Source organism: Pedococcus sp. P2_D7 (genome assembly GCF_056404295.1).
The window spans coordinates 230,687-287,571 of record NZ_JBFUEH010000005.1 but is presented as its reverse complement, the minus strand read 5'-3'; the positions used below and the strand labels follow the sequence as shown (position 1 = coordinate 287,571).

At 66.3% G+C, this 56,885-nt stretch carries 52 protein-coding genes and 1 pseudogene (1 of these 53 cut by a window edge); 24 read left to right on the top strand and 29 right to left on the bottom strand.

Annotation, left to right across the window (positions count from 1 at the left end; genetic code table 11):
- Positions 1-88 precede the first annotated feature (88 nt).
- Entirely contained in the window at positions 89-1,012 is a 924-nt protein-coding gene (locus tag AC1DWJ_RS13780) for a LysR family transcriptional regulator (protein WP_477621069.1), read from the top strand.
- A gap of 336 nt (positions 1,013-1,348) precedes the next feature.
- Here the strand turns inward: AC1DWJ_RS13780 and AC1DWJ_RS13775 are convergent, their stop codons facing one another.
- Genes AC1DWJ_RS13775 through AC1DWJ_RS13740 form a run of 8 tightly spaced genes read right to left on the bottom strand, consistent with a single transcriptional unit; the run spans position 1,349 to position 8,842 of the window.
- Positions 1,349-2,689: an aldehyde dehydrogenase family protein gene (locus tag AC1DWJ_RS13775; protein WP_477621068.1), complete on the bottom strand. Its 1,341-nt coding sequence runs from the start codon at positions 2,687-2,689 to the stop codon at positions 1,349-1,351.
- 17 nt (positions 2,690-2,706) lie between these two features.
- Positions 2,707-3,033, bottom strand: coding sequence for an SDR family NAD(P)-dependent oxidoreductase (locus tag AC1DWJ_RS13770; protein WP_477621067.1), 327 nt, complete (start codon positions 3,031-3,033; stop codon positions 2,707-2,709).
- Entirely contained in the window at positions 3,033-3,737 is a 705-nt protein-coding gene (locus tag AC1DWJ_RS13765) for a type 1 glutamine amidotransferase (protein WP_477621066.1), read from the bottom strand. Before AC1DWJ_RS13765 ends, AC1DWJ_RS13770 begins: the two co-directional genes overlap by 1 nt.
- Positions 3,734-4,666 (bottom strand): TIGR03619 family F420-dependent LLM class oxidoreductase, encoded by a 933-nt coding sequence (locus AC1DWJ_RS13760; protein WP_477621065.1) that lies wholly within the window; start codon positions 4,664-4,666, stop codon positions 3,734-3,736. The genes AC1DWJ_RS13765 and AC1DWJ_RS13760 overlap by 4 nt, the downstream gene beginning before the upstream one ends.
- Positions 4,667-4,681: 15 nt before the next feature.
- Positions 4,682-5,548, bottom strand: coding sequence for a fumarylacetoacetate hydrolase family protein (locus AC1DWJ_RS13755; protein ID WP_477621064.1), 867 nt, complete (start codon positions 5,546-5,548; stop codon positions 4,682-4,684).
- Positions 5,549-5,562: 14 nt separating this feature from the next.
- Entirely contained in the window at positions 5,563-6,522 is a 960-nt protein-coding gene (locus tag AC1DWJ_RS13750) for a DODA-type extradiol aromatic ring-opening family dioxygenase (protein WP_477621063.1), read from the bottom strand.
- Complete coding sequence (locus AC1DWJ_RS13745) at positions 6,522-8,015, bottom strand: aldehyde dehydrogenase (protein WP_477621062.1); 1,494 nt, start codon at positions 8,013-8,015, stop codon at positions 6,522-6,524. Before AC1DWJ_RS13745 ends, AC1DWJ_RS13750 begins: the two co-directional genes overlap by 1 nt.
- An 8-nt stretch (positions 8,016-8,023) precedes the next feature.
- Positions 8,024-8,842, bottom strand: coding sequence for an acetoacetate decarboxylase family protein (locus tag AC1DWJ_RS13740; protein WP_477621061.1), 819 nt, complete (start codon positions 8,840-8,842; stop codon positions 8,024-8,026).
- A gap of 167 nt (positions 8,843-9,009) precedes the next feature.
- Between AC1DWJ_RS13740 and AC1DWJ_RS13735 the strand changes: the two genes are divergently transcribed.
- Entirely contained in the window at positions 9,010-10,275 is a 1,266-nt protein-coding gene (locus AC1DWJ_RS13735) for a cytochrome P450 (protein WP_477621060.1), read from the top strand.
- A gap of 350 nt (positions 10,276-10,625) precedes the next feature.
- Here AC1DWJ_RS13735 and AC1DWJ_RS13730 read toward each other — a convergent pair whose 3' ends face one another.
- From AC1DWJ_RS13730 to AC1DWJ_RS13710, 5 genes are all read right to left on the bottom strand, one after another.
- Positions 10,626-12,104: a pyridoxal phosphate-dependent decarboxylase family protein gene (locus AC1DWJ_RS13730; protein WP_477621059.1), complete on the bottom strand. Its 1,479-nt coding sequence runs from the start codon at positions 12,102-12,104 to the stop codon at positions 10,626-10,628.
- A 142-nt stretch (positions 12,105-12,246) separates the two neighbouring features.
- A complete protein-coding gene (locus tag AC1DWJ_RS13725) occupies positions 12,247-13,269 on the bottom strand; it encodes a Rieske 2Fe-2S domain-containing protein (protein WP_477621058.1) in 1,023 nt (340 codons plus the stop codon).
- Between the two features lie 12 nt (positions 13,270-13,281).
- Positions 13,282-14,241, bottom strand: a complete 960-nt coding sequence (locus AC1DWJ_RS13720; RefSeq protein WP_477621213.1) for a PDR/VanB family oxidoreductase — start codon at positions 14,239-14,241, stop codon at positions 13,282-13,284.
- 38 nt (positions 14,242-14,279) lie between these two features.
- A complete protein-coding gene (locus tag AC1DWJ_RS13715) occupies positions 14,280-15,632 on the bottom strand; it encodes a glutamine synthetase family protein (RefSeq protein WP_477621057.1) in 1,353 nt (450 codons plus the stop codon).
- A gap of 35 nt (positions 15,633-15,667) precedes the next feature.
- A complete protein-coding gene (locus AC1DWJ_RS13710) occupies positions 15,668-16,057 on the bottom strand; it encodes a hypothetical protein (protein WP_477621056.1) in 390 nt (129 codons plus the stop codon).
- 206 nt (positions 16,058-16,263) lie between these two features.
- On the opposite strand from AC1DWJ_RS13710, the gene AC1DWJ_RS13705 reads away from it, so the two are divergent.
- Complete coding sequence (locus tag AC1DWJ_RS13705; RefSeq protein ID WP_477621055.1) at positions 16,264-16,785, top strand: MarR family winged helix-turn-helix transcriptional regulator; 522 nt, start codon at positions 16,264-16,266, stop codon at positions 16,783-16,785.
- A 25-nt stretch (positions 16,786-16,810) separates the two neighbouring features.
- Here the strand turns inward: AC1DWJ_RS13705 and AC1DWJ_RS13700 are convergent, their stop codons facing one another.
- The 3 genes from AC1DWJ_RS13700 to AC1DWJ_RS13690 all read right to left on the bottom strand — a co-directional run bounded on the left by AC1DWJ_RS13700 (position 16,811) and on the right by AC1DWJ_RS13690 (position 20,689).
- Entirely contained in the window at positions 16,811-17,539 is a 729-nt protein-coding gene (locus AC1DWJ_RS13700) for a gamma-glutamyl-gamma-aminobutyrate hydrolase family protein (protein ID WP_477621054.1), read from the bottom strand.
- 374 nt (positions 17,540-17,913) lie between these two features.
- Positions 17,914-19,095, bottom strand: coding sequence for a serine hydrolase domain-containing protein (locus tag AC1DWJ_RS13695; RefSeq protein ID WP_477621053.1), 1,182 nt, complete (start codon positions 19,093-19,095; stop codon positions 17,914-17,916).
- Positions 19,096-19,159: 64 nt separating this feature from the next.
- Complete coding sequence (locus AC1DWJ_RS13690) at positions 19,160-20,689, bottom strand: biotin carboxylase (RefSeq protein WP_477621052.1); 1,530 nt, start codon at positions 20,687-20,689, stop codon at positions 19,160-19,162.
- Between the two features lie 350 nt (positions 20,690-21,039).
- Between AC1DWJ_RS13690 and AC1DWJ_RS13685 the strand changes: the two genes are divergently transcribed.
- From AC1DWJ_RS13685 to AC1DWJ_RS13665, 5 genes are all read left to right on the top strand, one after another.
- Entirely contained in the window at positions 21,040-22,140 is a 1,101-nt protein-coding gene (locus AC1DWJ_RS13685) for a helix-turn-helix transcriptional regulator (protein WP_477621051.1), read from the top strand.
- A gap of 106 nt (positions 22,141-22,246) precedes the next feature.
- Positions 22,247-23,374 (top strand): class II histone deacetylase, encoded by a 1,128-nt coding sequence (locus tag AC1DWJ_RS13680; protein WP_477621050.1) that lies wholly within the window; start codon positions 22,247-22,249, stop codon positions 23,372-23,374.
- A gap of 29 nt (positions 23,375-23,403) precedes the next feature.
- Positions 23,404-24,441: a sugar ABC transporter substrate-binding protein gene (locus AC1DWJ_RS13675; RefSeq protein ID WP_477621049.1), complete on the top strand. Its 1,038-nt coding sequence runs from the start codon at positions 23,404-23,406 to the stop codon at positions 24,439-24,441.
- Positions 24,442-24,457: 16 nt separating this feature from the next.
- Positions 24,458-25,990, top strand: a complete 1,533-nt coding sequence (locus AC1DWJ_RS13670; protein WP_477621048.1) for a sugar ABC transporter ATP-binding protein — start codon at positions 24,458-24,460, stop codon at positions 25,988-25,990.
- The gene (locus tag AC1DWJ_RS13665) at positions 25,987-27,009 is read left to right on the top strand and encodes an ABC transporter permease (protein ID WP_477621047.1); all 1,023 of its coding nucleotides are present in this window, start codon (positions 25,987-25,989) and stop codon (positions 27,007-27,009) included. Before AC1DWJ_RS13670 ends, AC1DWJ_RS13665 begins: the two co-directional genes overlap by 4 nt.
- 1,039 nt (positions 27,010-28,048) lie before the next feature.
- On the opposite strand, the gene AC1DWJ_RS13660 is transcribed toward AC1DWJ_RS13665, so the two are convergent.
- From AC1DWJ_RS13660 to AC1DWJ_RS13650, 3 genes are all read right to left on the bottom strand, one after another.
- Positions 28,049-29,584: an APC family permease gene (locus AC1DWJ_RS13660; RefSeq protein ID WP_477621046.1), complete on the bottom strand. Its 1,536-nt coding sequence runs from the start codon at positions 29,582-29,584 to the stop codon at positions 28,049-28,051.
- A 588-nt stretch (positions 29,585-30,172) separates the two neighbouring features.
- Positions 30,173-30,571, bottom strand: coding sequence for a hypothetical protein (locus tag AC1DWJ_RS13655; RefSeq protein WP_477621045.1), 399 nt, complete (start codon positions 30,569-30,571; stop codon positions 30,173-30,175).
- Positions 30,572-30,623: 52 nt separating this feature from the next.
- Positions 30,624-31,208, bottom strand: a complete 585-nt coding sequence (locus AC1DWJ_RS13650; RefSeq protein ID WP_477621044.1) for an AAA family ATPase — start codon at positions 31,206-31,208, stop codon at positions 30,624-30,626.
- Between AC1DWJ_RS13650 and AC1DWJ_RS13645 the strand changes: the two genes are divergently transcribed.
- Positions 31,093-31,494 carry a type IV secretion system protein gene (locus tag AC1DWJ_RS13645; RefSeq protein WP_477621043.1) on the top strand — a complete coding sequence of 134 codons (402 nt, stop codon included), beginning with the start codon at positions 31,093-31,095 and terminating at the stop codon, positions 31,492-31,494. The two genes, AC1DWJ_RS13650 and AC1DWJ_RS13645, sit on opposite strands and share 116 nt — an antisense overlap.
- On the opposite strand, the gene AC1DWJ_RS13640 is transcribed toward AC1DWJ_RS13645, so the two are convergent.
- From AC1DWJ_RS13640 to AC1DWJ_RS13630, 3 genes are all read right to left on the bottom strand, one after another.
- Positions 31,387-32,718 (bottom strand): MFS transporter, encoded by a 1,332-nt coding sequence (locus AC1DWJ_RS13640; RefSeq protein ID WP_477621042.1) that lies wholly within the window; start codon positions 32,716-32,718, stop codon positions 31,387-31,389. The two genes, AC1DWJ_RS13645 and AC1DWJ_RS13640, sit on opposite strands and share 108 nt — an antisense overlap.
- 527 nt (positions 32,719-33,245) lie before the next feature.
- Entirely contained in the window at positions 33,246-35,207 is a 1,962-nt protein-coding gene (locus AC1DWJ_RS13635; protein ID WP_477621041.1) for an oxidoreductase, read from the bottom strand.
- Between the two features lie 191 nt (positions 35,208-35,398).
- On the bottom strand, positions 35,399-36,337 hold the full coding sequence (locus AC1DWJ_RS13630) for a transporter substrate-binding domain-containing protein (RefSeq protein WP_477621040.1): 939 nt from the start codon (positions 36,335-36,337) through the stop codon (positions 35,399-35,401).
- 707 nt (positions 36,338-37,044) lie between these two features.
- On the opposite strand from AC1DWJ_RS13630, the gene AC1DWJ_RS13625 reads away from it, so the two are divergent.
- A complete protein-coding gene (locus AC1DWJ_RS13625; RefSeq protein WP_477621039.1) occupies positions 37,045-37,266 on the top strand; it encodes a transposase in 222 nt (73 codons plus the stop codon).
- A gap of 290 nt (positions 37,267-37,556) precedes the next feature.
- Here the strand turns inward: AC1DWJ_RS13625 and AC1DWJ_RS13620 are convergent, their stop codons facing one another.
- Positions 37,557-38,327 carry a creatininase family protein gene (locus AC1DWJ_RS13620; RefSeq protein WP_477621038.1) on the bottom strand — a complete coding sequence of 257 codons (771 nt, stop codon included), beginning with the start codon at positions 38,325-38,327 and terminating at the stop codon, positions 37,557-37,559.
- Positions 38,324-39,520: a homogentisate 1,2-dioxygenase domain-containing protein gene (locus tag AC1DWJ_RS13615; RefSeq protein WP_477621037.1), complete on the bottom strand. Its 1,197-nt coding sequence runs from the start codon at positions 39,518-39,520 to the stop codon at positions 38,324-38,326. The genes AC1DWJ_RS13620 and AC1DWJ_RS13615 overlap by 4 nt, the downstream gene beginning before the upstream one ends.
- A gap of 67 nt (positions 39,521-39,587) precedes the next feature.
- On the opposite strand from AC1DWJ_RS13615, the gene AC1DWJ_RS13610 reads away from it, so the two are divergent.
- The 4 genes and pseudogenes from AC1DWJ_RS13610 to AC1DWJ_RS13595 all read left to right on the top strand — a co-directional run bounded on the left by AC1DWJ_RS13610 (position 39,588) and on the right by AC1DWJ_RS13595 (position 42,411).
- Positions 39,588-40,490, top strand: coding sequence for a hypothetical protein (locus AC1DWJ_RS13610; RefSeq protein ID WP_477621036.1), 903 nt, complete (start codon positions 39,588-39,590; stop codon positions 40,488-40,490).
- Entirely contained in the window at positions 40,487-41,695 is a 1,209-nt protein-coding gene (gene fahA / locus AC1DWJ_RS13605; RefSeq protein ID WP_477621035.1) for a fumarylacetoacetase, read from the top strand. The genes AC1DWJ_RS13610 and fahA overlap by 4 nt, the downstream gene beginning before the upstream one ends.
- Positions 41,696-41,706: 11 nt before the next feature.
- A pseudogene (locus AC1DWJ_RS13600) lies at positions 41,707-41,907 on the top strand (helix-turn-helix domain-containing protein); the annotation flags it as partial.
- Between the two features lie 81 nt (positions 41,908-41,988).
- On the top strand, positions 41,989-42,411 hold the full coding sequence (locus AC1DWJ_RS13595) for an IclR family transcriptional regulator (protein ID WP_477621217.1): 423 nt from the start codon (positions 41,989-41,991) through the stop codon (positions 42,409-42,411).
- A gap of 52 nt (positions 42,412-42,463) precedes the next feature.
- Here the strand turns inward: AC1DWJ_RS13595 and AC1DWJ_RS13590 are convergent, their stop codons facing one another.
- The 3 genes from AC1DWJ_RS13590 to AC1DWJ_RS13580 all read right to left on the bottom strand — a co-directional run bounded on the left by AC1DWJ_RS13590 (position 42,464) and on the right by AC1DWJ_RS13580 (position 46,546).
- Positions 42,464-43,924 carry an aldehyde dehydrogenase family protein gene (locus AC1DWJ_RS13590; RefSeq protein ID WP_477621034.1) on the bottom strand — a complete coding sequence of 487 codons (1,461 nt, stop codon included), beginning with the start codon at positions 43,922-43,924 and terminating at the stop codon, positions 42,464-42,466.
- Positions 43,925-43,998: 74 nt separating this feature from the next.
- Entirely contained in the window at positions 43,999-44,571 is a 573-nt protein-coding gene (locus AC1DWJ_RS13585) for a hypothetical protein (RefSeq protein ID WP_477621033.1), read from the bottom strand.
- The gene (locus AC1DWJ_RS13580) at positions 44,564-46,546 is read right to left on the bottom strand and encodes a primary-amine oxidase (protein WP_477621032.1); all 1,983 of its coding nucleotides are present in this window, start codon (positions 46,544-46,546) and stop codon (positions 44,564-44,566) included. The genes AC1DWJ_RS13585 and AC1DWJ_RS13580 overlap by 8 nt, the downstream gene beginning before the upstream one ends.
- Positions 46,547-46,821: 275 nt before the next feature.
- Between AC1DWJ_RS13580 and AC1DWJ_RS13575 the strand changes: the two genes are divergently transcribed.
- A complete protein-coding gene (locus AC1DWJ_RS13575; protein WP_477621031.1) occupies positions 46,822-47,712 on the top strand; it encodes an amino acid ABC transporter permease in 891 nt (296 codons plus the stop codon).
- A gap of 80 nt (positions 47,713-47,792) precedes the next feature.
- Entirely contained in the window at positions 47,793-48,539 is a 747-nt protein-coding gene (locus tag AC1DWJ_RS13570; protein ID WP_477621212.1) for an amino acid ABC transporter ATP-binding protein, read from the top strand.
- A gap of 357 nt (positions 48,540-48,896) precedes the next feature.
- Here AC1DWJ_RS13570 and AC1DWJ_RS13565 read toward each other — a convergent pair whose 3' ends face one another.
- Both AC1DWJ_RS13565 and AC1DWJ_RS13560 read right to left on the bottom strand, forming a co-directional pair.
- Positions 48,897-49,460: a helix-turn-helix domain-containing protein gene (locus AC1DWJ_RS13565; RefSeq protein WP_477621030.1), complete on the bottom strand. Its 564-nt coding sequence runs from the start codon at positions 49,458-49,460 to the stop codon at positions 48,897-48,899.
- A gap of 27 nt (positions 49,461-49,487) precedes the next feature.
- The gene (locus tag AC1DWJ_RS13560; protein ID WP_477621211.1) at positions 49,488-50,792 is read right to left on the bottom strand and encodes an NAD(P)/FAD-dependent oxidoreductase; all 1,305 of its coding nucleotides are present in this window, start codon (positions 50,790-50,792) and stop codon (positions 49,488-49,490) included.
- Between AC1DWJ_RS13560 and AC1DWJ_RS13555 the strand changes: the two genes are divergently transcribed.
- The 8 genes from AC1DWJ_RS13555 to AC1DWJ_RS13520 form a co-directional block, all read left to right on the top strand.
- Entirely contained in the window at positions 50,787-51,752 is a 966-nt protein-coding gene (locus AC1DWJ_RS13555; protein WP_477621029.1) for an alpha/beta fold hydrolase, read from the top strand. The two genes, AC1DWJ_RS13560 and AC1DWJ_RS13555, sit on opposite strands and share 6 nt — an antisense overlap.
- Positions 51,749-53,086, top strand: a complete 1,338-nt coding sequence (locus AC1DWJ_RS13550) for an LLM class flavin-dependent oxidoreductase (protein WP_477621028.1) — start codon at positions 51,749-51,751, stop codon at positions 53,084-53,086. The genes AC1DWJ_RS13555 and AC1DWJ_RS13550 overlap by 4 nt, the downstream gene beginning before the upstream one ends.
- A gap of 14 nt (positions 53,087-53,100) precedes the next feature.
- A complete protein-coding gene (locus AC1DWJ_RS13545; RefSeq protein WP_477621027.1) occupies positions 53,101-53,625 on the top strand; it encodes a flavin reductase family protein in 525 nt (174 codons plus the stop codon).
- Positions 53,612-54,016, top strand: a complete 405-nt coding sequence (locus AC1DWJ_RS13540) for an ester cyclase (protein ID WP_477621026.1) — start codon at positions 53,612-53,614, stop codon at positions 54,014-54,016. Before AC1DWJ_RS13545 ends, AC1DWJ_RS13540 begins: the two co-directional genes overlap by 14 nt.
- Before the next feature lie 14 nt (positions 54,017-54,030).
- Positions 54,031-54,318, top strand: a complete 288-nt coding sequence (locus tag AC1DWJ_RS13535; RefSeq protein ID WP_477621025.1) for a hypothetical protein — start codon at positions 54,031-54,033, stop codon at positions 54,316-54,318.
- A 40-nt stretch (positions 54,319-54,358) separates the two neighbouring features.
- Positions 54,359-55,708, top strand: a complete 1,350-nt coding sequence (locus AC1DWJ_RS13530) for a pyridoxal phosphate-dependent decarboxylase family protein (protein WP_477621024.1) — start codon at positions 54,359-54,361, stop codon at positions 55,706-55,708.
- A 39-nt stretch (positions 55,709-55,747) separates the two neighbouring features.
- On the top strand, positions 55,748-56,032 hold the full coding sequence (locus AC1DWJ_RS13525) for a hypothetical protein (protein WP_477621023.1): 285 nt from the start codon (positions 55,748-55,750) through the stop codon (positions 56,030-56,032).
- 262 nt (positions 56,033-56,294) lie between these two features.
- On the top strand, positions 56,295-56,885 hold the 5' portion of the coding sequence (locus AC1DWJ_RS13520; protein WP_477621022.1) for a LysR substrate-binding domain-containing protein. It continues 336 nt past the right edge of the window; 591 of the gene's 927 nt are visible here — the first part of the coding sequence; its start codon is at positions 56,295-56,297; its stop codon lies beyond the right edge, outside the window.

Here is a 56,885-nt window from a genome sequence, read left to right as displayed (position 1 = left end):
TGACGAGTGGTCGCCTCCAGCCTCAGGCCAGCCGTGCCATGCTGTCCAATACCTATTGAGCCTTGTCCGCATGCCTAGGAGGCATACTATGGAGATTCGCACCCTGCGCTACCTCGTCGCGGTCGCCGACAAGGGATCGGTGACCGCGGCAGCCACCGCGGTGCACCTCACCCAGCCCTCGGTGTCGCGCCAGTTGCGCCAGCTGGAGCGCGAGCTGGGTGTCGACCTTTTCGTCCGCGACGAGGGCCGGCTGCGACTGAGCGCGGCCGGTGCGGAGTTCCTCCCCGTCGCCCGGTCACTCGTGGCCCAGACCGACGCAGCACTCGACATCGCCGCGGCGATCGCCGCCGGTCGACTGCAGCGGGTCACGATCGCCGCCCCCGGCACCACCCTCACCGATGTGGTGGCGCCGTTCCTCGCGACTCTGGACCCCGAGGACCCGATGCCCGCCGTGCTCGAGGAGACACCGGCCTCGGTCTACGCCACCCTCACCCACGGGGCGGACCTGGCGATCGGCACGACACCTCACCCACACCAGTTCGCCGGAATGGCCCTCGCCGACCTGCCCGTGTGGGGCTACGTGCCACGCACCCATGAGTGGGCCGACCGCGGCCACGTCCCACTCGGCGAGCTGGTCGAGCGTCCGCTGCTGACCCAGAACCGCGACTACCACCCGCGTCGTGCCCTCGACAGCGCCGTGGCAACAGCACGCCTCGCCTACACCGAGCTCCACGAGTTCGGCTCGGCCGAGGTCGCCCAGGCCGTCGCTGCGTCAGGCCGTGGTATCGCGGTCGTCTCGGACGACCCGCGGTTCGACCTCCACCCGCTCGGGATCGACGGCCCCACAGGTCCGTTGGGGATCAGCCTGTATGCCGCGTGGCACCCGGACCACCACGGTGCGGCCACCATCGGACGCCTGGCCGCTCGACTGGCCGCCTTCTGCGTAGCCCGCTACGGCGAGCAGGTGACGCCACCGCGCCGTCGGACACGGCGGCATCCTGCGAAATCCTGAGCGGTGTCGGGGCAGCGCTGCGATCTAGGGGTCTTCATGCAATTGTCGGTGGTTGGCGTCTGAGACCCTTCGCATCAAACAACTGATCGCTTCGAGGGCTTCTTGGCTCGGTCCGTTTGCGTGGGCAGTACGCGCGGTCGTCAGGTGTCGCACATGATCCGGCTGATCGCGGCGGATTCAGCCAGCAAGGCTTGGGTTTGTTCGACGGTCTGGGGCGACGCCGGGCGAGCACCATTTAGACCCATTGGGTCTCGACGGTGCCGTCCTCGAACACCGCCGGCGCACGGTGCCCGTGCCGCCACCGACGCCATGCAAGCCGTGCAGTCGCACGGGTGCTCATGCGATCCGGATCATCTTCTTGTTCACGAACTCCTCGATGCCCAGGCTCCCGAGCTCGCGGCCGTAGCCGGACAGTCGGACGCCGCCGAAGGGCAGCTCCACGGCCTCGAGGCCGACGCCATTGACGAACACCATGCCGACATCCAAGGCGCTGGCGACGCGGTCGGCCTGCTCCGGGTCGGTGGTGTAGACGTACGACCCGAGGCCGTACGGCGTGTCGTTCGCGATCCGGATCGCGTCGGCCTCGTCGCTCGCGCGGAAGACCATGGCCACCGGGCCGAAGAACTCCTGGCGGTACGCCGGGTTGTCCGGTGCCACGTCGGTGAGTACGCCGACGGGGTGGAAGGCGCCGTTGCGCTCCCCCGAGGCGACCAGGTGCGCGCCGGCCGCGACGGCCGCGTCGACCTGTGCTGCCAACCCGTCGGCAGCGGCGAGCGAGGACAGCGGCGCGCCAGCAGTCGCGGCAGCGACCCGGTCGTGCAGCTTCGCGACGAACTCGTCGTACAGCTCGTCGACGACGACGAACCGCTTGGCGCCGTTGCAGGCCTGGCCCACGTTGCCGGTCCGCGCGGACAGCGCGTCGTCGACGGCGGCGTCGAGGTCGTCGGTGGAGAGCAGCACGAACGGGTCCGCGCCACCGAGCTCCAGGACGCACTTCTTGAGGTTGCGCCCAGCGATCTCGCCGACGATCGACCCGGCCCGCTCGGAACCGGTCAGGGAGACACCCTGGATCCGGGGATCGGCGATCACGTCAGCGATCTGGTCGTTGGTCGCATAGAGGTTGACGAAGGCACCCTCGGGCAGCCCCGCGTCACGGACGATCGCGGCCTGCAGCGCGGCCGAGCGCGGGCACTGGGCCGCGTGCTTGAGCACGATCGTGTTGCCGGTGACCAGGTTGGGCGCCGCGAAGCGGGCGACCTGGTAGACCGGGTAGTTCCACGGCATGATCCCTAGCAGGGCGCCGACCGGCTGGCGGCGCAGCAGCGCACGACCGCGGCCGCCGAGCAGCTCGATCTCCTCGTCGGCGAGGAACTGCTCAGCACGGTCGGCGTAGTACTGGTAGATGTCGGCGGAGAAGAGGACCTCTCCCTCCGCGGGGCCGAGCGCCTTGCCCATCTCCTCGTTGATCGCCTTGGCCAGCTCACCGGCGCGCTCGCGGTGCAGCTCGGCGACGCGGCGCACCACAGCGGCGCGCTCGGCCACGGTCGACGTGCGCCCCCAGTCGGCGTATGCCGTGTCGGCCGCCCCCACAGCGGCGGCCACCTCGGCGTCGGTCGCGGTCGGGTAGGTCTCGAGGACCTCACCGGTGGCGGGGTTTAGTACGGCGTACTTGCTCACAAGTGCCTCCTAGGCAGTCACGACGGTGGATTCAGGTGGATCGACACGCGGGGGTCGAGGGCGACGGTGCCGGGGTCGACGACGCACGAGCCGCCGTCGACGGGCAGCACCACCCCGTTGACGTACGACGCCACCGTCGGACAGCAGCCATCCGACGGTGGCCGCGATCTCGTCGGGGTGCGCCGCCCGGCGCTGCGGGACCATCGCGCGGCACGCAGCGGTGCCTCGCGCCGCCCGCAGATCACCACCTGGTCGCCCGCCAAGGAGAGCTGCCGGGCGACAGCGGCGCCGATCCCGGTGCCGCCGCCGGTGACGAGGACGACCTTTCCCGCGCCGGCACCCATCAGCCGGCCGCCACGTCGTCAAGGAAGTAGTCGACCAACGCCGCCGCCCGGACGCGGACGTCCGCGTCGAGGGAGGCGATGTGCTCCAGCAGCACGTCGGGGTCGAGCCCGTAGTGCCGGGCGTCCTGGGCCCCACCCTCCTCGATCCAGCTGCGGACGCTGGCAGCGTCGACCTCGGGATGGAACTGCACCGCGAGGTTGCGGCGAAGCACGAACGCCTGCGGCGCCGCGGCGTTGATGCCGACGACCGTCGCGTCGGTCGGCGGCACGAACCGGTCGTGGTGCCACTGCGTCCACACCCCGGCGACCGCCGGCACCCCCGACACGGCGTGCGGGCCGATCTCCGGGGCGGGCGATGCGACGACCTTGCCGCCGTGCGCGTGGGCGAGCAGCTGACCGCCAAAGCAGATCCCGAAAACGGGCACGCCGGCCTCGTCCGCGGTGCGGAGCAGTTCGAGCTCGGGTTTGACCCACGACGCGACCTCGTCGCTGTAGACGCTCCACCGGGCACCCAGCACGAGGACGGCGTCGTAGTGGCGCGGGTCGGGGAAGTCGAAGTCCACACCTGGATCCTCGGTGCGGTCCGGCGGGATCACCCGGACGCTCTCGACGTCGTAGCCGCGCTCGACGAAGCGCTTCTCGATCTGCCCGGCCGACAGGTAGTCGTGCCCGATGAGCAGCAGCCGCTGGGCAGGCGCCGTCATCCCATCGCCTCCGCCCGCTTCATGACGTCCTTGCAGAAGGACTCCATCTCGGACTTGTCGTCGATGTACATCGACGGCTTGATACACATCGTGGTGAATCCCTGCTCGAGCTGCTCGGGGATGGAGTCCATCGACTCGCAAAGGTCGGCCAGCGCGTCGTCGTCGGGGAAGCGGTAACGGACGCCGCCGACCATCTCGAGATCGGCCATGTCGCGGCCGGCCTCCGTCATCGCGTCAAGGATGGCCTGCAGGTCCTCGGCTGTCGGGCGGCCGAACGGGTGGAAGCCGTGGCCGTACTTCACGATCCGCTCGACAACGGCGCCGTGCGCCCTCTGCCCGCCGAACCACATCCGGGGCCCCTCGGGCCGGAAGGCCTTCGGCTCGAGGTAGATGTCCTCGAAGTCGAAGTATTGGCCGTGGTGCGTGGCCGGTGACTGCTCGAACACGAGCTTCATCACCTCGAGCTGCTCGCTCAGGATCTTGCCGCGCTCGCGGAAGGGCACGCCCATCGCGGCGTACTCGTCCTTGCTCCAGCTCACGTTCGGCTGGACGACCAGCCGGCCCTCCGAGATCAGGTCGAGCGTGCCGAGCTCGCGGGCGAGCAGCAGCGGGTGGCGCAGCGGCGCGAGAACGGCGGCGGCCACCAGACGGACTCGCTTGGTGACACTGGCGATCGCGGAGAACAGCATCAACGAGTTCGGCCACGGCATCAGCGGGTCCTGGTTGCCAGGAGCCGCGTAGTCACGTGGGTTGCCCATGACGCCCTTGTCGCTGGCGTCCGGGCCGAGGACGACGTGCTCGGAGAGCATCACCGAGTCGAAACCGGTGTCGTCGGCGATGCGGGCCCAGGTGACCAGGTCGTTCAGGTTGCGACCGTCGGTCAGGGTCCAGTTCTCGCTGAGGATCATCAGCATGCGGGGCGTGGGCACAGCGGTTCCTCTGGTTCAGTGGGTTTTGGAGAGGTCCGGTTTGCGGATGCCGCGGAACTCCCAGTCGCCGCCCTTGGCGGTGGACAGCACCTCTTCGCTCTCGGTGGGCTGCGCGCCGACGTCACTGCGGATCGGCGTCGGGCCCTCGACGATGTGGTTCCGCAGGGTGCCGAGACCCTCGACCTCCACCTCGACGACGTCGCCGGGGTAGACCGTGCGCGAGATAGCCGGGGTCCCCGACATCAGGATGTCGCCCGCGTGCAGCGTGATGGTGCGTGCGATGTCGGCGACGAGGTAGTGCATGTCCCACTTCATCTCGTTAGTGTTGCCGTCCTGGCGCACCTCACCGTTGACGATCGTGCGGATCCGCTTGTCGTGGAAGTCCCAGCCCTCGACGATCCCCGGACCGACGGGGCACAGTGTGTCGGCGCCCTTGACCCGCAGCATCGAGCCGGAGTCGGTGTCGCGGAAGTCGTGCAGCCCGTAGTCGTTGCCGACGGAGTAGCCGCGGATGTAGTCCCCCGCCTCCTCGGGCGAGATGTTGCGCGCCGTGCGGCCGATCACGATGGCGATCTCGCCCTCGTAGTTGAGCCACTTGCAACCCTCGGGCCGGACCACTGCCGCGTCGTGCGCCGTGAGCGCCGAGACGGGCTTGTGAAAGTACGTCGGCGCCGGGGGCAGCGTCGTCAGCATCTCCTCCACCCGCGAGGAGTAGTTGAGGTGGACGCAGATGATCTTGCTCGGCGTGACCGGCGGCAGGTGTGTGGCGTCGGCGATGGCCACGGTGCGACCGTCGCCGGCGACGAGGGCCTCGCCGTCACGTCGTACGTCGACCGCGTTACCGTCGAGCAGGATCCGGCGGTACTCGCGAAGTTCGGACATTGTGGTGGTTCCTCTCAACCGGCAGCCGGTACGTCGGCACCGGGTGCGCTCATCTGGCGGACGTAATCGGGGTCAGACGGGGTGGCGTGGGGTGTCGGGAAACCGGCGTCGGGACGGTCGAACCAGAGGTGGACCTGGCCGGTGCCGATCGAGTTCTCGTAGTTGCCGTACTGGCGGCCGGGCGCGGTGCAGTCGGCCTCGCCCAGGGCACCGATCATCATCAGGTAGTGCTGGAAGCGGGCCTCCGGCTTGAACCGGTAGAACTCGCCCATGGTGGCGAGCACCCGGGCGTGGTCACCCTGCTTGAACCACTCGATCCGTTCGGCGTCGGCCGCAGCCGCCTCCGGCGTGAAGATGTGCTCGGCCCCGGCCGCCTCGTGGTCGCGCAGCTGGCGCAGCGACCAGAACGTGTGCGACATCGCGCCGGAAGCGATCAGCAGCACCTTGCGGTCCGACTCCAGGATCGCCGCACCGAGCGCGCGGCCGAGGCGCAGCGCGTCCTCACCGTCGGCGGTCTGGCAGACCCCGATCGAGATCCACTTCTTGTCCGGGAGGCCCTCGCCCAGGAACTCCCACACATTCGTCGTCGCGTAGAAGATCGGCAGGGCGTCATCCTCGATCGCGGTGATCCACGTCGAGTTCTCGTCGGCCTTGCTCGCGATCAGGTGCGCGAGCTCGGGGTCACCGACAAAGTCGTACGGCCGCTGCGACATACCGCGCGGCAGCTCCTCGGACGTGAACAGGCCCGCCCGGCGGTCCTGCGCGGTGACGACCCACTCGACCGTGGTGGCCCAGTGCGAGTCGAGGACCACGACCGTGTCGTAGTCGAGGACGTCGAAGACCTCGCGCCGCAGCTGGTGCAGCGCCGAGACGAGGGTGCTGTCCGTGCCGCCGTTGAGCTCGCGCCGGACCTCCTCCGGCAGCACAATCGTGGGGACGTGCGCGATCAGGCCTGCGCCGACGATTTCGCCCATCAGGACTCGCCTCCTTCGGTGTTCGCCCAGCCGCTCGGGGAGAAGACACTGTTTTTGATGTCGGTGTAGAAGTCGAACGACCAGATCCCGCCTTCGCGGCCGATGCCGGACTTGCCGTTGCCGCCGAACGGGGCATGGAGGTCGCGGACGAAGAAGCAGTTGACCCAAACCGTGCCGGCGTTCAGCGCCGCCGACACCCGCTCGGCACGGTCCCTGTCTCCCGTGACGATGGTTGCGGCAAGCCCGAAGGGGGTGTCGTTGGCCTTGGCCACCACCTCCTCCTCGGTCTCGAAGGTGCTGATCGTGACGACCGGGCCGAAGACCTCTTCGGTCATGACCTCCGAGTCGTCGCGGGTACCCACCAGAATCGTCGGGCGGTAGTAGAGGCCGCCGAGCTCGTCGTTGGGGCCGCCGCCGAGCAGCGCTTCGGCGCCGTCGGCGAGCGCCCGGTCTACGAAGCCGGAGACCTGCTCGAAGTGGCGACGGGCGACCAGGGCGGACACATCCGTGTCCGCGTCCCGCGGGTCGCCTTGGCGCAGCTTCGACGCGCCCTCGACCACCCGGCGGGTGAACTCGTCGGCGATCGAGGAGTGGACGTACATCCGGGCAGCCTTGAGGCAGACCTGGCCTGCGTTGTCGAACTGCTCGACCGCGATCTCGACCGCGAGGTCCAGGTCGGCGTCGTCGAAGACGAGCAGCGGCGACTTGCCGCCGAGCTCGTAGGAGAGCGGCACGATGTTGGTGGCGGCCGCCTTCGCGATCATCCCCGCGGTCGGGACGGACCCAGTGAAGGCGAGCCGGTTGATGCCGGGGTGTGCGGTCAGCGGGGCGCCTGCCTCGGCGCCGGTGCCCTGCACGACATTGAACACACCGGCCGGGACGCCGGCCTCGTGCATGATGTCGGCCAGCAGGCTCGCCGTGAGGGGCGCCCACTCCGGCGGCTTCACGACGACCGTGTTGCCCGCCGCGAGGGCCGGGCCGATCCGCCAGCTGGCCAGCATCAGCGGCGCGTTCCACGGCGTGATGATCGCGACGACGCCTGCAGGGTCATAGCTGATCCGCTCGCGGTGCCCGCGGCCCGGGACCTCCATGTCGGGGTGGCCGAGCTGGTGCTCAGCGAAGTCGGCGAAGGCGCGGAAGTTCATCGCCACCCGCGGCATCACGCCGCGACGGTGGCTGCGGAGCAGCGAGCCGTTGTCGCGGGTCTCGACGACCGAGAGGTCCTCGATCCGGGCCTCGATGCCGTCGGCGACGGCGCGCAGGATGTCGCTGCGCTCCTTGACCGACAGCGCGGCCCAGGCGGGGAACGCCGCCCGGGCTGCGGCCACGGCGGCGTCCACCTCGGACGCCGTACCGGCGTGGATCTGGGCGAGGGGCTCCTCGTCGATCGGCGAGATGTCGGTGAAGGTGGCGGCCGAGGCGACCCGCTGCCCGCCGATCCAGTGGCGGGTGTCGACCTCGACGCCTTCGACGACCGCGTAGGTGCTGCTCATCTGACGATTCATCGGGCCGCCTCAGGCTGCGGGGTGAGGGTCGCGAGGCTGGTGCCGCCGTCCCAGACGACACCGACCTGGCGGTAGTAGCCACCGATGACCTCCTCGACCGGGAGACGATGGAGCTCCTCGGTCGGGGACTCGAACAGCTCGATCTCGACGTCACCGCTCCAGGCCGGCCCGGCCTCGAAGGAGCTCGCGCCGGAGGCGATCAGCTCGACGTAGGCGTCCGGGCTGCCCTTGGCGATGCCGGGGTAGACCCGGTGGTGGGCCATCGGGTGGCCGTTGACGAACCCGTTGCTGGGCGACTCCTCGCGCAGCGTCAGGACCGCCTGGGCGAGACGGCGGTCGCCGGCGGCGAGGGTCGCGCCGAAGACTCCCCCGGCAGCGACCTGTGGCGCGGCCTGGCTGAACGGGTGCGGTCGGGTCTGCCACATGGAGCCGAACTTCTTGGGGTAGCCCTGGTGCATGCCCCGGGCGAAGGCGAAGTCCTTGTCGACCCAGATGAAGACGCAGCGGGAGTAGGTGACGCCCTCGAACGCGCAGCGGACGACGACGAACGCCTCCTTGTACTGCGAGCGGACGGGGTCGAGCAGCTCCTCGCGGGTGCTCGAGCACGACTGCCAGTCGGCCCAGATCAGCGCGACCGCACCCGGGTCTTCCGACGCCAGCTCCAGCGGCTCGGGAAGCAGCTCGGCCACGCGCGCTGGGTCGGTGCGGTACTCCACCGTCAGGAGGTCACCGGAGTAGTGCCAGGGCGGCGTCGGGATGACGGAGGACTGTCCGGTCGCGGTCCGGGGGTAGAAGAACCCCTCCATGTTGTTCATCGGGCCTCAGCTCATGTCGTGAAGGTGGGCGCGGTCGCACCCGACCACAAAGTCGTTCGGATCCGTACGATAGTCAGTTCCGGAAGGAATGACCACCCTTGCGGGCAAAGTTCTCACGGGATATTGTTCGGATCCGAACGATATACCTGAACGGATGGAGAGAACCCGTGGAGAAGCCGCCGTACGTCCCGCTCGACGAGGTGGACCTGGTCGACCTCGACCGCTTCGCCGGACCCGTGGCCTGGGGGATGCTCGACACCCTCCGCAAGGAGTCCCCAGTCCACTTCCAGCGCGAGACCGACGGGGGCCGCGGCTTCTGGGCCGTCACCCGGCATGCCGACATCTGCGAGGTCGACAAGGATCCGGAGACCTACACGTCCACCGACTTCGTGAACCTCGAGGAGGTCGACGAGGACCTGCAGGAGGGGCGCCGCTCGATCCTCGAGATGGACGGCCTGCGCCACCGGGCGCTGCGCAAGCTGATCTCGCGCGAGTTCAGCCGCCCGAACCTGATGCGCAACTACGAGGCGCTGCTGCGCGACATCACCCGTACCACGGTCGACGCCGCCCTCGCCAAGGGCGAGTTCGACTTCGTCGCGGACGTGAGCGCGGACTTCCCGATCCAGGTGCTAGCCCGTCTGCTCGACGTGCCCCAGGAGAAGACCGGCCAGCTCATCGACTGGGGCAACGAGATCATCGGCTTCTCCGACCCGGAGCACGCCAAGATCCTCATCTCCGACGCCGAGAGTGAGCAGTACAAGCACCTCCCCTTCCGCTCGCCCGTGTCGCAGGACGTCTTCGACTACGGGCGCGCCCTCGCCGGGGACCGCAAGGGCGGCGACGGGACCGACCTGGTCAGCCAGCTCGTCAACAAGATCCCCGAGGACGGCCAGGCGATGTCCGCCTCGGAGTTCGACAGCTACTTCCTGCTGCTCGTCGTCGCCGGCAACGAGACCACCCGCCACACCATCACCCACTCGATGCTGGCGCTGCTCGAGCACCCCGAGCAGCTTGCGAAGCTGCAGGCGAACCCGGACCTGATCCCCGACGCCGTCGAGGAGTTCCTGCGCTGGGCCTCCCCCGTCTACCACTTCCGCAGGACCGCGACCCGCGACGTCGAGCTCGGCGGCCAGCAGATCAAGGAGGGCGACAAGGTCGTCATGTGGTTCGCGTCCGGCAACCGCGACGAGGAGGTCTTTGACAACCCCTACGACTTCGACGTCACCCGCAGGGACATCGACCACGTCACCTTCGGCAAGGGCAGCCCACATCTCTGCATGGGCAACAACCTGGCCCGCATGGAGATCCGCCTGATGTTCGAGGAGCTCATCCCGCGCCTGCAGTCCATCGAGCTCAACGGCGAGGTACGCAGCGTTCGCAGCAACTTCGTGAACGGCATCAAGACCCTCCCGGTCAAGGTCACCACTCGCTGACACCTCCGGGACCACGACGAGACTGGGCACTACCCCAGATGAACCAGTTCACGTCCCTGCCGTAGGGGACCTCGAAGAGCACCATCATGAACAAGCCCTTGGTGCCGACGACGAAGGGGTTGTAAGCCCTGGGTCGCGGTGCAGCCAGCCGTCAGACCGCAAGGTCTGCGCGCTCAATAGGACCCTGCGCGAGGTGTCCGAGCCGTCGAGGACACCTCCGGCGACGAGGCCTGGCGGATCCGCGACCGGGATCACGCCGGGACGACACCAAGGCGCGTCGCGCCGAGCACGGGCAGCCCCGCTGCAATAGGTGGCCTGCGTGGTGCGGGACCAGGTGGTTGGTGCGTTGGCTACTGCGTGTCGCGGAGCAGGTCGAGTACCTGCTGGTGCAGCTGGGGCACGAGGTCGGCGCTCTCGGGCTTCATCAGCACGCTGCGCAGGATGCGCCCGGCTGGAATGTCGGCCTCCATCTGGTGGCCGCGCGCAGCGAGCGCGTCGGCCTGGACGTTGTAGGTGGCCACGAACAGGGCCTCGTCCGGGGGCAGTTGCATGCCCCGGGTCAGGACCTGTTCGCTGGCCCGGTCGACCTCGGAGAGCCGGGGCCGGGCGGGGAAGTAGCTGAGGATGTCCAGCTGCGGCTGTTGGTAGAGATCCAGATCATCGCTCGCCGAGATCGTCTGTGCCCAGTCCAGTGCTGCTCGGCGGCCCGGGCGCAAGGCGGCGCCCAGCCCGTCCACGGTGAGCGGCAGCAGCCGCAGCGTGAGCCACAACGCGGCGGCGGCCGCGCCCGCGCGCGAGCATTCCAGGGAGATCTCGCCCAGGTGGAGTTCATCGGAGGTGAAGTACGTGTAGGGCGACTCGTGCAGATAATGGGTCGCGACGGCTGGGTCGCGGAACAGCACGGCACCGCAGCCGTAGGGCTGGAGGCCGTGCTTGTGGGGATCGATGACGACCGAGTCGCACTCGGCAATGGCGGCGAAGGGCGCGGCGGCGACGCCGTCGGGAGTGTCATCGGCGATGAGTCGGAAGAACCCGCCGTAGGCCGCGTCGACGTGAACACGCACATCGTGGGCCCGGCACAGCGGAACGATCTCGTGGACCGGGTCCACGGCACCCAGGCCGGTGGTGCCGGTGGTGGCGACCACCGTGCCGACCCGGCCGCCGCGCAGCAGATCTTCGAGCGCCTGGACGTCCATCGAGCCGTCAGCGGTGGTGGGGACCGCTATGCCCTCGATGCCCAACACGTGGCACATCCGGGAGTGGGTGTAGTGCGCCTCGGTGCTGAAGGCGATGGCCTTGTCCGGGTGGGTCTGGCGGGCAACGAACAGCGCCTCGAGGTTGGCAATGGTGCCGCTGCTGGTGAGATGACCGAGGTGCTCCTTGAAGCCGAACATCCCTGCCAGCTGAGCCACCACCTCCTTCTCCATCTGCGCGGTCGCAGGACCGCCGTCGAGTGCGTGGTTGTTGGGGTTGACCAGCATCGCGGTGAGGTAGCCGATGACCGCGGCTGGATGGGGCGGCTTGAGCATTTGCCCGACATAGCGCGGGTGGAAGAAGGGGTAGTTGTCCCGCAACCGGGTCCGCAGTTCCGCCGACTCCCGCTCGAGCGCAGCGCGGCTCACGGTGAGCGACGGGTGCGGAGTGAACGGGCCGTACTGGCTCATCCAGTTACCCATCTCGCCAACGGCGATCTGCAACTGGTCGGCCAAGTCAGGGAACCCGGCCGGGCCGGCCTGCACCACCGGGGCAGTGACCCCACGGCCTTCGTTGCTTTCATCGCCCGCGGTCGGGGGCAACATATTGGTCGACGGACCGGAATCGGTGGGCACGACAACTCCTGTGTTCGCGGTGGATGGATGCAGATCCTGGATCGGGCTTTCACTGCGGAATGGTAGAAAAACCACGGGCAACCTGCTCGAGACACACTTGCCGGTCGAGACTCGCACAACTACTCGCGAAGCCGGGCGTGCGTCAGCCCTCGTCTGCGAGCAGTCGGCGCAGTATCTTGCGGACATGGAGCACGGCTAGGTCCGCGGCGACGTTGACGTCCTCGCCGTAGCCGTCGCGGTCGATGACCTGCTGCATGGTCTCCAGGATCTCGCGGACCTTGAGGTAGTAGGCCTCGAAGATCGGGCGCAGGGCCTCGCTCGCCTCGGCTCCCGGCGCGAAGTTGCGGCTGACCCGCCAGTGGTGGCGGGTGTGGCGGTCGTCCACCGGCGTCACCGCATGGGTGAAGCGGAAGACCTGCGGGCCGCCCTCGTCGGCGGGCAGCAGGACCTCCCACCGGTCGGCCCACAGGCCGGGAGAGAGGAATGCGCCCTCCTCCCGCTGGGGGTACGACGTCGTGGCCGACGAGCCCGAGACGCTGGCTTGCCAAGGGGGCATGGGGGCGGCCGGCCAGCCGCGGTGGAAGACGACGGTCGTCTCGGTGAGCTCCACCTCGAGCGCGGGCGCGACACCGGCGAGCACCGGGGGCGAGATGACCGGGTCGACCACGGCTACGTGGGTGATGTCGGCGAAGTTGTCGTGCAGCAGGCGCACGTTGGCCGCGGTCTCCCACTGGCCGCCGAACGTCTCCCAGGCGGGATCGGTCAGCCACGACGTGGGGCGGGGTGGGCGGCGGTCCGCCAGCGACGGCTCGCCGAACCAGACCCACACCAGGTCCCCCGCCTCGCGGACGGGGTACGACGGCACGCGGGCGCCGTACGGCACCTGCTCTTGGGACGGCACCCGCACGCAGGCGCCGGTGGGGTCGTAGGCGAAGCCGGAGTAGCCGGAGACGATGGTGTCCCCTTCGACGCGGCCCAGGCTCAGCGGGTACGGGCGGTGTGCGTCGCGGTCACCCAGCGCGACGACGGAGCCGTCCGTGGTGCGGAACAGGACGACCGGCAGGTCGAGGGCCCGGGTGCCGAGCGGCTCCCGGGTGACCTCGGAGGAGGAGGCGAGGGCGTACCACGCGTTGCGCGGGTAGCCGGCCTCATGACGCTCTCTCATCAGGGCTACCTCTCACAGGTCCAGGGTCAGGGAGCCGGAGCGGCACCGGGACACGCAGATCATCATGAACTCGTTGGACGCCTTCTCCTCCTCGTTGAGGATGGAGTCGCGGTGGTCGACGTCGCCGTCGACGACCTCGGTCTCGCAGGTGCCGCAGATGCCCTCCAGGCAGGAGCCCACGACGCTGACCCCGGCCGCCTTGCAGACGTCGTAGACCGACGCGTCGGCCGGCACCTCGAGCGTCAGGCCGGAGCGCTGCAGCACGAGCTCGAACGCGGTGTCGCCGCTGGTGTCGGACGCCTTCGCCGAGAACCGCTCCAGGTGCAGGGCGCCTGCCGGCCACGCCGCGGCGCACCGGGCCTCGACCGCGTCGAGAAGCCCCGTCGGTCCGCAGGTGTAGACGAGGGTGTCGGGCTCGGGAGTGCCGAGCAGCCCGTCGAGGTCGGGCATCCCCGCCTCGTCCTGGGGCAGCACGGTCACCTTGTCGCCGTAGGCCGCCAGCTCGTCGAGGAACGCCATGGAGGTGCGGGTGCGGCCGCCGTACACCAGGCGCCAGTCGGCGCCCGCAGCCTCGGCGTCGGCGATCATCGGCAGCATCGGTGTGATCCCGATGCCGCCCGCGACGAAGAGGTAACGCGGCGAGCTGACCATCGGGAAGTGGTTGCGCGGTCCGCGGACCCGGACCGTGCCGCCCTCGTGGAGCTCGGCGTGGACAGCCTTGGAGCCCCCGCGGCTGTCGGGATCGCGCAGCACCCCGACCCGCCACTGCGTACTGTCGCCCGGGCTGCTGCACAGCGAGTACTGGCGGACGAGGTCGTCGCCCAGCACCAGGTCGATGTGCGCGCCGGGCGTCCACGGCGGCAGCGCCGAGCCGTCGGGCGCAGCCAGCGTGAGCGCCAACACGTCGGCTGCCACCTCGCTGGACGCGACAATGGTCAGGTCCGCCTCGAACTCACGGACGATGGGTTGCATCACCAAGGGATTCCCCTCACTCTCTCTCGCCGGCCACCTCACAGGTGGTAGGCGTACTCCCGGAACTCCCAGTCGGTCACGAACTGGCTGAAGCGCTCGAGCTCGTTGCGCTTGTAGGCGACGAACGTCGACACGAACGTCGGGCCGAGGATGTCGGCGAGGTCCTTGTTCTCTTCGAGCGCGTCGAGCGACGCACCGAGGCTGCTCGGCAGCCGGTCGGCCTTGGTCGGGTCGTAGCCGTAGCCCTCGAGCTTGTCGGGCGGGGCGAGACCGTCGCGGATGCCCAGGTACGCCGCAGCGAGCAGACCGGCCACCGCGAGGTAGGGGTTGGCTGATGCATCCCCCAGGCGCAGCTCCATCCGCGAGGCGCGGCCGCGCTCGGGCGGGATCCGGACCATCGCGCTGCGATTGTCGAGACCCCAGTCGATCAGCCAGGGCGCCAGGGTGTCGGGCCCGAACCGCTTGTAGGAGTTGACCGTCGGGTTGCTGATCGCCGCCAGCGCCGGCGCGTGCGCGAGCACGCCGGCGATCGCGGAACGTGCTGTGTCGGAGAGACCGTCGGCGCCGTTCGGGTCGTCGAAGAGCGGCTTTCCGTCGGCGTCGAGGGTACTGAAGTGGACGTGGAAGCCGGAGCCGCCCTCGTCGTTGAACGGCTTGGCCATGAAGGTCGCCAGCTTGCCGCGGCGCCGGGCGAGCTCCTTGACGGCGGTCTTGAACCGGAAGGCCCGGTCGGCGGCGTCGAGGGCCTCGGAGTGCCAGAGGTTGATCTCGAACTGGCCGCTGGAGAACTCGTGGTTCGCGGCGACGACGTCGAGGCCGTAGGCCGCGAGGTCGCGCAGCGAGGCGAGCAGGGTGTTCTCGGGGTCGCCCTTGAGGCCGGCGACGTAGACGTTGCCGGTGGCTTCGCCGTACCGCTTCCAGCCGGTGGTCGAGCCCTCGTCTGGCTCGAGGACGTAGAACTCGAGCTCCGGGCCCACGATCGGCCTCATCCCCAGCTCCGCGAAGCGGTCGACCACACGGCGCAAGACGCTGCGCGGGTTCTCCTCCGACAGCGAGCCGTCGGGGTTGTAGACGTCGGCGATGACATGCGCTACGCCGGGCTCCCACGGAACCGGGTGCATCGTGGCGAGGTCGGGGACGGCCACGATGTCGGGCAGCCCCGAGGAGATGCCGCCGGCGATGTCGACGACATCGCCCATCGGCGACGTCCCGTAGACCGAGCGGCAGAAGGCGACGCCGGCACCGGCCGTCCGGTCGAACCGGTCGGCCAGGATGTCGCGGCCGCGCTCGGTGCCGATCAGGTCGCTGTAGCCCAGCCTGATGACGTCGATGCCTTCGGCGCGCAGCCGTTCGGTCGTCTCGCGCAGGGCGTCCTGGTCGATGTGTTCCACAGGTCAGTCTCCGTTCGATTCGCAGTAATCCATCATCAAACGGCAACCGGGCTGCTGCGGAGGTAGTCGTCGAAGCGTTCGAGGTCGGACGCCAGGGCGTCGTACACGGCCTGCTTCGACGTGCGCAGGTAGAGCGCGTAGCCGATGCCCGCGGGCCGCCCGAGGCCCTTCACGACGAAGGTGTTGAAGCCGCCCGCGTTCACCACCTCGCTCGACATCTTCCCGTAGCCGACCGCGACCAGCAGGAGCGCGACGGCCACCGCCAGGAACGCGAAGGGTGAGCCACCCAAGTAGCCGAGCGCGATGGCGAGCGAGACGACCTCGGCCATGCCAGTCAGTCGTGCCACCGCCGCACGGACGAGGAACACGATCGCGCCGACCCCCAGCGCGCTCTTGCGCAGAGTGGTGTTGACGGTGTCCGACATGGGATTCCTTCGCTGTCGCAGCGGTCGAAGCCGCCTGGGTCTTTTGACCCTGTGAACAAGTCGTTCGGATCCGTACGATAATGGCATGTGACCTGGAGCGCCATCCTTCTCAGGGAAAATGTTTGTTTCCGAACGATCTCAGTTGGTCGCACCGCGCTCGCGGCCTCAGTCTGGGACGAAGGAGTAGGTACGTCTACGCTGACGCCATGCCCGATCACCACACCCTTGAAGAGACTGAGCGCGCGATGAAGCAGCACGTCGACGCGCTGCCTCTCGACTTTGCCGCATCCAACGCGCTGGCGACCCTCTTCCGGGCGGCCAACGCCGCGCGGGCCGAGCTCACCAACCGTGTGCTCCGCGGTCACGACCTGACCTGGACCGGCTTCGTTGTGCTCTGGGTGGTCTGGATCTGGGACGGCATGGAGACCCGCCACGTCGCCGAGTCCGCCGACATCTCGAAGGCGACGCTCACCGGCGTGGTCAAGACGCTGGAGTCACGCGGCCTGATCCTGCGCGAGGGCGACGAGCACGACCGGCGCCTGGTCCGGCTGCGACTGACCCCCGAGGGCATCGCGCTGATGGAGCATCTCTACCCCGAGTTCAACGCCATCGAGTCCGCGATCATCCGCAACCTTTCGGCCAACAAGATCACCTCCCTCACCCGCGCACTGCGCGACGTGGTGAAGTCCGTGGAGACGAACCAAAACGGGGCAGCGCACGAGGGGTGACCCTCGTCCGGCCGGAGGGCCCGGGTCAGGCGCTCCGCGCTGCACGCCGCTCCTGCGCGGCGGCGACCAGCGCCGCGAACAGGGCAGCCTGCTTCGGGTCCGACGCGGCCGTGTCCTCCGGGTGCCACTGCACACCGAGGTACCAGCCACGGGACCCGCTCAGCTCAACCGCCTCGACCACCCCGTCCGGGGCCGTCGCCACGGCCTGCAGGCCCGCACCGAGCCGTCCGATGCCCTGGTGGTGGTAGCAGGAGATCGTCGGCCGCGTGCCGACGATGCCAGCCAGGCGCGAGTCGGGAAGTACGTCGATGGGCTGCACCATGTGACGGTGGATCCGCTCCCCGAGGTCCTGGATCAAGTCACCCCCGAGAGTCACGTTCACCACCTGGTTGCCGCGACAGACCGCCAGCAGCGGCAACCCTTCGTCAAGCGCGAACCGGGCCACGGCGAGGTCGAAGGCGTCTTGCTCCACGTCGACGTCGTACAACGTCTCGTGGGGCTGCTGGCCCGACCAGTGCGCCGCCAGGTCACCTCCCCCGGGTAGCAGGACAGCGTCGGCGAACCAGAGTCGGTCGGCGACCTCCGCCAGTTCGACCCGGCCGTAGGGTGCAGCCGGATGGATCACCAGCGGCTCGCCGCCGGCGGCGTACACCCCCTCGACCAGCACACGCGAGGCGACGTCGGCGCCGTAGCGCAGTGCCGAGGCGGAGGCTGAGAACCGCGCCGGGATGGCGACCAGTGGGCGCGCGGTCACGGCGCGATGAGGGGCGGGAGGTGCTTCTCGATGAAGCGGGTCTCACGCTCCCAGGCGGCGGCGAACTCGATCACGCCGGCGTCGTCGTGGTTGCGACCGATGACCTGTAGGCCGATCGGCAGGCGGAGGGACCGATCCCGGCCAGCATGGCAAGGCTGGGCGCACCTGAGCGACGCGACAGACGACCCTTCCCGACCTGGCTGGACTCGGGGGAGCTGCTGGGTTCGTTGGATTCCATGGGGCGCCATTCTCTCGACCGCACTGTATTCGTTCTGACCCGAACGCGATTGTTCGGGTCCGAACGTATTGCCAGTCGCGCGCTCCCGCAAGAGTGGATCGGGAAAAAAATCAGCACCCATCAGGCGGGCGAAGGCTCAGGCGAGCTGTGCCGACACGGCGTCGAAGGCTCGCAGCGTCGAGAAGAGTTTCCAGGCGTGCTGGGGCTCCGGCCAACTCGAGAGCTTGGCAGCCACCACGCCGGTGTACGGGTTGATGTAGACCATCTGCCCGTGGATGCCGAGACAGACCAGCACGTCGCGGTCGGGATAGGGCAACCAGAACTGGTTGCGGTACATCCCGCCGGTCATCAGCGTCTCCGTCGGGCTGTTCGCGAACGCCTCCCGCGAGTCCGGGTCGCCCCGGTAGGTGTCCTCCAGCCAGGCCGGGCTGAGAACCTGCTCGCCCGTGAGCGAGGTGCCGCCGCGCGCGAGCATCGTCCCGAACCTGGCCAGGTCACGCAGGGTGGCGCAGATCCCGCCGTCGAACATGCCCGAGCCGGCCGAGTCGACGCCGATGACAGCATCGTGCTCCGCACCGATCCGCGACCAGAGCACCTGCGACATGAGCTCGGGCATCCGCTCCCCCGCGGCCACCTCGCAGATCCAGCCGAGCACATCCGTCTCGCCACTGCGGTATTCGAACGGGCCGCCGTGCGGCGCCTTCTGGCGAAGGGTCAGCAGGAAGTCGTACATGGTGCCGGGCACGCCGGGGTGCTCGCGCGGCGCCCAGCCGATCGCCTGCTCGAGGAGTCGCACCTCGGCGGCGGGATCGAGGTAGGTCTCGGAGAACTGGATGCCCGAGCGCATGTCGAGCAGGTGCCGCACGGTGGCGCCGGCGTACCCGCTGAACCCCAGCTCGGGGACGTACGACGACAGCAGGGCCGCCGGGTCGAGGGCACCGGCGTCGACGAGCGCGCCGGCGACCGTGCCGACCAGCGACTTGCTGACCGACATCAGCAGGTGACGCGTCCCCGGCGCCATCGCACGGGGATACTGCTCCGCCACGACCTGGCCCTGCCGGCACACGATCCACCCGTCCGTGTCGGTCTGCGCCATCACCTCCGCGACGGTGACCGTCGAGCCGTCGTGGAGGACGACCGGCAGGGCACCGGCGTCGACCGGGGCGACGCCGAGCTCGGCGACCGGCCCGTCGCCGCAGGCGATCCGTGCCGTCGGGAAGAGCTCGTCAATGTGCTGGAACGACCACTGCAGCTGCGGCGCGACCTGCCAGTTGTCCAGCGTCACGCCGAGCTGCGGCTGGTCCGCCTGCCCACCCACCACCACTGCTTCTCCCGATCGTTGCGGACGCCGCAGACCCCGTCCCTGCGCTCGGCCGGGAAGTCTAGCCCCGGGCAATCGGGCCACCCTTGACCGCAGGATGCGGCACCGGCTTCGCCGGGGGCGCCACCGACGTGCCGCTGTAGTGCGCCCGCACCGACGCGATCAGGTGCTTCGCCCGGATGTTCAAGACCGCGGGCTTGCCCGGCGTGCCGGTCTGCAGTCGGCCTTTCGTGACCAGCACGCCGAGGTCTGCCCCTTTCCAGCGGTAGTCCCCCGGGCCGTAGATCCGCAGGAAGAAGGCTTCGCTCTCGTCCTGCAGCTGGTGCCAGTCGAGGGCAGCCCGTCGGAAGACCAGGGCACCGGTCCCGTCGAGCACGTAGGCGCCGCTCGGAGCCGCCGTGTCGATCCGCTCGACCCCTGGCGAGGTCTCCTTGATGATCATCTGCGACCACAGGTCGACTGCCGCGAGCTGCTGCCAGCGCGCGTTGATCTCCTCGACGTCGAGGTCGAAGTCCACATCGAGGAACTCCAGCAGGTGGAACAGGAACAGCGGGACGTCGGCATAGGCGCCAGCGGTGACATTCGTGATCGACGACGCGCCGCTGATTCGCGGGTTCAGCTCGCCGAGGTAGACCTCCTCGGTGTCGACGTCGACCAGGACGTCCACCTCGAAGAATCCGCGGTAGCCCTCCTTGCCAAGGCGGTCACCCAGGCGGCGGACGAGGTCGGCCGCCCGGGTGCGGAGGTGGCCGGTGAGCACCTCGGGGAACATCTCGTTGCCGCACCAGCCGCCGCGGTACGGCGTGAGCTTCGGGTGGCCGGTCAGCTCGGACATGAAGGGGCCGACGACGGTTCCGCAGCCGGTGAGCACCGCCTCCACGGCGACCGGGCGGTTGTTGATCCGCTTCATCACCTTGACCTCGGCGCCCGCGATCTCCTGGTGGTGCTTCTTCCAATCCGCCTCGGAGGCGATGAAGAAGGTGGTCTTGCCGGAGTCGCCGTACGCCGTCTGCACGACGAGGTCGTCGCCGAGACGCGCTTCGGCCGCCGCCTTCACCAGGCCCGCGAAGTCGTCGACGGTGGTCATCACGTTCGGCACGCTCGGCACGCCGACCTCGTTGCCGAGACGGGTCGTGACCATCTTCGAGTCGAGGTGGTTGCGCAGCGCCGCCGACGGCAGGATGAGATCGTAGCCGAGCTCGTCGCAGATCCGTTCGGTCTCCTCGTCGAAGAACACCATCGCGATCTTCGGGCGCACGCCGGGCCTCGTGCGGCTGGTGATGAAGGCCCGCACCTCCGGGTTCTCGAGGAGCCAGTTGTTGATGTGCTCCCCGCCTTCGAACTCGACGTAGGGCTTGTGGCTGGGCGTGAAGACCCGGGGGTGCGCACCGTCCCACGCGTCGTAGTAGGTGACATAGGTGAAGTTGCGGACCCAGCGGTCGAGCCCGAGCAGGTTGAACGGCGTGGCGCCGAAGAAGTAGATCGGGACGTCGTTGGTGCGGAAGAAGTGGCGCACCTCCGACAGGTTCCGCAACCGGCGTCGCGGGGCGTCGCTCGGGGCGGCCGGCGCGAAGGCGGCGTCCGTCGCCACGGTCGCAATGGGAGCAGGCCCGGTCGGCAACGGGACGACGGGCGCGCCGGTTGGGTCCTTCGTCGGCGCAGACGTGGTCGCCTTCCGCGCGGTTGCCTGGGGCGTCGCCTTCCCGGCGGTTCTCCGCGCGGGCTTCGCGCCAGCCTTCTCCGGAGTGGTCATTCGTGGCTCCTCTCACGTGGCCCTCGGTTGGCGGTAACCACACGCGTCACGGGAGCAGACAATCGTTCGGACCCAAACAAAAGCAGGAGGACGGGTCGCTGTCAACAGTCCCGAGGGTGTTGCCCAACGTGAGCGGTGCGAGATATCATTCGGCACCAAACATTCTCGCCCAGACCGATGGCGGACCCATGGCAGCTCTGAAACCAGCGCCACTCGCTGCGCCAACGGTCGCTGCCGACACCGCGAACGACGGCCACCACCTGCTCGACCTCGTCGTGGACTTGGCCACGCTCGACTCCCATGACGAGACGACACGGCGACTGCCCGACCTGCTCGAGCGCCTCGCCGACGAGACCGGCGCCCGCGCGTGCCAGATCGACACCGCGACGACGGCGAGTCGCGGCGCGCGGGACGCCCAGTGGCAGACTGTCGCCAGTGTCGGCTACTCGTCCACCGTCGCCCACCACCTCGGCGGAGCCTTCCTCTCCTCGCCCCACGGGCAGCTCGTCCTCGCCAGCACCGCGCCACTGCGGATCGAGAACAACGTCCACGATTTCTGCGCCTCGAGCCACTTCCGCGATGTCCTCCAGCCCGCTGGGTACGACGACGGCCTCTCTCTCGCGCTGCGGGCCGTCACCGGCGGAGTCGTCGGCATCCTCCACCTCTCGGCGAGGGCAGGCGATCTGCACCACGACTCGATCGCACAGCTGCCGGCCGTAGGACGCGTCCTGGCCAGGGTCACCGAGGTCGCCTCCTGCTCCGCGCGCGACGTCACCCTGCCGCCGGACTACGCCGTCGTGCACATCGACGCCGCCGGACGGGCGCGCCCCGTCGTCGGGCGTGACCCTCTGCACCTGGAGCTGGACGAGGACGTGCTGACGATCCTGCGGACCATCCTCGCGACCGGCGTCCGGTTCGCTTCCTTCCTGCACCTGCAGGACGGTCGGCTGGTCGAGGTGCGGGTGCACTCGCCCGAGGGCCGGCACACCGCGCGTCAGCCCTGCATCGTCGCCACGAGGCCGGCCAGCTCCACGCTCGGGCTCACCCTACGCCAGCTCGAGGTCCTCACCGCGGTGGCTACCGGCGCCGGCAACCGCGACATCGCCGACGAGTTCTGCCTGACCCAACGCACGGTGGCCGCGCACGTCGAGGCGATCCTCGCGCGGCTCGACACTCCCTCACGCGCCGGGGCCGCGGCCAAGGCGACCGCCGCGGGCGTGCTGCTGCCGTCGGCAGACCCCGGCTCCGTCCGCTCGCTCGTGCGGATCCTGGAGCCCCCCACCGCCTGACGCTCGCCGCCAAAGACTGGCATTTCTGCCAATGTCCCGGCCCCGCCTGCTCCTCCACGATGACGGAACCGCGCCGACTTCACCGGCGCCGCATCCAGGAGGCGACATGGCAACCGGCTACGTCTACCACGAGCTCTTCGGCTGGCACGACACAGGAACCAACGCCGGGCTGTTCCCCGCCGACCACCGCGCCGGCGTCCAGCCCTTCCAGCACTTCGAGAACGCCGAGACCAAGCGACGGATCCACGAGCTGGTCGTCGTCTCGGGGGTGATCGACCAGCTCACCCGGATCGCTCCCCGCAAGGCGACCGACGACGAGATCCTGCTGGTGCACACCCGTGAGCACCTCGAGCGGATCCAGGCGGGCAGCGACCAGCCCAAGGGCGGCGACTCGGGCGACGGGCTCAGCCCGTTCGGTCCCGGTGGCATCGAGATCGGGCGGCTTGCGGCCGGCGGGATGATCGCTGCGACGGAGGCGGTCGTCGAGGGTCGGGTCGACAACGCCTACGCATTGATCCGTCCGCCCGGTCACCACGCGGTCCCCGAGACCGGCATGGGGTTCTGCATGTTCGGCAACCTCGCGATTGCGGCACAGGCGGTGCGGCGCAGCCACGGCGTCGAGCGGATCGCCGTCCTCGACTGGGACGTCCACCACGGCAACGGCACGCAGGCAGCGTTTTACGACGACCCCGACACGCTCACCGTCTCCCTGCACCAGGACCGGGTCTTCCCGCCCGACACCGGTCACGTCACCGAGCGGGGCACCGGGGCCGGCCACGGGTACGCGCTCAACGTGCCGCTTCCCCCGGGCACGGGCAACGGCGGCTACCTGGCGGCCTTCGACCGGGTCGTGGCGCCGGCGATCGAGCGGTTCCGGCCCGACCTGATCCTGGTGGCGAGCGGCTTCGACGCCAATGCCGCCGACCCGTTGGCGCGCCAGGGACTCACCGCGTCGACGTACCGGACCATGACCGAGCGCCTGATGGGTATCGCGGCGGACCTGTGCGACGGGCGGATCGCGATGAGCCACGAGGGCGGATACAACCCCGCCTACGTGCCGTTCTGCGGTCTCGCCGTCATCGAGGCCCTCGCCGGCGTGACGACCCCGCTGGCCGACCCGTACGAGCCGATCTTCGGGGCGATGGGCCAGCAGGAGCTGCAAGCGCACCAGACCGCGCTACTCGACCAGGTCGTTCCGCTCCTCGACGACATCGCCCCCTACACCCGCGCCTGATCCTCACCACCACCGAACGGAGCACCACCATGTCCACTCGCAACCAAACCGGCGACCTGCCTCATGACCTGTCCCGCCGCACCTTCTTCGGATGGACCGGCGGCCTCGGCGCCGCCGTCCTCGTGTCTGCCTGCAGCGCGCCGTCGTCCACCAGCGGCGACGGCGAGAAGGTCACCAAGTCCGGCCAGAACGTTGACACCATCGCCTTCGACTACCCCTTCACCTTCCTCCCCGTTTTCGCGGGCGTGACGAAGTTCGCCAAGGAGCGCGCGAAGGAGAAGGGCGTCACGCTGGAGCAGACCAGCGACAACGGTCGGCCTGACGTGCAGGCCTCCAACCTCGACACCCTCATCGCCAAGAAGGTCCCGGCCATCGTGTCCTTCCCGATGGTGTTCGAGGCTGTCGAGGCCCAGGCGGCCAAGGCCCTCGGCGCCGGCTGCATCTGGGTGACCTACGGCGGCACGCTGAAGAGCCAGAGCGCCTCGATCACCTTCAGCTTCGAGGAGGGCGGCCGGCTGCTCGGCGAGGACGCCGCGAAGTGGGCCAACGACGTGCTGGGCGGCAAGGGCAAGATCGCCTTCTTGGTCGACGACACCATCGAGCTCGGGCGCAAGCGCACGGCCGGCATGATCGACGCCTTCACCAAGGGCGCCCCGGGCGTGGAGGTCGTCGCACGGGAGCAGGCCATCGACCCCGACACCGGCCTGTCGAAGACCAAGGCGATCCTCGCTAAGCACCCCGACCTCAACATCGTGCTCGGCATCACCGACGGGGCCGCGTACGGCGGCTACAAGGCACTGACCGGAGCGGGCCGGTCTGACAAGGACGCCAAGACGTACGTCGGCGGCCAGGACGGCGATGTCGGGTCGCTGCAGTTGATCTCGCAGGGCACGTTCTACCGCGCCTCCGCGGCCCTGCAGCTCAAGGACATCGGCTACGCGGTCATCGACGTGCCGCTCGCCGTGGCCGATGGCAAGAGCGACGCCGACGCGAGCACCGACGTCCCGATCGCCCTCGTGAAGCAGGGTGACCCGCTTCTCGACGAGATCATCTCCCAGTACGGCTGAGCCGGAGCAGACCGCCATGACACTGCGAGTCACCGGACTGTGCAAGTCCTTCGGCGGGGTCCACGCGCTCCGCGGCGTGGACCTCACCATCGAGGCCGGCGAGGTCCACGCCCTGCTGGGGCACAATGGCGCCGGCAAGTCCACGCTGATCAAGGCGCTCGGCGGCGCGTTCACGCCCGACGCTGGTGAGATCGACGTGGCGGGCCGGACGTACACGGCGCTGTCCCCGCGCCAGTCCATCCACGCCGGGATCGCGATCATCTTCCAGCACCTGAGCCTGGTCGAGTCGCTCTCGGTCGTCGACAACATCTTCCTCGGCCAGGAGCAGCGCCGTCTCGGCGTCGTCGACCGCAAGGGGCAGCGCTCGGTAGCGCGCGCGCTTCTCGAGCGGCTCGAGGCGACCTGCTCGGTCGACGACCGGGTAGGCACCCTGCCGATGGGGCAGCGCCAACTGGTGGAGATCGCCAAGGCGTTGAGCCGCGACCCGGTGGTCCTCATTCTCGACGAGCCCACCGCCGCCCTGTCGGCCCACGAGATCGGTGCGCTCGAGAAGACCGTGCGCACCCTGCAGGGCCAGGGCCTGGCGATCTGCTACGTCACGCACCTCCTCGGGGAGGTCGAGCGGCTCGCCGACCGGATGACCGTGCTGCGCGACGGCCGGGTGCACGTCTCCACCTCGCTCGAGGGCAAGACCCGGCGCGACATCATCGACGCGATCGCGGAGCCGCCGACGGGGCTGGCTCCACGGGCGCCGGTCCACCAGCACGATCCGCCGCAGCTCCGGGTCCGCGGCCTGGTGGGTCCGGGGATCGGTCCGCTGGACCTCGACGTGCGGCCCGGCGAGATCATCGGCCTGTACGGCCTGATCGGGTCGGGGCGCACCCGCACGCTCGAGATGCTCTTTGGGCGGCGGCCTCGCAGCGGGCAGATCACCGTCGGTGGCCGGGACGTGGTGAAGCGCTCGCCACGGGCGGCGCTGGCGGCCGGCCTGGCGCTGGTCCCGGGAGATCGCGCGACCCAGGGACTCTTCGCCTCGCTATCGGCATCGGACAACGCGCTGCTGCCCGCGCAGGCCAGCCTGGCTCGCTTCGGCATCCGCCGGCGGTCGGCCGAGCGGAGGGCCTTCGCCGAGCTGACGGACGCGCTCGCCGTACGACCTGCGTCGCCGGCGGCGCCCGCGCGCAGCTTCTCGGGCGGCAACCAGCAGAAGCTACTGCTCGGCCGGTGGGTGAACAGCATCCTGCCGACCACGGTCCTACTGCTCGACGAGCCCACGCAGGGCGTCGACGTCAACGCCCGGCACGAGATCTACCGCGCCGTCCAGTCGATCGCCTCGGAACGACGTACGGCGGTGCTGTTCGCCTCGACGGACCCCGAGGAGATCGTCGCGCTGGCGGACCGGGCCCTCGTGATGCACCAGGGCGTCATCACCTGCGAGCTCAGTGGCGCCCAGCTCACCGAGGACGCACTGCTCCAGGCGACCCACCACCCCGACTCCGACCCGGCGGCGGCGCCCGGTCACCTCGACGCACAGGAGATCCCCTCATGAACGCATGGCACGCCTCGCGGCGGATGGCCCGCTACCCCCTGATCCCGGTGATCGCCCTGGTGGTGATCGGGTTCCAGGTGTCGACCGGAAGCTTCCTCGGCAGCCAGAACCTGCTGGGCATCGCGACGGACAGCGCGACGCTGGCCATCGTGGCCGTGCCGACCGCGCTGCTGGTGATCAGCGGCTACCTCGACCTCTCCGTCGGGTCGACCTACGCCCTCGGTGCGGTCGCGGCGGGCTGGTACGCGAGCCAGCACCAGGGCAGCCTGCTGGCGTGCGTGCTGCTCGCACTGCTCGCGGGCCTCATTGTCGGCGCCGTCAACGGCATCCTCTGCTGCGTCGTCGGTCTGTCCCCGTTCATCGTCACTCTCGGCACGCTGACTGCCGTGCGCGGCATCGCACAGCAGCTCGCGCCGCTGCCGCTGACCGGGTTCGGCGACGGCTTCGCGTGGCTAGGCGGCGCCAAGGTCGCCGGGCTGCCCTCGCCCGTGGCGATCAGCCTGCTGGTCGTGCTCGTCGCCGGCGCGATCCTGGCCTTCACGCCCGTGGGACGGCACATCTATGCGATCGGCGTCTCCCGGGAGGCGGCTTACCTGTCCGGCGTCCGGGTGCGGACGGTGCCCTTCGTTCTGTTCCTCGCCACCGGCGCGCTGGCCGGGCTCGCCGGGGCGATCCGGGCGTCGGTGCTGGGGGCCGTCCAGTCCGGTACGGCGGGCCTCGGTTTCGAGCTGGCCGTCCTGACCGCGGTCCTGGTCGGCGGGGTCGCCCTGACGGGCGGCTCGGGCTCGCTCTTCGGCGTGGTGCTCGGTGTCGCCTTCCTCGGCATCCTCCAGAACGGCCTGACCCTCGTGGGGGTGCCGACCTTCTGGCAGCAGGTGGCCCAGGGCCTGGCTCTGGTGGTCGCGGCCGGTCTCGCCTTCCTCAGCCCGAAGTTGGAGGCACTGACCGCTCCACGGCCCGATGCGCAGTCCCGGCACAATGGCGCGCATGGCGCGCATGGCGAACCCCAGCGGACCTGACGAAGCCCCCAGTCCTACTGCGGCTCGACGGGCACGCGGCGCACATCGTGCTCAATCGGCCGCGCGATCAACGCGCCCAACCACGCGATGGTCGGCGTGATCACTGCCGCCTGGGACTCGGACGCCGACCGGCTAACCCCGAGACCGCCGCCCGGATGTTCTATGAAAGGCGGCAAGGGCGGTCGGAAGGGCTGGTCCAGATCCCCGGTTTTCAGGCCATGCCACTCCGGAGCGCGGCTCCGGCGGTACAGGCCAGTGCGTTCCCCGACGCCTAGGCCCGATGGGAACCCCTCGCGCAACAGATCGTCGCTAACCCGGCCGTGCTATCCGCCACCGACTACACCACGGTCGACTACACCGCGGCCGACTACGCCGGCGAAGCCACCCATGGCTCCAACGCGGTCGCCTCCCGTGCAGATTCTCGGCACCCCCTACAGCTGGGCGGTGGGAGGCATCGCCGGCCCAGGCAACGGAATCGGCCCGGGCAGCGCAACAGTCGGCTTCGACGCCTGCTCCCTGGTCCATTACGCCCACCACGGGCCACCGGACGGATACTGCCCCGGGTCACCGATGCCCAAGCCGTCGCCCTGCCCACGTGCCGGCCGGATCGCAGCTAAGGGCCAGGGATCTGCTGTTCTTCCACTCCCCCGGCGACGAGCCGGCCCTCGCTGATCAGCTCCAGGGTGCCGAGCTCGCTGGCCAGCAAATTCGGGTGCCCGCAGCGGAGCGATGATCGCGCCGGCCACCAACCGCAGGTGCTGGGTGACCGACGGCATCGCTGACAGCGAGCATCATCGAGTTGGGCCAAGGCATCTCGGGATCCTGGTTGCCCGGCATGGCGTAGTCGCGCGGGTTCCCCATGGCGCCCTTGGCGCTCGCGTCGGGACCAAGCACGACGTGCTCGCTGATCATCACGGCGTCGAACCCCGGCGTCCTCGGCGACCTCGGCCCACCGCACCAGCTCCGGCAGATCCCGGCCCGAGGTCAGCGTCCAGTTCTCACTGGGATCATCACCATCCGCAGGGAAGCACCCATGCCGCTACCCGACTAGATCGGCGACTGCGGCCGCGTTCTCACCACGGCGGCGGGCGACGCCGACAACGGCACCGATGATGAACACCACGAACGGGAGGAACACCAGCGTGTAGCCCAGGAAACTTAGTCCCCACGCCTGCGCGGTGGGGTCGACACCCTTGGCGACCGTGCCCGCGAGCAGCCCGAACCGGGACATCAGCAGGTACTCACCGATCAACAGTCCGAGTGCGGCCAGGATCGGCGCGATCACGGCCTTCCAGACGTTCGCCTCCCCCGGGTGTCGGCGGAAGAACGCGACCACCGCCATGCAGACGAGGAACTCCACGAGCACGATGGCTACCACCGCCAGGCCACTGAACCAGAAGAACAGGTTGAGGACAGGGTCCTTGCCCGCAAGTGCGAAGACCACGATCACGATCGCGGTGATGACCGAGGTGACGATCGAGCCGGTGAGCGGCGCCCCGGACTTGTTGACTCGGTCGAGGCGCGAGGGCAGCACACCGGCGCGACCCATCGAGAAGAAGTAGCGGGCGGCGGAGTTTTGGAAGGCGAGCAGGCCGGCGAACAGGCTGCTGAGCACCAGCCAGCTCATCAGCGAGGACAACCAGCCGCCGACGTACTCCCGGGCCACGGAGAAGATGACCTGCGCCGAGTCGACCAACGGCACCCCGCCCACCGACGAGCGCTTGGCTGCCTCGTCGACGGCGTGGGATGCGCCCAGGGCCGTGACGACGGCGAAGGTGGTCAGCGCGAAGAGGAGGGTGATGATCGTGACCGCCAGGTACGTCGCGATCGGCACCGAACGCTTCGGGTCCTTCGACTCCTCGCCGTAGATGGCGGTCGCCTCGAACCCGATGAACGAGGCGAAGGCGAACGCCAAGGCGATGCCGGAGGCGCCGCTGAGTCCCCCGACGAAGATCTTCGACGGAGAGAACGAGGCACCCCAGTTGACGCCCTCGGGACCGCCCTGGATGAACACCGCGACCGAAACAAGGACGAGCGAGGCGAGCTCGATGAGCATCAGCACGCCCAGCACCTTGGCGCCGACGTCGACGCTGAAGGCCGAGAGTGCCAGTACGATCGTCCACGCGAGCAGGCTCCAAGCCCACCACGGGAGGTCGATGCTCAGCTCGGACTGCATCTGGCTGTGCATGACCGCGCCGAAGAACCCGAAGATCGCCAACTGGATGGCCAGGTAGGCCACCAGTGAAGCGTAGGCGCTGCCCACGCCGGGGCCGATACCGAGACCGCGGCCGACGTACGCGAAGAAGGCGCCGGCGTTCGTGACCCGCTGGCTCATGGTCGCGTACCCCACGCTGAACAGCAGCAGCACGATGCCGACGGCGAGGTAGGCGCCGGGAACAGCGGCGCCATTGCCCAGCACCACGGCGACCGGGAGCGCCCCGGTCATGCCGACCAGCGGGCTGGCCGCCGCAATTACGTAGAAGACGATGCCGACGACTCCGAGTCGTCCGCCGCGCAAAGAGGTGGTCTCGGTCTCTACCGGGGCGGGGGACAGCTGGCTCACGATGGTCTCCATCAGATTGTACGGACCCGAACGACTTTGGCAGTGAGGTTGGCAGCGATTGCCCCCGGTGTCAATAGACGGCAGTGCCGGAGCGGGTTCGCCAACCCGCCGGCCGGTCAGTGTCAGTGTCAGTGACGCCCAGCTCCGAGCCGTTGCTCGGCTACTTCGTAGTGCGAATGCCCTAGTGGCTAAAGGGGCGCGCTGCCGGCCGTTGCCGCCCACCGCTCTCCCGTGCGCGCGGCGTGAACGGCATCTGCGCTCGAGTTGTTCGATCAGCGCGAGACGATCCGTCGTTCGGGACACGTCGTTGGGACTGCCCATTGCGGTTCACATTCAAATCTCGGGTGTGGGCTCCTGCGTTCGGGCGTCATGCAACGCCGTCGGCCAACTCAGTCGTAGCGCGTTGGTCTGCCGAGTGAAGGCCTCCTCTTGGCGGCGGACTTCATGGGCAGCGATGTCTGCTCCGGCGGTGACGATCGCCTTCTGGAGGACCTCGTCCTGATCGACGTGTTCGACGTCGCCATGCGATATCGCTGCGTCTGGTTCGTGCGCTGTGTCGACGTGGAGCCCGGTCGACTCCCACCCCCTGCTCGCCATCACCTACAGCGTTCCCGCAGCGTGGTCGAGGTGATGTAGGCGTGAGCAGTGTCCACGGTTCGGCCCTGGGCCCTGTGTGCAGTCGATGCGGTACCCCAGTTCGACGTGCTCGCGAACATATTCAGCCGGCAGCAGCGCAGCCGCGCCTCCACTGGGCGAGTAACTCAGAGCGAACCCGTCCGTGCCGCTCGCGGTGACGACCCAGTCGTCGCCGTTCTTGACCCACCCGTGTTCGGTGGTCAGCGCGCGCACGTTGAGCCGGGTCACGACGACGTCCCCCACCCCGACGACCGTCCCGTCGCCGCAACGAATCCCGTCCTGCAGGACCTCTCCAGCATGCAGCCGCCACGCCCGGGCCCGCGCGTTGAGCTCGTGGACGGTGTCCGCGTCGGCGGCGACCATGAGCGAAGACCTCCCGGCCCGTTGGTCGGTGAGCCACGCGTCGAACAGCAGGTCAAGCACGTATGCGCGCACCGGACTCGACCCGGCCGTGCGCGGCATACTCCTCCGCCACGGTGACGTCGCCCACTCGCAGCCGCAACGTCGCATCGCCCTCCCACGCTTGCCGGAACCGGCGCACATCACGCAGCGTCGCGACACCCTGCCCGGCGGCATCGGCGAGCAGCTTGAACGCGCCCCCGGCCTGCACCGGCGACAGCTGGGCCCAGTCCCCAACGAGGAGCACCTTCGCTCCCGCCTTGGTGGCGGCAGCGGTGATGTAGTCCAGGTCCTTGACCGCGGCCATCGGCGCCTCATCCACGATGACCAGCTGCCCTGGTCGCAGAGCCCAGCGCCGGAATGCCACAGGTTCTGCCTGCGCTCGGAGTTGCAACTGGCGTGTGGCTTGTGAGGGGTACGCGCCGGCCATGTGCGCGGCAAGCCTCCGCCAGCGCGCCTGGCACTCGGGGAGGGAACGGTGCTCGATGATCCACTTCGCGGTGTTCTCCGTCGGGACGCCGACAGCGTCGGCGAGGACCTCCGCCGCTGCCGCGGACGACGCCAGCCCGACGACAGACCCAGGCCCGTACTCGGCCCGCACGCCAGCCATCGTGGTCATCCTCGCGGCAGTCGTCGTCGTGTGGGCCGCCATGATGATCCGCAAGGTCATGCTGCTGATCGCCGCGGCGCTGGCGCCTATGGCGTTCTGCGGCGCGACGGCCGCCATCGCCCCCGGCTGGGTGCGCAAGTGGGTCGAGTTCGTCTGCGCGATGATCGTCTCAAAGCTCCTGCTCATCATCATCCTGAGCATCGGGATCTCCGTGTTCAACGGTGCGGGACAGGATGGCGGCGACGTCGCCCAGACCAGCACGCAACTCGCCGGATAGGCGGCGGTCGAGCACGGTGACGGCGGCCGCCCCTAGCACGGCGGTCCCGCCTCCCACGAGCAGGAGTCGTGGGCCGAAGCCGACGAGCAAACCGGCCAGCGCCGTGCCGCCGGAGGCGGCGCTGACTTTCAGCGCTGCCAGCGTGATGAACACCTGAGCCCGGGCCCGCGGGGGCGCGTACGCGTTGCGGGCCGCGAAGGTGGCGGTGACGAAGGGTGCTGTCGCGACCCCCATCAGCGCGAAGCCGACGACGCCCCATCCGAATGACGGGGCCAGAGCGCACATCCCGAAGCAGACGGCGACCAGTGCGACGTGCCGGGTGGTGAGGAGGTCGGGCTCACCGGACAGCGGAAACGCGCTGAGCACCAGGGACGCGAGCAGGTTTCCGCCGCCCATCACGGCCAGTAGCAGCGCCGCCGTGCTCGCGGACACGTCGTAAGGGTGGGCGAGCTGGACCACGACGACGGCCAGCCCGGCCTGTGCGGCGGCCGTGATCATGGTGGCGTAGTTGACCCGGCGCAGCGCCGGGTCGCGCAGGACCAGCGGGAGCACCTCGGCGATGCGTGGCACCTCGGCCGGATCTCGCGCGGGAGCCTTGGGCAGGGTCTGCACGACGACCGCCGACGTTAGCGCCATCGCACTGAGAGTCAGCAGCGCCCACGCGGGCGACGCCAGGCCGCTGAGTAGCGCAACCAGTGCGGGACCTGACGTCGCCGCGACACCGTAGATGGTGGCGTCCATCCCTTGCGCGCGACGCTGCGCCACCTCCTCGCGGGGAACCAACTCGGCCACGCGGCTGCTCAGGCCGCTGGTCAACATCGGGCCGCCCAGACCGGCGAGCACGATCAGGAGGGCGACCATGGGGGCGGGAAGGCGCCCCAAGGACCACGTCGCCAAGGCAAGCAGAACCCCCACCGACAGGTAGACGACCCCCAGCAGCCGGCGGTGGTCGCGCGCCAAGTCGAGGCGACGCGCCAGCAACGGCCCCGCCAGATGGGGCAGGGTGAATAGGGCAACGAGCAGCCCACCGGTACGCGCGGCGGACCCGGGCTCAAGCCGGCCCTGCGCGAGAAGAAGCAGCCCCACCCCGGTGCCGGCATCGACCATCCGGACACCGATACCAGTCACACAGAAACTCAAGGCCGCCTTGGACCGCAGGCCCGGTTCCGTAACCGCTGCCGCTGCTGAAGGGGATTGCATCGGACCAGCCTTGCCTGAGGTCATGACAATCCCCACGCGAGCCCGGTAGGGCACCCGAGACAGATGAGCTGACGGTCCGCATAACCACAGGTCGGGTGAACGCGGAACCTTGTCACAGTGGCCCCACGTGCACGCGTAGTGGCCCTGCGAAGTCGTCCGCCTGGCGGCGAAAAGACGCGCCTAAGCATCGAAGCCAGGGCGGCAGCCATCCGAGCTCCGCCCTCCCATCCACGGTAGAGGCCGCCGATTCAGCGCCTGACCAAAGCCGAGCCGATCAGCGATTTCGAGGCTACGACGGGAGACACAGATTACCGACGACCCGAATGAAGCCATGGTGTCCAACTCATGATCCGCACTGGAGTGCCCTACGTGGCCGGGACGAGCGCTACCGCTATCCCGATCGGACCCGCACCATTGACAACCAACGGGAGGCTTTCTCCCACCGGCGTAGAACGACAGCGCTGGGCGGGTGCGGCTTTGGCTTGTGCCCGGTGAGCCGGTCATCAGCAGTGATTTGTCACGCCTTCGTTTCGTACTGGGCACGTCTGAACTCAGAGCGTAGAGACCGCAAGGCGTGCATGAAGAATGGCCTGTTCGATCCCTCGTGGGGAGTAGGCATCGCCAACCACGATCGTTGCCGTGGCGGAGTCCGACAGGTCAGCCAGCATTGCGCTGTCCGGTAGAGGGGACGATATCCATACCAAGGTTTCCACGTCGTGCAGGGTCTCCGTGCTCCGGCGGAAGTCGCGACGCACGATCACGCCCTTGAGCGACGTCCCGACGACTTCAGTGATGGGGGAAAAGCGAACTCCCCGCTCGCTTAGGGCTTGATATTCCAGACGCCAATTAGTGATCTCGAGGGCTGCGCCTGGATACAGTTCGGGGGTCAGGTAGCGCACGTCGCAACCTCGTTCGATCAGGCGCCGGGCCAGGTTGAAGCCCGGCCAGTCAGCGAGCGAGTCGTAAATGACAATCCGACCCACGGGGATGTCACCGGTCAACGCCTCGTCGAGGCCGACAATTTTCACGGGCGTCTCGCCGCTGTCTTGTGTCGTCGCCGAGCTGTGGAGGTGAGCAGGGGGAACCGGGTGGATGGCCCCTGTCGCGAGGATGACCGCGTCGTACTGTGCGGCAGCGATCGTCTGCGAAGTAGCAGGCTCCCCGACGCGGATCTGCACGCCCGCTTGGCGGGTCTGTTGCTCTAGCCACTCGACGATGCCCAGTAGCTCGCCACGTCCTGGCGTCTGGGAAGCAGTGAGAGCTTGGCCGCCGAGCCGCGAGGCTCGCTCGATCAAGGTGACGTGGTGACCTCGGTGAGCAGCAACGCGCGCAGACTCCAAGCCGGCTGGTCCTCCCCCCACAACCAAAATGCTTCTGGAGACTGAGCCCTGGTCTACGTCTTCGGGGACCGTGAGTTCCCGACCGACCCTGGGGTTATGAATACACCGGATTCCGCGCCCCCTGCCGAGGCTGTCTGTGCAATTCATAGCACCAACACATGGGCGGATGTCGAGGCTACGTCCCGTCCGCGCCTTCTCGGGAAAATATGGGTCGGCTATCAAAGCGCGGGCCATCACTACCGCATCGCAGCTCTGGGACTCGAGCAGATCCTCGGCTGTCCGCGGGTGGTTGATTCGGCCAACCATGAAGACTGGGACGTCCAACACGTTCTTGACCTGGCGACCGTACTTCTGCAAGAGGCCTGTGGGAAACGTCATGTTGGGAATGTTTTGGGCGCTGCTCCAGGCATCCGCGTAGTGTCCCCTGGTCAGACTCATGTAGTCGAAACATCCCCAGGTCCCCATCGTGCCGATCGCCTCGACCATGTCCATCTGGCTGGGTTCATCCCCCCCAAGACCCGCCGCAGAGACTCGGGCGCCCACAGCTAGCCCGGGGCCGGCAGCATCACGCACCGCTCGAGCGATCAGTTCGGCGAAGCGGAGACGATTTTCGAGGGCGCCGCCCCAGTCGTCGGTGCGATGATTGGTTTTCGGAGAGATGAATTGCTCGACGAGGTTTCCGTGTGCGAAGTGCAGTTCAATACCCGACAGAAGCCCCTCGCGGCAGCGTCTCGCGGCAGCAGCAAACATTTCGACGATCTCGAGGATCTCCGCCTCGGCGAGGGCGTGGGGGACGCGCCAACGTTCCCCCGTGTGGGTGCTTCCTTGTGCTGTAGGAGCAACATGTGTTTCGGCGCCTGTGCCCGAGTACTCGCCCTGACTTCCAGGGTGGTACAACTCCGCACTGTAGTGAGCCCCGGACTCCCGGGCCGCCGCTGAGACCGCCTGGTAGTCAGGGACGATCGTGCTGTCGACGTTTTTCAGGTCGCCGTAATCCCGGCTCACGCTGGTGGCCTGAGATACGAGTAGAGCGGCGCCGCCTCGTGAACGCGTGCGGTGGTATTCGATCAGCTGCTCGGTGAATCCACCGTCCTTGGCGAACCCGGTTGCATGTGCAGCGTTCACTATGCGGTTCTTGAGGACGATAGGACCCACCGCCAGCGGTGAGAACAAGAGCGGATACTCAGGCACTTTTCCTTCAGTCCTTCTATGCTGGGGCTCAGCTGCTGCCCTCTATGCGTAGAGGTGGCGCAGCGGGGCAGGTCGAGACCACATCAGGAGACGGTCTGCGAGTGCGACCGCCTCCTGATGTAGAAGTGCCCAACTTCGGTTGGGTCGGACTACAACCCAACCCTCACTAGCGGTCACCCAGCGGAGGTTCCCACCGGCGTCTTTGTCAGCGGGTTGATTGTGATCTCGTCCTTCGGCACGGCGCCCTGTTTGGCGTCGTACTTGGCGAGGGCGTCGGCGACAGTCCCGTCAGCCTCGATGGCCTTAAACGCCCCGAGAATTGCTTCGGTCAAGCCCGGGTTGTCCTTGCTGACCGCGATGCCGTAGAGGCCAGCGTCGTATTCTTTTGTCTGCTCGTAGTCCATCTCGATGGCCTTGAGGGCGCCGCCACTGTCCTTGGCCAGATCTCGCGTCGACAGGGCACTTTCGAAGTAGAGGTCGTTCTGGCCCGAACGTACCGACGTGAAGCCGCCGGAGGCGTCGCCGAACTCAGCCAGCTTGATAGCCGGCTTACCCTGCGAGGTGCAGTACTTGTGGCTTGCGCCCTCAAGCATCGGCTTGAAGAAGGCTCCGGCGACGATGGCGGTCTTTAGGCCGCAAAGACTCCCGAGGTCACTGGTGATGTGGTTTGGGTTGTCGGCGGGGAGCGCGACTCCGAGATGCGAAATATACCAAGGGACCATGTCGGCGATGGTCTTCTCACGTACGGCGGTGTCGCTGATCTGTCCCATGAGGACGTCGAGAGTCCCCGACTGGAGACCAGGGAGCTGACCCGGGAAAGCGGTGTTCTTGAACTCCATGTTCACGCCGAGAACCTCAGACATCGCTTTGGTAAGCAACGGCGCGACGCCGACGGGCTTGGTCGCGTCGGCCGGGTTGGCGTTCAGGAGAGGCAGACTTTCGAAGGCGCCACCTACGACGATCTTGCCGGAGTCACGGATCTCCTTCGGGAGCTTGTCGTGCAGCGCCTGGTCGAACTTGTCCGATCTCGAGGCGGAAGCATGGGAATCGCCCGAGTCGTTGGAACAGGCAGTGACGCCCGTCGCCACCGCCACGGCCAGGCTCGCGATCACGCCGACACGGCGCAGCCTAGGTCTAGAAGTACTCATGTGTCTTCCTGTCATTGTGTTCGCGCGAGGCACTAAGGATGTGAACGCGACTCCATTGGGTGTTTCGTATGATACAACGAACGTACATCATACGACCACAGGGATGCCCTACTTTTTTTTGCGGCCTCCGAATTCAGGGTCGATCGTTGCAGCGGTCTGGTAGGCGGAGCCTCGATGCCGAGGCCACGAGGCCCGGAGCTAGTTCCCCTCTCCGCACCGCGGACCTAGCGGAGGTCGGTGTGTTACGCGACTGTCCCTGGCTCAGGTCGCTACAGGCATGCCTTCCTCGACGCGACCTAATGCAAAGCCCTGGTCGGCGCCCGGTGTCCTAGGCGGTGGTGATCGTGACCGGCGTCACCGCAGACGGCCGTTCTGAGGTCCTCGGTTCGATGTCGGGGACTCCGGGCCCAGGGCGTTCTGAACCACGTTCTTTCGCGGGCTGAAGACCGCGATGGTCGGTGTTCCTCGGCCGCCCGACAAAGGTGCCGGGCGCACCTCATGCGCAAGGTCCTCCCGGTCGCGCCGATTGCGCAAGTCCGAGCTGGTCGCTGCGCCGATGCACAGGGGCTTCGCCCAACCCGACGCCGAGCACGTCCACGAGCGGTGCGTGGTGATGGCCACGATGTTCGACCCGCAGCTAACCAAGGTCGAACAGTTGTTCCGCGGGGCCGATGAGACCTCCTCCCCTTGACTGGGTTCCACGGCTCATGGAAGAAGATTGGTCGACCAACCCGCTCGAGCGGCTGAACACGGAAGTGAAACGCCGGACCGACGTCGTCCGAGGTCTTCCCCAGCGCGCCGCGCTGCACCCTTGGCCGACGCCGTCCTGGTCGAGGGAGCACGACGCAGGGCGTCTAACCGCCGAACGCACTACCTTTCCGAGCGCCCCATAGCCTCGTCACCGAAAGCCCAACGCAACGGTACTACCGAACTCCTGACGACATCACTAAGAGCTAGTGACCGCAGGGAGTCGATGGCTCCACCACTCAGCGGACGTCAGCGGCCTGGTCGCGACAACCGCGTGATCGTTATGACTTCGGTTCAGACAGACGCAGCGGTTGCGCCCTCGTGCGGCGAGACGATCGCGCTGCCTACAGCAACTATTGCCTCAGGAAGACACGAGGCCTCGGCGGTCCCTATCGTTGCCGAATAGCGCTTCTGATTGACCGTCCGCCCGAGAGGGTCACATCGTAGCGGCGAGGTCGAGAATGCGGTCGCTCAAGGCGCCGACGACCTCCTCGAGAGCGTTTTCCCCATGCGACGTCGAAGCCAGTTCAGGAGTGTCGGTGTACCCGTTGAGTTGTGCCCAGATAGTCGGGTCGTAGACACCTGCGCCGGGGGATGCAGCTACGTCTACTCCCGGGCGGGCCTCGGCGGGTCGTACCAACTCAGGATGGACAGCCAGCATCAATGACGTCTCGTACTGACCCGCGTGCCCGGGTAGGGGCGCATGGACGGCATAACGCTTCGCGAAGGACCAGTAGTCGAGGGGCGCCACGGCCATCGACGTTGTCGTTGACACTGCCGCCGCTGCGGCATGACAGACCGCCGTGTTGCCACCGTGGCCGTTGACAAGGACCACACGTCGGACCCCGCTTGCTTGAAGACTTTCCAGCGCGTCCGTGACGAAGGCCAGCATGGTCGACGGGGAGACCGAGATGGTGCCTCCGAAGGGCAAGTGGTGATCAGAGGAGCCGATCGAGACGATGCGCGCGATGATCAGCGGGCAGGCGGCGGTACTCGCAGACCTGGCGATAGCTCGGTCCAGGATCGATTCGGCTAGCAGGATGTCGGTGCCCGTGGGAAGGTGCGGACCGTGTTGTTCGGTGGCGCCGAGGGGGATGAGGACCAATGCGTCCGGCGCCACCTCGCGAACTTCCTCACGGGTCAGCGTCTCCCATCGAAAGAGGTTGGTCTTCGGGAGGCGCCCGTCGACCGGCATATCGACGCTCACGACTTGGACTCCACTCCGTGAGCCCATGACCAGGCGTAGAGGCCATCGTCGCTGGCCTGAGCACCTTCCCCCAGTTCGAGAGGTCTGAAGGTGTCAACCATGACTGCGAGCTCATCAAAGTACTCGGCGCCTAACGCCGCTTCCATCGCACCCGGCTGGGGCCCGTGGGCGTGCCCGCCGGGGTGCAGCGAGATCGAGCCGACGTTAATCCCGGACCCCTTGCGCGCCTCATAGTCTCCTCCGACGTAGAACATCACCTCATCGCTGTCGACATTGGAGTGGTAATACGGAACCGGAACTGCCTCAGGGTGGTAGTCCACCTTCCGGGGCACAAAGTTGCAGATGACAAAATTGTCGCCTTCAAAAACCTGGTGCGCGGGCGGAGGCTGGTGGACCTTGCCGGTGATTGGCATGAAGTCAGAGACGTTGAACGTATATGGGTAGAGACACCCGTCCCATCCGACGACGTCAAAGGGGTGGGCCGCGTACGTCATGCGTGTGCCCACTGGTCCGTCGGCCCCGCGGTGCTTGACCAGAACGTCGACATCACGACCCTCGACCAGCAAGGGTTCGTCGGGTCCGTGCAGATCGCGCTCACAGTATGGCGCGTGCTCCAATAGTTGTCCGTAGCGCGACAAGTAGCGCTTGGGGGGTGCAATGTGGCTGTTGGCCTCTACGACGAGGAGCCGGCTCACTTCGCTCGGCAACCAGCGATGCGTAGTGCCCCTTGGAATGACAACGTAGTCGCCGAGACTATAGGTCAGGCGCCCGAACACGGTCTCGATAACCCCGGCCCCCGACTCCACATAAATGCACTCATCACCGACTGCGTTGCGATACAGCGGCGACACAGAACCTGCCACGGCGTAGCTAATCCGCACGTCTTGGTTCCCAAGCACGAGACAACGCCCTTCGACAGGATCGACCGCGTGTGCGTCATCCCGGGCGAATAGTTCGTGAAGCCGCAGATGGCGCGGCTTCAAAGGATAGTTGGTGACGGTGGACTGATCGCGCAGTAGCCAGGGCTGGCTGTCCACCAGCGCTGATGGAATGGATTGGTGATACAGCAGCGAAGAGTCCGAGGAGAAGCCCTCTTCGCCCATCAACTCTTCGTAGTGGAGCGAGCCGGCCGCGTTGCGCAATTGCGTGTGGCGATGACGGGGGAGTCGGCCGAGCTGTCGGTAGTACGGCATCCAGGGTTCCTAACCGATTATCGGACATCGTTGTTCGTTCTTAGAATACTCGGCTAGGATGTCGACCATGTCAAGAACGGTTCCTCGCCTGTTGCGTCATCTCATTGACGATGCTGCGATCTTCCCTCCCGGTGAGCTGCCGCTCGCCAGTGCGGTAACCCAGCACGTCGACTATCGACGCACCGAGGCGAGCGGCTTGGTCGGCCCGCTCATCGTTCGGGCTGAGTTGGTTCCAACCGTCGCCGGGCTGATTGATAGCGACCGGTTGGAACACCCACTCGATCTGATCGCCATCACGAGACCTCCCGGCGTAGGCGAGTTGGTCCGAGAAGCGAACCTTCATCCACAGCTCAGGCTTGTGGGTATCGAGCTGTTTGTGGCTGCGGATGTTGACGCCATCGATCAGCTGGCCGCGCGCCTCGAAGAACTTCGGCGAGTATCCGACCTCTCGGACCGATGCCGTGTCGCTATCGAGTTACCCCGCTTCGGAAGCGAGGGGTGCACACTTGCGGCTTGGACAGCTGCGGTGGAATCCGTCGCGCGGCACGGGTTCGACCTGAAGTTTCGACTTGGGGGCACTTCGGCCGATGCCTTCCCCGACGAGGGGGAGGTCGCACAAGCGATCTCCGCGTCGGTAGCCAAGAATCTTCCGTTCAAATGCACTGCGGGACTGCACAGGGCACTCCGGCACCGTGATCCCCGGACCGGGTTCGAGCATCATGGTTTTCTTAACATCCTCCTCGCCACGGCTGTCGCGGAGCGCGGCGGAGACGAAGCAGAGATCATCGATGCACTGACCCTGCGCGATGAGAAAGCCATGGTCGCTCGTGTCCTTGGACTGGACCGAGATCACGCGCACAGTGTTCGCGAGCACTTCCTCTCGTACGGATCATGCAGTGTCACCGAGCCCTTAGACGATCTCGTCACGCTGGGCCTTATGTGCGTTGACGACGCCAAGGATCAACCATGATTGCCAAGACCACCTGGGTTCCAGGCGCGTCGGGGTCCCTTTGGGACGTCGACAACCTGCCGTATGGCGTCTTTGCACACCAGGGGTCTCATGCCCGCGTCGGCACTCGCATAGGCGATTTCGTCTTCGACCTCACCTACGCCTCCAAACAAGATCACGCAGAGTTTGGCCCTTTGTTCGCTTGCCCGTCGCTGGGTGCGCTCATGGCCGCCGGACCGGACACCTGGGAACGAGTGCGCGCCTGGGTCAAGACACTACTGACCGACCGGAACCGAGAGGCGACGTTCACATCCGGGCTCCTCCCGATCCGTGAGATCGACCTCCAGCTGCCATTCAACGTCGGTGACTACGTGGACTTTTACGCGTCAATTGATCACGCCTCCAACGTGGGTCGAATATTTCGTTCAGGCCAAGAGCCGCTGTTGCCAAACTGGCGGCATCTGCCCGTCGGCTATCACGGACGCTCCGGGACCGTGGTCGTTTCCGGCACCCCGGTTCAGCGTCCGTGGGGTCAGCGGCCGGAGCCCGGCGGCCCACCCTCATTGGGGCCGTCACGACGACTCGACATCGAAGCGGAACTAGGTTTCGTAGTGGGTGCTCCGTCTGTTCACGGATCTCCGATTTCCACCGCGGACTTCCGCAGACATGTCTTCGGAGTCGTCGGGTTGAACGACTGGTCGGCCAGAGACATCCAGGCCTGGGAGTATGTTCCGCTGGGCCCGTTCCTGGGCAAGTCTTTCGCTACGAGTGTTTCGGCGTGGGTGACCCCACTTGCTGCTCTCGAGGCCGCAACCGTCGCGCTTCCTGTTCAACATCCTGAGCCTTTGCCATACCTCTCCGATCAGGGTGGGGACGGATACGACATTGAGGTTGAGGTCGAGGTCAACGGCGAGATCGTCGCTAAGCCGCCCTATCGCTCGATGTACTGGAGCGCTGCTCAGATGCTGGCTCACATGACCGTCAACGGAGCTTCGGTGCGGACAGGTGACCTTTACGGGTCCGGAACGATCTCGGGACCCGCACGTGATCAGCGAGGCTCGTTCCTCGAGCTGAGCTGGGGCGGGACGGAACCTTGGGTTGTCGGAGACGGCTCCAGAACGTTCCTCGAAGATGGCGACTTGGTAGTCCTGCGATACACCGCTCCGACCCTGACTGGACGGTTGGCATTGGGCGAGGTCGCCGGCATCATCGATCCTGCGAGGTAGATTTCTTCTCTATGGGATCGCCCGAACGTCCGGCAGGTTTGAACAGCTCAGCGCAGGCAGGATCACAGTCCTTGGAACGGGGCCTGCTGGTTCTGCGGACGCTGGCGGCGAGACCAGAGGGGCTCTTGGTCAGCGAGGTGAGTCGGGAGACAGGGTTGCATCGGTCCATAGTCAACCGAGCGCTGGTCAGCCTCTTCAAGTCGGACTTCGCTACGCGCGACGGGAACGGACGATACCGGGTAGGGCCAGCGGTTGATCAGATCGCGGGGCAAACCCGACCCAGAATTCGTGACGTGGCGGAACCAGTTCTTCAGGATTTGGCCCTTCGTCTTGGAGCGACCGCCAGCCTCGTCGAGGTCATGGGGGCATCGGCTGTGGCCACCGTTGTCGCCGAACCGTCAGCTGACGGCCCCTGGTTTTCCTATCGTCTCGGCAACCGTGACCCCTTGGATCGCGGCGCTGGAGGTCTCGCCGCCCTGGCGGCTGGTGAGCCGTTACCGCAAGAGCCAGCCCGCGTCAACGACGTCCGCAGGGACGGGTATGTCGTGACCGAGGGCGAACTCAACTCTGGTGCGCTGGGACTCGCGGCACCGATCACCAACACCCGCGGTCTGCGAGCAAGCGTGAACGTGGTCACCAACAGCCGTGAGATCATCAATCAAGGAGTCCCGGCGGTGATGGCGGCCGCTCAACGAATTGCTGCCGCGATCGGCTAGTAGAGACGTAGTCGTCCGCCCCACACTGCTCCCATTCGGTTCGCACGGACGCTCAGCCGATGATGTTCACCGACTTCTCCACCGTTTCGGCCAATAGCCCGGACAGGCCGAGTTCCTCGCCCACACCACTGGTCTTCACTCCTAGCCACGGCATCGCCGGGTGAGGCACACCCCAAGCGTTCACCCAGACCGAGCCGGTCTTCAAGTGCCTGACGTAGTGGTTGACTGCGCTGTTGTCCTTAGTCCAAAGGACCGCGGTCAGACCGTACGCCGTGTCGTTCGCGAGCCGCAGGGCTTCTTCGTCGTCCGCCACCTTGATCAGGGTGCCGACGGGGCCAAAGATCTCTTCACGTGCGATCACGTGATCGTTGGTCGCGGCGAAAAGGGTCGGCTCGAAGAAATAACCCACCTGGCCAATCCGCTGTCCCCCGGTCAAGAGAGTCGCGCCGCCGGACAGTCCGCGCTCAACATAACCTTCAACTCGCGCGAGTTGTCGCGAGTTGATGAGGGTGCCCATCTGCGTCGTTTCCGCGAAAGGGTCGCCTACGGTGACGTCCCGGGCAAACTCAACAAGCCTCGCACTGAATTCGTCGAAGAGGCTTTCGTGCACGATGATCCGGCTGCCCGCCGCACATGTCTGCCCCTGATTGGCAAAGATTGCGATTGCCGCGGTCGGGATAACCTGGTCGAGATCGGCGTCCCCACGCACGATCTGCGGAGACTTACCTCCGAGTTCCAGCGTGACCCTCTTGAAGGCGGAAGACCCGATCGCCGCGATGTGTCGGCCGACCTCAGGGCTGCCCGTGAATGAGATCTTGTCGACCGAGGGATGCCGGACCAGTGCATCTCCGGCGAGTTCGCCGGTGCCCGTTACCAGGTTGACGACCCCTGCCGGGAAGCCAGCCCTGTCGAGAAGATCGATCAGACGAAGCGTGCTGAGCGAGGCGTCCTCCGCCGACTTGAGCACCACCGTGTTCCCGGCAGCCAGCGCCGGAGCCAGTTTCCACGTCGTGATCATCGTCGGTGCGTTCCAGGGTGTGATCGCGCCGACCACTCCTAGCGGCTGCCGGATCGTGTACGAAGTCCTCGGCCTGCCGAGGAAATCTGGCATCGCGAAGGTGGTCCCTACGATCTTGTCCGCCCAGCCGGCAAAGTGGCGGATCGTTTCCACAGCGCTCGGAATCTCGATGTGCATTGGCTCGAAGAACGGCCGTCCGATGTCCAGCGCCTCGAGTTGGGCAAGCTCTTCACGATGTTCCTCGACAAGGTCGGCCCAGCGCCACAAAAGCTGTGCACGTTCTATTCCTGAGATCCGGGACCACTCACCATCGTCGACCTGCCGGCGGGCAGCCTGCACTGCCCGGTTGACGTCGTCGGCCCCACCCGCAGCCAGGTGACCGATCGTCTCGCCTGTCGCTGGATTCTCTACCGCGAGTGTCTCTTCGCTTGCCGCAGAGGACCACTCTCCGTCGATGAAGAGCAACCCCTTGGGAACATCAATGTGCTCGGCCACTGGTTTCACCTTTTCTTGTTCAGGAGGCGCGGAAGCGTCTCGCGATTCGTACAAACTGTGCAGTCCAACGACGTTCAGCCGTGTCCGGCAAAGAGCATTAGCGTCATACCGGCGGTCATCGCCGCTGCCTCCAGGCCGCGCCCGCGTCGGCGCAGGGCCAGCATGGCCACGACGGTTGCGCCACCTACTGCGCCATAGGTGAGAGCGACTCCGATCGTCATGAAGTCGGGTGGGGGTGTCGCGGCTGGCAGGCTCATAGCAACGCCCATTCCGGCGGCCGGCTCCATCTGGTGGTGGCTGGGGGCGGACCCGAGGCGCTGGGTAGCGCCCAGGCCGAATAGCAGAGCCGCCATCAACAGCGCTCCACTGACCCGGTGGCTGCTGAGAAGGAGATCAGGCGCACTTGCGTCTCGTGCCTGCACGGTCCGTAGGGCCGAGCCGAGGCACGCGGCAGCCAGCAGTGCAGCAGCGCCGTAGCGCAACGATGCTGACATGCCGGTTGTCATCCAACAGGTCATCAGGGCGGCCATCGCTGTGCACAGAACCCGATCCCATTTTGCGCAGTGTCGGTCCATCACGCAGAGAAGAGTCGCGCTGACGACTAGGCCGATTGATATCCAACCGTAGTAGCTGTGCAACTCAGCCATGGCCGTGCCCGCAGCCGCATCCTTCGCCGCATCCGGAGCTGTTGCACTGCCCGTGCCTTTGGCTTGCTGGCACGTCCAGCGTGGGATTGCGGTCGAAGAACCCGTCGGGCTTGAGGGTGAAACCAGCTAGGTCGACCGGCATCACCGGCCAGTCCTCAGTGCGCGGGTAGTGAGTAAGTCCGAAGGTATGCCATATGACAATGTCCTCTCCGTCGATGTCCGCGTCCTCGCGGACGTAGGTGGGCAGGCCGGCATCGCCCGGGTGCTGATTCACTACTCGACCCGCTGCCCATAGTTCGTCGCGTCTGAAGCGCGTGACCCACAAATGATGTTGCGCGAACGCCGCGCGACGAGTCACCGGCGAACCGGTTGCGCTCAGCAACGCAGGTTGCCCCTGAGGGGTGAGGACGTATGAGGTCGGCTTCCCAAGGTAGTTGGTGTGCTCTGCGCTGGAGATCGACCAGACCCGGCCGAGAGCGTTGTTGGCGTCACGCACTGCGCCAAGTTCGGACTTAAGCCTGGTCGCCTTCCGACCCAGCGCGTTGCCCCACTCGTTGCCGTCGCCCATCTCGACTGGGGCGACTTCGAACTCGGTGACGTAGTTCTTCGTCCCATCGACGGCCATGTCGAGCCGAGCCGAGAATAGGTGCTGATGCACGGGGGCACCGAGTCCTGGCGCGATCTCGGTCGCGTACGCGTAGTCGTCCCCTGGGTATCCAGAGGTGAAGACGATTCCGGTCGCCTTGCACTCAAATTCGATCTTGCCGTCTAGGTAGAAGTACCAGTAGAACCCGTAGTCGTAGTTCCCCACGGTGACGAAGAAGGAGATCACAAGCCGTCGTTGGCGACGGGTTTCGGCGCTGCCGGAGAAGATGTCGAGGTGCTTCCACAGGATTCCTGCGTCCTCCTCGTGGATGCAAATGGCGTTGCGTATGTTCGCGGGTCGCCCGAAGTCATCTGCGACCACTGCGTCCATGTAGGTGATGTCGCCGAGGCAGTCGCATCCCAGTTCCAAGGAGTTAGCGACTCGGCCCAGTTGGTACTCACCAGCGTCGAAGTAGTTCTGCCATGCGTGGGTGGGCGTCGGATCTGCGTAGTTGACGACCATCTCCGAGATTGAGGCCCGGTGAATGACTGAACGATCGACGCCCTTGTCTTGGAAAGAGACCTCGTGCAGCGTCAACCCTTCTCGCCCGTTGAACCCCACCCGTACTTTCCAGTTCTCCCATTCGAGGACGTTGTCTTGAAGGGAGAAGCTGACTCCGTCTGGCTGCGTGATGTCGATGGGTCGCAAAGATTCCCGCAGAGGCCCGCGTACCTCGGGTGCGAGGTAATCTCCAGACTGCGCAGGAACATCGACGTGGTCCGTCTCCACGACCCGTAAGACTCGTCGCCCGGTGAGGTCGACATGCGCGACGACGCCGTCGATTGGGTGGGCCCAAATGCTGTCTTGTGGATAGTCGCGTCGGAAAGCGAGTACACGTGTGATGCGCACACCGACTTCGTCGTCATAACCGAAGACACCGCCACTGAGTGGAACCGCGATCACATTGCTCAGGTCAGCCACCCCGCGCTTCTTGATGGCTTCGACCCAAGATCGATCGGTTTTCAGGAGTTGATCAACCACCTCCAGGTCGTCGTCCTGGGGTGGCATCTGTCCGTCGCTCTTCGGGTCGAGCGCGACCTCGTCCACAACCGTGCCGGACGTCAGATCCACCACGACATCAAGCAGGGGTCCCATGGGGGAGTCGCCTAGCAATGCCGAGATCTCCCGTGGCAGCGCGGCCCAGTTGCCTCGGTCCGCGAGATCGCTCTTGGTGGGCTCTCGCAACGCCACGTAGGCGAACCGCGTGCGGTCATCGACATACCCCAGGCGCGTCAGGGTCTCGCGAAACTCGACGATTTCGGGTTCGCTCAACGGCGTCAGCGGGTGCGCGGGCAGGACCTTCTCGGCGGTGCTACTGGTCAGTTTCATGGGAACTTCCTATGGGTCGAGCCCGTGGTCTCGCGGGCCCCGGGGATGAAGCCATCGTAGTATTATTATAACCATGTGTGTATCATACGAAACGAATTTTGGGTGCGCGGCGACATCGCAGTGCCCGTGGGCGCGACCGATCCGGGCCGCGTCTAGACGTCCGCTTCGAGGGTGGGAGCCCCAACGGGTGGGCGTAACTTCAGCTGGAGAGCACGGCCGGTCCTAAGGTGAAGCAAACGATTTGGCGGCGCAGGTGCGCTGACCATGGAGGTTCCATGATGAAGACGTCAGGATTGCCGCCAACCTCGTCGCCGACGAGTGACGAACTGGAAGCAGGCGAATCTGCGATCAATCCGAAAGTTGTCCCAGTCCGTCACTACGGGCGGTACTTAGCCGCGCTCCTAGCCCTGTTGGTCGTAGCGCAGGTGGTGGCCGCGCTTGTCCTCAACGAGAACATCAAATGGAACGTCACTGGCGACTACCTCTTCAATGACGCGGTCTTGCATGGCCTGTTGGTCACGCTCGAGCTGACAGTGATCGCCATGCTCGCGTCCCTGGTCCTGGCCATAGTGATCGCGATCATGCGCATGTCGCCGAGCCGAATCATGAACACGATCTCGTGGGGGTACGTGTACATCTTCCGGGGCGTGCCGCTGCTGGTATTGCTGATCCTGGTGGGCAACCTTGGGCTGTTCTTCAACCAGTTCACCATCGGCGTCCCGCGGACCGGGATCGAGCTGTACTCCGCGCCCATGCGCGACGTGATGACGCCATTCGTCGCATCGGCTGTCGGACTGACCCTGTCAGGTTCCGCCTACATGAGCGAGATCGTGCGTGGGGGTCTCCTCGCAGTACACCCGGGTCAGCGCGCCGCGGCCAAGGCGCTGGGCCTAGACGGTCGCAAAACCCTTCAGCACATCGTGCTTCCCCAAGCGCTACGCGTCATCATCCCGCCCCTAGGCAACGAGTTCGTGAACCTACTGAAGGCGACATCTCTGGTATCCGTCATCGCCGGCGGGGACTTGCTCACGGTCACTCACAGCATCGGGGGCGTCACGTATCGAGTGATCGAACTAATGATGGTTGCCACCATCTGGTACTTGCTGGCGATCACTGTATTCAGTGTGTTCCAGTACTTTGTCGAGAGGAAGTTTGCAGAGCAATGAGCCCGTCCAATGACAGAGCCTCGCGTCCCGTGGCCGGACTTGCCGCAGAGCTGGCCGACCGACGTGGTGCTCGAATTCAGATGCACAATGTCAACAAGTCCTACGGTGACAACCCTGTGCTGTTCGACGTCAACCTCGACCTTCCCGCCGAAGAAACGACCTGCTTCATCGGACCCTCCGGCTCGGGGAAGAGCACCCTCCTTCGATGCATCAACCATCTTGAGGAGATCAACAGCGGACGAATTCTCGTAGATAACCAGCTCATCGGGTACAAGATCCGGAAGGGACGGATCCATGAGATGAAGGAGCGCGAAGCTGCTCAACGGCGCATCGATATTGGAATGGTGTTCCAGAGCTTCAACCTCTTCCCCCACATGACCGCACTCGAGAATGTTGCGTTCGCTCCGGCATGTGTCAAGGGTGAGTCGCGATCTCAAGCGCGAGATCGAGCGGCTCGGCTGCTCGAGCGAGTTGGGCTCAGCGGTAAGGAGTCCTCATATCCGTCCCAACTTTCGGGCGGCCAGCAGCAGCGAGTCGCGATTGCGCGAGCGCTCGCCATGGAGCCCAAAGTCATGCTGTTCGACGAACCGACCAGCGCCCTTGACCCAGAGCTCGTCGGCGAAGTCCTCGCGGTGATCAGAGAGCTTGCAACGTCCGGGACGATGACGATGGTCGTCGTGACACATGAGATGGGGTTTGCCCGCGAAGTTGCGGACAAGGTCGTGTTCATGGATGCGGGCAGGATCGTCGAGTTGGGGACGCCAGACCAGGTGCTGAGCAACCCTCAAAACGATCGAACCAAGAACTTCCTCACAGCTGTGCTCTGAGGAGACCTGCTATGTATGTCGATGTCCAGAGTGACCTCAGAGTGACCCTGCAAGATCGGGATAACTTCAGCTCGTTGAGCGTGATGCATGCGGCAGGTGCCGAGAGGGACGTCGATCAAGCGCTGCGTAATGCGGGTGCGGGCCATTTGACAGGCTCCGACCACGCGGCGCTGTCGCCAGTGTGGCTCCGCCTACAAGGTCCCCAGGGCTCGTGGCAAGAGCGCTGTGACTCGATGTTGGCGATGGCAAAGTCGGCCGGCTGGATTGAACTCGATGGCTCGGTGATCGCACACTTAGTCGCTCGCTTGGACCCTCCTCAGTAAGCTCATGCGGAAGTTCGCCCGCGTCTGGGCTTCATCACAACGATGTTGCGTAGGCAAGAACGATGAGCACGCTCGCTTTGCCACCAACTGGCCGCCAGCGATGAGCACGGTCGGCCGCGTAATTCGCGTAATCGCCCACCTCAAGATGTACTTGCTGGTTGACCGGTCCTACCTGAATGGATCCCGATGTAACGACTACGTGCTCTCGGGATCCGAGACCGTGGGACGCCGAGGTCTCTCCGCGCCCATCGCGGAACGTGACGTTGTGAATCTCGATGCTGCCGCTGTTGATGAGTTGGCGTCCCAGGATGAACCCAGCGGATGAGTCATCGGAGATGTCTTCCCCTTCGCCCCGGCGGACGACGACAACCCCCCTTTCCCCGTTCTGCTCGATAAGTGCCGAGACGGACACCCTGAAACTCTCCGCGATGGCCTCGATGGTTCCGATCGTCGCGTTAGTTCGGCCGCGCTCAACCTTGTAGAGCGTTGCCTTGGCGACCCCCGACCGCTCTGACAGGGCCGAGAGTGACAAACCGCTACGTTCGCGGAGACGTTGGACGTTTTCAGCGAGCGTCTCGACAACTGAGGTGGGTTCCACTTGAGCAGTATAAAGACGGGTTAGCACCTAGAGTGGACGGATCCCCGTTCCCCCATGTGGTCGGTAGCCGTGCAGCCTCTCGGGTGAGAGCGCCTGGACGTCTTTGTCCTTGGTAGCACCCGTCAGCGCTATCTCTGCCAATGGATCGGCGAGCGCTGGAGCCAGCCCTGCGCCGTGACCGCTCAGACCGGCCGCGAATGAGAGCCCGAACACCCCGCCATTGCCCACGATCGGGAGCTCGTCAGCGGTCACGTCTATTGCCCCGGTCCAGATCTCCTCAACGGTGAGGTTGCCGGCCAGCTGAGGCGCCATCGTGGCGAGTCGGGCTGTCCCTTTTCGGACGTCGCGCTTGTTTGCTGGATACTCGCGCGACCCGAGGGGGCGCAAGGGTTGTCTCCGTACCACGTCCCATAGGTCCCGAGCCAAGTCACGGCCTGCGCGAAGTCTTATCTGACGTCGGGATCGCAGATACGTGCTGAATAGGCGAACACTGGAGCGCAGGTCTTCCCATACGAGGTGGACGTCAACGAATCCGCCGTATGCGAATACGATCCGCCCCCGCGTGTCCTGCCGGAAGCCGAGTGCGCCCATCTCCCAAACGGTGCAGTTGGTGAGCGGGGGCACTGGAGCGGTCGCGGCCATAGTGGTTACACCGACGTGGATGGGGAGGTTGATCCCTGTGCGTGCAAGCAGTCGTCGAGACCAAGCGCCGGTTGCCACGACCACGGCGGGTGCGGCAACACTGCCGCGGTCCGTGACGACGCCCCGCACGTGTCGCTGGCCGATGAGGAGGTCCGTGACGGGTGTGCCTTCGACGATTAGTACGCCGTGATCCTCGGCTAGTGCTCGCAACGCGGTCAGCATCAGCGTCGGTTCGACTTGGAGGTCTAGAGGGGTGAAGCCGGCGTAGTGATACTCGTCAGCGAGCCAAGGATGGTCGCGGGCCAAGTCATGTGCGTCCAACTGTAGAAATGGGATGCCGGCCCGTTGAGCGATGCTCGCCCAGGCTGAGATCGCCTCCCGACTGGATGCGTCTTTGCCTGCCAATGAGAGGTGGCCGCCGGAGCGCAGCCCGCCTCCTTGGAGCTCGCTCGTGGCCATCTCACTCCACTGCTGGCGAGCGCGCCGCATCAGTTGCGTTTCCAACGGGTGACGACCCTGCTCTCGGATGAAGCCCATGTGCCGGCTCGACTGGCCAACTCCGATGGATCTCGCCTCCAGCAGCACTACGCGTGTGCATTGCCGACGCAACGCGATTGCAGTCAACAGGCCGACGAGTCCGCCCCCGACCACGACCGCATCTGCGGTCTCGGGTAGGCCTTCTAAGTGCATCCACTCTTGCTGTCGCGCGGTCACTATGCGATCATAAGGCAGCATCATAAGAAACGAAAGCGTGGCCCGCTGTCGGTGTGTGTCGTCGACGGTCGGGTCCCGCCTCCGCCATACCTCAAGCGTAGGAAGAAGGGCGATGTAGTGCCGCCGCAGAAGAAGTGGGCCTTCTATACCGAGCCGAGCAGGCTCCACGTCCGCGACGTCAACGTCGCTTACCGGAGGAAGGGTGCGGGAGAGCCTGTCGTGTACTTCCACGGCGCGGGCCTGACGCGACGGTGGTTGCCCTTCTACGAGGAGATGTCCTCAAGGGTCGACCTTATCGTTCCCGAGCACCCTGGTTTTGGTGACACCGCGATGCCCGAGTGGCTCGAGGACTTCGACGACTTGGCACTCCACTACGACGACTTTGCCGATCAGCTCGGCTTGGACAAATTTCATCTCGTCGGGCACTCGCTGGGCGGGTGGATGGCTGCGCACTTCGCGGTCTTCTTCGGCCATCGCCTGCACAGTCTGCAGCTAATCGCCCCCGCTGGTCTGCGCGGCAGTGCTCTCAGGGACCCATTTCGGCAAAATGGCGAGGAGGCCCTCGATCGGACCTTTAACGGTTCCGCGACCGCCTACCCCGAGTACCTCGAAGAGGATGAGCCAGTAGAACAGCTCATCCATGACTATACCGAGCTCACCACGACAGCGCGGCTAACGTGGAATCCTCGGCACGACGACAGGCTCGAGCGGCGCTTGGCCAGGGTGAAGGTGCCTGCCCAGGTGATTCTCCCGGACGAAGACCGGATTCTGGACACATCCGTGATGGCCCAGTACGCCGACTACCTCGACAGCGCCGAAGTCGTCACTGTCCGCGGCACCAATCGTCCTACGTCCCACGTGCCTTACGTACAAGAGCCCGAGGCGCTTGCCGAACTAATCACGTCCTTTATCAACGCCAACGGAGCCGACGCATGAACCAATTGGAGTTTTACCTCAACAATGGTGGGAAGTACAGTTTCATCCCTCGGCGCGAGCAACTAGAGAAGTCGATCTACATTTCCACATCCACCAAGTACTACGACTCCGTTCGTGGGCAGCGAATTATCGAGGATTTTCTCGACGGGATGGTCCTGGGTGAAGAACTTGGATTCGACGGGCTACTCGTTCTAGAGCAACATGGAGGGCCAAATGCGGTAGCGGGGCAGTCGGTGATCTTGGCTACGGCGCTTGCCGCCCGGACCCGCAACATCCGGGTGGGGACAGTTGGAGCCATCATGAATACTTACCTTACTCCGATGCGGTATGCCGAGGAAGTCGTGGCCCTCGACTACGTTTCACGAGGTCGCTACTTCTTCGGGATGCCCCTTGGAATTGGGCCTAATTACCATGCGCTGGGGCTCGATCCAACCCATGCACGCGAGCGCCATCGCGAGGGCCACGACTTGATGAAGAAGGCATTCACTGAGGATGGGCCGTTCGACTGGGACGGAAAATTCTTCCGCGCCCCCTATGCGAATCTTTGGCCCAAGCCGCTGCAGAAGCCTCATCCTGAGATCTGGGTGCCAGCCGTGGGATCGAAAGAGTCGCTGAAGTTCGCGGCCGATAACCGATACACCTACCTAGCCGTCCTCGTGCCCCTGCCAGTTCTGCTAAAGAACGTGCAGACCTTCCGAGGGCTATGCGAGGAGGCCGGGTACACCGCCGACCCCAAGCAAATCGTCGCTACCGCCACGGTTCACGTCGCGGAGACCGACCGCCAGGCACGACAAGAGGTCGAAGCTCACTACATGTCCATTCTCCAGAACTCGTATGGTTCGGCTTTCCACGACTCGTTTCCACCTGGACACGTCACGGCACAGTCGCTGCGCGGGATGATGGCCGGCGGCTACCGGAGCAAAGAGATCTCGGACACCACCTTCGAAGAGGCCATGGCGGACCGGATGATCATCTGTGGTTCTCCCGACACAGTGGCAGAGCAGATCGAGGAGTTGACAGCAGCTATGGGCGCTGGCCGTCTTGTCGTCACTGGGGATGCATGGACGATGCCGGCATGGCTGACCCGGAAGAACATGACCTTGTTCGCTGAAGAGGTCATGCCCCGTTTCCGTCCCCCGGGTGGCAAGCCCGTGTGGGACAGGAGCGAAGGGGCTGGATTTAAGACCATCTCCGAATACGGTGCGCAGGTCGAGGAACCCTTGGCACGCCCCACGGTTCGACTCCATGGGACAGGGGTCGTTGACATCCGGACCGCGCACGTGCCGGAACTTCGTGTTCCACTCGACGAGTCCGATCCTGGCGCGAACACGTGAAAGGCACCTCCATCATGGCTCCGACACCTGAGCTCACTGAGTCGATCAGACAGTTTCACCGGTCATTTCCGACCGGCGTCACCATCGTGACAACTTCTGTCGACGGGGACCCCTATGGCCTGGCGGTTAACGCCTTCGCCAGCGTGTCAATGGATCCCCCGCTCGTGATGGTCTGCGTCAAGGAGACCTCGTCCACGTACCCCCACCTCTACTCCCAGGACGTCTTCGGCGTCAGCATCCTGTCGAGCCAGCAGCTCGACGTGGCCGGGGTGTTCGCCAGGTCGGGCACCAACAAGTTCGCCTCAATCAAGTGGGTCCCAGGGGCAAGCGGTGCTCCACTAGTGGACGGGGCCTCAGCCCATCTGGAGTTCCGGGTCGGATCCAGGATGGTGGCTGGCACTCACACCATCTTCGTTGGCGAGGTCACCTTTGCTGAAGCCTTCGGCCGACCGCCCCTTGTGTACTTCGATGGCGGGTTCTACGACGGCGCACAACTTGTGCCGACAAGCGCAGAGGAGTCCAGTGATGGCGGGACCTAATGCAGAACTGGTGCAGCGGTTTTGGGACCAGGTCCACGCGGGCCCCGATCCGAGCCTGCTCGAACTTCTGACGTCCGACTACACGCGTCACTCCGCACATGCCGACATCAGTGGGCCTGACTTCATCGCAATATTGGAAGAGCGTGTACGAGCCTTCCCCGACCTCCAAGGGAACCTGATCGATTTCGTCGAGGAGGGAGACCGGGTGGCATATCGGTGGGAGGCATTCGGAACCCATTCCCAGCGCTATCTGAACATCCCGCCGACGAACCGCCAGGTCCGAACGCAAGGAATCACGATCGCACGTATCGCCGGAGACCGAATTGCAGAAGAGTGGAGTTCATGGGAAAGCGAAAGCGTTCTCCGCGACCTCAACGTCTTTTCAATCTGAAGAGGAGTACCTAAATGAGTGTCACGGTAACAGTCCGAATCGCTGGAGTGGACCTGCAGCGCGTGAGAGAAGTCGCCGAAACGCACGCGGACCTTCACGGCCAGTTGCGAGACCTGCTCAAGGCTCACGGCAGCATCAAACACACGCGCCACTACCACGACAATCAGATCCTCGATATTGACGAGTGGGAGACGGAAGAAGGCTTTCGAGCGTTTCTTGAAGCCGCGCGGCCAATCATCAAGCAGTTGGCTGAACTCCGCGGAACTGAGATCCCAACGGACGAGGTCTGGTACCCGTACTGATCGCTGACTGCACCCAAAACGAGCGAATGAAGGATACCCGATGACGGAACTCGCCCCAGAGATCGTGACGCGGCTTACCCGCACGGCACGAGAACTCGAGCCGCTTGCCCAGCTTTGGCAAGAGACGACGCTGCTGACCAACCGCCAGAGGGAGGCGGTTGACGAACTTACGCGTCGTCTCGCGGACAACTACCCCTACGGCGACGTCAAGTACATCGGGCAGATTCTCAAGCCACCGCACCCGCTCGCCTGGATTTCTTACGCGGCAGCTGCGTTGATCAATCCGAACAATCATGCGCTTGACGCAGGTCCGGCGACTTCGGTGATGGAGAAGGAAGTCGTTCACGACATCGCCAACATGTTTGGGATGCCGCAGCATCTGGGTCACCTCACCTCCTCTGGGACCATCGCCAACCTCGAGGCGCTATATGTGGCTCGAGAGCTTGCGCCCGGCAAGGTCGTGGTGTCGAGTCAGGCAGCCCACTACACGCACAGTCGGATGAGTCACTTGCTTGGGATTGCCCACGAGTCCATCCCACAAGACCGCCTCGGCAAGATGGACCTGCACGCTCTTGAAAGCCGGCTACAAGAGGGCGGGGTCGGAACGATCGTTGCCACGCTCGGAACAACCAGTCTGGGAGCTCTCGACCCAGTCGGCGAAATCGTCACATTGGCCCGGCGCTATGGAGTCCGCGTTCATGTGGACGCGGCGTACGGTGGATTCCACACGCTTCTCGCGACTACAGATCCGGTAGTGGACCCGCGGCCGTTCCGTGCGCTACCCCACGTGGACTCGATCGTGGTCGACCCTCACAAGCACGGACTCCAACCATATGGGTGCGGTTCGATTCTTTTCTCGGACCCGACGGTGGGCCGCTTCTTCGCCCACGACTCCCCGTACACGTACTTCACTTCAACCGAGCTTCACCTAGGTGAGATCAGCATTGAGTGCTCACGCGCCGGCGCAGCCGCTGCGGCCCTGTGGGCAACATTTCGCGGTCTCGGCCTTGACCGAGAGGGTTTGGGCGAAGTCCTCGCTAAGGGCCGGCAAGCAGCTTTATTGATCGCGGACCGTGTACGCGATTCTGACACCGCGCGTCTCCTGGTCGAGCCTGAACTCGATATCGTGTGCACCTACGCAGCATCCCCCAGCACCTCCGAGGTCAGCCGACGTTCCGAGGCCGCCTTCAATGAACTTCAAAGGGTGGGTTGGCACGTAGCCAAGCTTAAAGTGGACAGCGATTGGCTCGCAGCTGCCGACGCAGCACTTGTCGTTGACAGTGAACAGACCACGGTCTTGAGGTCTTGTGTCATGAAGCCCGAGCATCTCGCAGTGGCTGAGGAGTTCGCCTCCACGCTCATAGCGACACTTGCTTTGGGCGGGTACTGACCTTTGCGGTTCGCGGACAAGAGGGTCTTCAAGGCCGACGTGGACGTCTGGATCTGGGCGGACTCGTTCACCGACCGCTTCGCCGCCGAGACCAGGCGGGCCGCGATCGGGCTGCTGCAGTCGATGGCGCTGCGTTCGGCTGTCCTGCCCCAGGGCGGCGTGCTGCGGTCTCACCTGGTTCACCACCGGGCGGCTGACCGCGCTGCTCGCCCGCACGGGCGCCCCAGGTCACTCGGGTGGGCAGGTGCTGCGGCCTGGCCGGCAGCGTCGGGGTGGGGTGGGGCATACGAGCCGGGCGTCGTTGTCGCGGAGCGCACGGGATGATCGGCGCGCCCGTCCTCAGCGCGGCGGAGACGGGCGCCGTCGTCCTCGCCCCCCGCTTCTCCTGCCGCCCCAGATTGAGGGCCCGGCCCGGCGCCGTGCACCTGGTCGAATGCCATGCATGAGACTGCTCGTGGTTGACCGGTGTTCGAGAGGGACGAAGGCCGACGGCGTGCGCCTTGTGACCGACCCCGCCGCCCCTCACGGCGGCCGCCTGGCGGCTCGGTCGGGCATGCTGACACCGACAAGGTGAGGAGACCGTGCCGTGGAGGACATCCCTGCGTTCAAGATCAGCCAATTGGTGTCCTTTGTCGCAGTGGCCGACACCGGAACAATCAGCGCGGCCGCCGCAAGGCTGCATATCTCGCCCTCGGCGGTTTCGGCGGCCCTGACAGAACTAGAGCGGCTCGTCCACGCCCAGCTAGTGCACCGGAGGCGTGCCAAGGGTGTCACGCTCACCCCGACCGGCGAGCTGGTGTTGCCGCGCGCGCGCGTGATCCTCCATCAATCAGCTGAACTCGAGGCCGACGCCCGCGGCGAGGGCGGGGTGAGCGGCAAGGTGCGGGTCGGTTGCTACCCGTCGCTCGCGCCGACCCTGCTCCCGGTGCTGATGTCCAGCTTCCTTAAAGCCCACCCCGAGGTGAGGCTCGAGATCGTTGAGGCCACTCAGGACCAACTGACCACCGCCCTCGAGGCCGGCGCGCTCGACGTGGCGATCATGTACGAGCTCGATCTCGACCCGTCGCACCGCAAGGCACCCTTCGCACACCTGACGCCGCGGGTCGTGCTGCCAATGGACCACCGGCTGGCGCAGTCCGATCGCCCCATCGACCTCCTCGATCTGCGCGACGACCCG

Bases quoted from the DNA above. Each gene is read 5' to 3' on its own strand.
- AC1DWJ_RS13720 (WP_477621213.1), bottom strand. From the start codon at position 14,241: ATGCAACCCATCGTCCGTGAGTTCGAGGCGGACCTGACCATTGTCGCG.
- AC1DWJ_RS13615 (WP_477621037.1), bottom strand. From the start codon at position 39,520: ATGCCGTACTACCGACAGCTCGGCCGACTCCCCCGTCATCGCCACACG.
- AC1DWJ_RS13665 (WP_477621047.1), top strand. From the start codon at position 25,987: ATGAACGCATGGCACGCCTCGCGGCGGATGGCCCGCTACCCCCTGATC.
- AC1DWJ_RS13750 (WP_477621063.1), bottom strand. From the start codon at position 6,522: ATGGGCGAAATCGTCGGCGCAGGCCTGATCGCGCACGTCCCCACGATT.
- AC1DWJ_RS13765 (WP_477621066.1), bottom strand. From the start codon at position 3,737: ATGACGGCGCCTGCCCAGCGGCTGCTGCTCATCGGGCACGACTACCTG.
- AC1DWJ_RS13575 (WP_477621031.1), top strand. From the start codon at position 46,822: ATGATGAAGACGTCAGGATTGCCGCCAACCTCGTCGCCGACGAGTGAC.
- AC1DWJ_RS13535 (WP_477621025.1), top strand. From the start codon at position 54,031: ATGAGTGTCACGGTAACAGTCCGAATCGCTGGAGTGGACCTGCAGCGC.
- AC1DWJ_RS13660 (WP_477621046.1), bottom strand. From the start codon at position 29,584: ATGGAGACCATCGTGAGCCAGCTGTCCCCCGCCCCGGTAGAGACCGAG.
- AC1DWJ_RS13680 (WP_477621050.1), top strand. From the start codon at position 22,247: ATGGCAACCGGCTACGTCTACCACGAGCTCTTCGGCTGGCACGACACA.
- AC1DWJ_RS13530 (WP_477621024.1), top strand. From the start codon at position 54,359: ATGACGGAACTCGCCCCAGAGATCGTGACGCGGCTTACCCGCACGGCA.
- AC1DWJ_RS13685 (WP_477621051.1), top strand. From the start codon at position 21,040: ATGGCAGCTCTGAAACCAGCGCCACTCGCTGCGCCAACGGTCGCTGCC.
- AC1DWJ_RS13725 (WP_477621058.1), bottom strand. From the start codon at position 13,269: ATGAGAGAGCGTCATGAGGCCGGCTACCCGCGCAACGCGTGGTACGCC.
- AC1DWJ_RS13670 (WP_477621048.1), top strand. From the start codon at position 24,458: ATGACACTGCGAGTCACCGGACTGTGCAAGTCCTTCGGCGGGGTCCAC.
- AC1DWJ_RS13570 (WP_477621212.1), top strand. From the start codon at position 47,793: ATGCACAATGTCAACAAGTCCTACGGTGACAACCCTGTGCTGTTCGAC.
- AC1DWJ_RS13675 (WP_477621049.1), top strand. From the start codon at position 23,404: ATGTCCACTCGCAACCAAACCGGCGACCTGCCTCATGACCTGTCCCGC.
- AC1DWJ_RS13740 (WP_477621061.1), bottom strand. From the start codon at position 8,842: ATGAACAACATGGAGGGGTTCTTCTACCCCCGGACCGCGACCGGACAG.
- AC1DWJ_RS13625 (WP_477621039.1), top strand. From the start codon at position 37,045: ATGAGACCTCCTCCCCTTGACTGGGTTCCACGGCTCATGGAAGAAGAT.
- AC1DWJ_RS13645 (WP_477621043.1), top strand. From the start codon at position 31,093: ATGATCCACTTCGCGGTGTTCTCCGTCGGGACGCCGACAGCGTCGGCG.
- AC1DWJ_RS13705 (WP_477621055.1), top strand. From the start codon at position 16,264: ATGCCCGATCACCACACCCTTGAAGAGACTGAGCGCGCGATGAAGCAG.
- fahA (WP_477621035.1), top strand. From the start codon at position 40,487: ATGATTGCCAAGACCACCTGGGTTCCAGGCGCGTCGGGGTCCCTTTGG.
- AC1DWJ_RS13755 (WP_477621064.1), bottom strand. From the start codon at position 5,548: ATGTCCGAACTTCGCGAGTACCGCCGGATCCTGCTCGACGGTAACGCG.
- AC1DWJ_RS13550 (WP_477621028.1), top strand. From the start codon at position 51,749: ATGAACCAATTGGAGTTTTACCTCAACAATGGTGGGAAGTACAGTTTC.
- AC1DWJ_RS13640 (WP_477621042.1), bottom strand. From the start codon at position 32,718: ATGACCTCAGGCAAGGCTGGTCCGATGCAATCCCCTTCAGCAGCGGCA.
- AC1DWJ_RS13560 (WP_477621211.1), bottom strand. From the start codon at position 50,792: ATGCACTTAGAAGGCCTACCCGAGACCGCAGATGCGGTCGTGGTCGGG.
- AC1DWJ_RS13745 (WP_477621062.1), bottom strand. From the start codon at position 8,015: ATGAGCAGCACCTACGCGGTCGTCGAAGGCGTCGAGGTCGACACCCGC.
- AC1DWJ_RS13770 (WP_477621067.1), bottom strand. From the start codon at position 3,033: ATGGGTGCCGGCGCGGGAAAGGTCGTCCTCGTCACCGGCGGCGGCACC.
- AC1DWJ_RS13655 (WP_477621045.1), bottom strand. From the start codon at position 30,571: ATGGTCGCCGCCGACGCGGACACCGTCCACGAGCTCAACGCGCGGGCC.
- AC1DWJ_RS13540 (WP_477621026.1), top strand. From the start codon at position 53,612: ATGGCGGGACCTAATGCAGAACTGGTGCAGCGGTTTTGGGACCAGGTC.
- AC1DWJ_RS13580 (WP_477621032.1), bottom strand. From the start codon at position 46,546: ATGAAACTGACCAGTAGCACCGCCGAGAAGGTCCTGCCCGCGCACCCG.
- AC1DWJ_RS13780 (WP_477621069.1), top strand. From the start codon at position 89: ATGGAGATTCGCACCCTGCGCTACCTCGTCGCGGTCGCCGACAAGGGA.
- AC1DWJ_RS13610 (WP_477621036.1), top strand. From the start codon at position 39,588: ATGTCAAGAACGGTTCCTCGCCTGTTGCGTCATCTCATTGACGATGCT.
- AC1DWJ_RS13710 (WP_477621056.1), bottom strand. From the start codon at position 16,057: ATGTCGGACACCGTCAACACCACTCTGCGCAAGAGCGCGCTGGGGGTC.
- AC1DWJ_RS13585 (WP_477621033.1), bottom strand. From the start codon at position 44,571: ATGGCTGAGTTGCACAGCTACTACGGTTGGATATCAATCGGCCTAGTC.
- AC1DWJ_RS13545 (WP_477621027.1), top strand. From the start codon at position 53,101: ATGGCTCCGACACCTGAGCTCACTGAGTCGATCAGACAGTTTCACCGG.